A 57,671-nucleotide genomic window follows, 5' to 3' on the forward strand; every position below is an offset into this window, starting at 1 on the left:
CCCAAATACAGTGGCAAGAGCAGTACGTTCTGCAGCTGATCTCGGCGTGTGGATGGTTGATTTACATGCATCTGGTGGATTAAGAATGATGGAAACTGCTAAACAAATTTTAGAACCTTATGGTAAAGATGCTCCTTTATTGATTGGTGTTACTGTTCTTACCAGTATGGAAGATTTAGATTTATTACAAATTGGCATTAATGCATCGCCAATGGAACAAGTTATCCGTTTAGCTCATTTATGCCAACGTGCAGGATTAGATGGTGTTGTTTGTTCACCACAAGAAGTTGAAGTATTACGTACCCATTTTGGTAAAGACTTCAAATTAGTTACCCCAGGTATTCGTCCTGAAGGAAGTGGATTTGGCGATCAGCGTCGTGTAATGACACCAAAACAAGCGATTGAAACCGGTTCAGACTACCTTGTAATTGGTCGTCCAATTACTCAAGCACAAGACCCGTTATCAGTATTAAAATCAATCAATGCTTCTATTGTATAAGCGGTTAGATTAGACGGAAATTTTACCAATGACATTAGTTTATTCTACGGAAGTCGGCCGTATTCAACCTGAAAAAGAAAAAATTGAACGTCCAAAAGGTGATGGTATTGTCCGAATCCAACGCCAAACAAACGGACGCAAAGGAAAAGGCGTTTGTGTAATCACTGGTTTAGATTTAGATGATAAGGCGCTCATGTCTTTAGCGTCAGAATTAAAACGTAAAACAGGCTGTGGAGGTTCAATTAAAGACGGAACTATTGAAATCCAAGGTGATCATCGGGATACACTCAAGCAAATTTTAGAGCAGAAAGGCTTTATTGTAAAATTCTCAGGGGGCTAAAAGATTTAGAACTTATTCCATATCCTTATTATAAATTAGATTTTTTGAAAAAAGAGTGGAAAATTATACTTGCCAACTTGCCAATATAATTCCTTAGCCTAAATTGGGGCTAATTTTATTTTAATTTTAAGGATTTAATATGAAAAAGTTTTTAACTGTATTCGCATTAACTGCAGGTTTTAGTGCAAATGTAATGGCAGCTGACTTCCCAAAAGTTTGTGAAGAATACTTTGAATTAGCTGCTGAATGGCTAGAAAAATCTGGTCAACAAGGCGAAGTTCAAAAAGCAGCTCTTGATGTAATTAAACAACAATTCGCTGAAGTTCCAAAAGATGCTCAAGAAGAAGCTTGCAAACAGGCTCTTGTAGAGATTAAAAAAGCATTAGGTAAATAATTCTACTTTGATGTGAATTCATCTAAACCCCAGTAAGACGTTACTGGGGTTTTTGTTACTTCTTAGATCATTATTTACTAAAATAATGCAACAATGGATCTGGATTTTGAATATACTCAGCAAGATTTTTTTTATCTGGCTGTCCTAAATAAGGGATTTGTCCTAAGAGAGGGGCATCAATACGTCTACTTAGTAATTCAATGAGCTCAGAATAGTGGCGAAGTCCTGGGTTAATCCGATTTGCTACCCAACCAATTAAAGTCCCCCCTTGTTCTTGAATCGCATAAGCGGTTAATAAAGCGTGATTTACACACCCTTCTTTAATTCCCACAACGAGAACGACCGGCATTCGATTTTTTCTGACCCAATCAGCAAAGCTCAATTCTTTATTGATAGGTGTTAGCCAACCATAAGTCCCCTCAACTAATACATTCGTATATTTTTGTTGAAGTCGCTCAAGATCTTTATTTAATTTATCCACTGAAATATGACGAACTGCATCCAAGGCTGCAAACACGGGGGTACTAGAATGGATAAAAGAGTAGCTATTAATTTCTCGATAATGTACAGGATGAATACAACTATTTTGAATAATTAACACGTCTTTATTATCTTCACAGGCATAATCGTCTTGATTAGGTTCTGTTGGTAGGGAATCGTCACCACCACAAGCAATGGGTTTATAGCCGATAATAGGGACTTCATATTGAGAAATAGTTTGTAATAATGCACGAGTTACGATGGTTTTACCGACATTGGTATCGGTTCCTGCAATAAATAAAGCTGGCATTTTTTCTTCTCTCTACAGAATAGATTTAATCCCAGTCTAACAAATCATTTACAATTGAATTATGTTTTGAATCAAATTTCCGTTATAAATTTCATATTTTATTGCTACAGATGGAATTTCTGGACTATCCCATTCGTATTGGCTAGTGACCAAATCAATATTTAACTCATCCTGACGGAGATTAGCGGTAATTTTCTGTTCAATTTTTGCAAACAACATATTTTTAATTGATAGCAAAGGAGAGCAGAGCATAATTTTTTCTGTTGAGAAGATACTGATTAAATTGAGCAACACATAAGATAAATTATCGCAAATATGCTCTAAAATCAGTAATGCGGTAGGTTCTTCTTCTAAAATAGCCCGACATAAGCTATCAATTTTAGTTTGCAAAGTATTTTGATTATCAGGATAGTAGTGATCAATCAATTTGACTAATGCTGAGAAAGTAATTTGATTAACAAGCTGATATCGTTCAATATCACTTAAATCTTGCCCAATGATATCGCTTAATTCACTAAATTTAGGCATTACCATTCGATCAACATTCATTCGTTTATATTCGTTTTTATGAAGCAATTCCCCTCGCAGTAGAACACTAAGATTGATTTCTTCATCTAGTTGCAGAAAAATAACATCATCGTGACTAATTAAGCTACCTAGTGTCGATTCCGCAAGTAGCCAAAGCTGAAAATGTTCATTGATAAGAATAGGTTTATTGAGACGTTTCTCTAATATATTACGCAAGTTACAATGTAACGTTTTACTACCTAATTGAGTCACAACATTTTTAGTTTTATCCAGTTTGCCGACAACACTGACCGAAACAGCAAACAACTTTTCATTATCTATCGGGTAATTTCCTAGAAAATCATCTAATGCGTTTAATAGTATTTCATCAATCATCAAATCATCTGACAGCGAGTATTTAGCTTGATAAATCGGTTTACCTGACAACTCACATAAAAAGATGGAAAGTGTTGTTGAAGAAATCGTGATACATAAATAATTCCAGTGAAAAGGGGAGAGTGATAAGCCTACAGCAGGACGCCCACGACTAGGTAAATTTTGTGCTGTTCTCTCTAAAATAAAGCGGTTATCAATTAAAATTTTAGTTAGTCCCGTAATAGAAGCGGGGGCATACCCTGATAATTTTGCAATATCAGTGCGGGAAATTAGTTCAAATTGTTCAATGAGTTGGTAAACTTGTCCAAGATGTAGGTATTTATAATCATTAGAAGTGGTTTTCATATATTCCCTTCATTATCACTCCATAAGATAATTTCTTTATTTTGCAATCTTTGGTTAAAATGGCAAACTGTTTTACTCAATTATGCGATAAAGCTCACAAAATTATTTTATCCCACGAAAAAATTATATCTTTTAGCAAAGAAGTGAATAAAAATGAATCAACAGATTGAATTTAATTGGATCCAAACTAATAAAGAACTACAAACAGCTTGTTTATCAATACAGCAACAATCGCTTTTAGCATTAGATACTGAATTTGTTCGTACTCGAACTTATTATCCGCAGTTAGGACTCATTCAGCTTTATGATGGAAAGCAAGTATATCTTATTGACCCTTTGAATATTACTGATTTTTCCCCTTTTATTGAGCTATTAAGTAATCAAAATATATTAAAAATACTGCACGCCTGTGGCGAAGATTTAGATATTTTTCAGCATTATTTTAAACAAATGCCTGAGCCAATGATTGATACCCAAGTAATGAGTGCCTTTATTGGCTTAGGCTCATCAATCGGCTTTTCTAAATTAGTGGCTAATTATTGTCACGTTGAGCTAGATAAATCCACTTCACGCACAGATTGGCTCAAACGCCCACTAAGCGAAAAACAGCTACAATATGCCGTTTCAGATGTATGGTATCTATTGCCTGTCTATCAGAAAATTAAAACACTATTAGCTCAAACAGAGTGGGAAAGTGCAGTAAATGAGGAGTGCCAAACACTTAAACAAAAGCGTCAAATAGAACTGAATATCGAAAAAGGCTACAAAAAAATTGCAAATGCATGGCAACTTAACTCCACAGAATTAACCATTCTCAAATTGCTTGAAAAATGGCGAATTGAAGAGGCTCAAAAACGAGATATTGCGTTAAATTTTATCGTAAAAGAGCAAGCATTATGGCAAATTGCAAAAAATCAGCCCAAACATACCGCTCAATTATTGGAATTTATGCATCCAAACGAAGTAAGACGTTATGGCAAAAAGTTATTGTTGTTAGTTGAACAAGGGAAAAATATCCCAGAATCTGAACAAGTATCAGAAATTAAGCGTTTAATTGATGAACCGAATTACAAGCGAGATTTAACTTTTCTGAAAAAGTCGTTGGAAAATACTAAACCACAGAATTTAGCGGTTGAGCTTTTTGCAAGTAAACGTCAATTAGATCAATTATTAAAATGGCACATTAAGGGACAATGTGAATCGCATTTACCAGAATTACTACAAGGCTGGAGGGAACCTTTTGGTAAAAAATTATGGGAAAGTTACCGCTTGTTTTTAGAAGGAAAAATTTAAATCATATAAATCAAATTGTTACATTAATCTTTTTCGCATAATGTAGATTATGTTAAATAATGTGTGTGAAACAAAAAGTTGGTGATTATTATTTCCTGTAATCTTTACCAACTCTTTTTCTTTAAAAAATTCTGTATAAACAATATCTTATGTTTTCTCGTCAAACCACTATGATGTCTTGATTTATCTTTCAGTTATTTAAATAACCCCTCCAATCTATTTATCGTCTTTTCAATATTTAAGTCAGCGTGTTTTTCATAGGTAAATAATCAAATCTGAGTAGGTCGACCGAGTAAATCTTTTAACAATCCACGCCTGCCATCACAACTAATAGATTGAATAATATAGCCTTTTTCTCTCAGATGATTTATCGCTTTCTTGTAATAAATATCCTTTTCTGTTTTCACTATTTGATGATAAACCACTTTTGTTGAGAGACTATCTATCTTCGAATAGCTCGAGGGGAACAATGATATTTTTCTGCTAATTGTTGATGTGTTTGTTTTCCTGAGAATAATCTAACCAAATATCAGTAGGATGTATTTTACGTTGAAAGGTAAATGTTTTATTGCAATATAGGGTTAAAGCCTTGTAATATAAGACTTTAACCATTTTTACCAACTATTTGGTCCTATATGCCTTAAATAATGCTTTAAAAGTAGTGTTCGGAGGTATTGCGAGAAGTAATTGGTTTGTTTGGCGATGAACATTTTACTCTCTTTCTTCTTTTTATGAATTATCAACATCCCCTAAGTGATTTATTTTTTATTTAAATAATAATTACCAAATGAATTTTCATTTTAATGAAAAATGAATAATTATCTTTATTTCTAGTAAAATTTCAAATCATAATACATATTATGATTGATCAAATTCAAAATTTGATTTTTTTTTGAACACTTAAGTGTGGGTTTATGTGATCTCTATCACTCTTTGAACTTCTCATTATTTACTCCTTTTTTCTTCACTATTATCTTTCTCTTGAATCCGTTTCAATTTATAAGGGAAATTTATGAAAAAAACAGCTTTAGCTATTATCATTGCTTCCGTAACAGGTGCTTATTCTGTTCAAGCTAATACTTCCGACAATTATATTTTTAATTACGCTAGTACTCAGGGGTTATTTAAACCTCTTGATTTAACAGAAAAATTTAACGCTCACAATGCCTTAAACTTAGATAGAGGAACATTATCGTTCCGTATCCGTACAGGTCAAAGTTTCGGCTCATTTTTAGGCGCAGCAGATCCAAATCATAATACCAAATACTTAAGTTTCTATTCTTTAAGAAAAAATGACAAAGATACTATCGGTATTGAGATTCGAGATGTTAATAATCTCATTAGAAATGAGCTTATTAGAGTAGAGGTAGATGCAAAACCAACAGAATTCAGAAATGTCACCTATGTATTTGATAAAGAAAATAATAATATCAATATTTATGTTGATGGACAAAAATTGAAAACACATACGGTATCTAAATTCTTTGCCGATATTGCAAGTCTTGAAAATGCGACTTTAGGTGAAACACGCCGCTCTACGCAAGGGGGCTATAATACTATGAGATTTAGCGGTGATGTTTTCTATGCTGACTTTGAAAAAGCTATTTTAAATGATGATGATGTAAGGGAAAAACACCAGGCTCTTACTAACCTACAAAATTATTCTCTATCTAAACGTGAGACTCTAGGTGGATATAAAAGCGATGGTGAATCTTTATTTGTTTCAGGGCAAAAAGAAGCTAGAAATTATCGAATTCCTTCACTATTTACTACAAAAAATGGCGTTGTAATTGCGGCGATTGATAAACGAAATCAGCACTCTGCTGACTGGGGGAATATTGATACAGCTATTCGTCGTAGTTTTGATGGTGGGAAAACTTGGCAAGACGACCAAGTAATTCTTGATTTGGCTAGTCAGCCTTATGGTAGTCAAAATGCGGCTTTCCTTATTGACCCTCTAATGGTTCAAGATAAAAAATCAGGACGTATTTTTATGATTGTTGATATGTTTCCTGAAATGCAGGGCTTATTTAATTTCCCTAATCATGGCGAAGGTACAGGATATAAAAATATTGGTGGAAAACAATATCGTTTATTAACAGATAGTTCAAATAATCACTATACCGTACGTGAAAATGGTATTGTGTATAATGAGGAAAGCAATAAGCCTACAGATTATCGCGTTGTTGTTGAAGGAACGCAATCTATAGCATATCAAGATCTAGGCGATCTATATCAAGGCGATCAACGATTAGGTAATATTTTCTTAAATACTAATCAAAATAACAATGGCTCTGCTCCACTCACAGCTAAACGCACAAGCTATTTATGGATGACACATAGTGATGACGATGGTGCAACTTGGTCAAACCCTATTGATCTAACTCCACAAGTGAAAGCAGACTGGATGCAGTTTATGGGTACAGGTCCTGGTAACGGTATTCAGTTAAAAAATGGTAATTTATTAATGCCCGTTTATTATACGAATAATGTCGGTGGGTTAAATTCTCAATCTCCCGCTGTGATTATTAGTACAGATGGTGGACAAACTTGGACAAGAGGTGAATCCCCTATCGATCGTTGGGAATATAATAATGATGGAACTCGTGAATTAAATACGAGTAACAAACAAATGACTGAATCGCAAATTATTGAGTTGGATAACGGTGATATCAAAATGTTCTCTCGTAATCTGAAGAGTAATAAAGTCGTTATTTCTACCAGTAAAAATGGGGGATATACTTGGCAAAATACTGCTTATATAGATGATATTTTACTTGAGCCATACTCCCAGCTCTCAGTGATCAAATATTCTAAGAGAATTAATGGTAAAGAAATTGTTATTTTTGCAAACCCACATTCAGCTACTCGTGATAGAGTAAATGGTAAAGTTTGGTTAGGTGAAGTTCAAGAAGATGGTTCTATTGAATGGAGATACAATACAACAATTACAACGGGATCTTATGCTTATAATAGCTTAACCGAATTACCAAATGGTGATATTGGTTTGCTGTATGAAGAAAGTGCCTCAAATATTAAATATGTTTCTTTAAATCTCCAAGAATTGGTATGGCACGATAATTATATTTATAGAGATATCCGCACCAACGCTGCAGATAACAAGCCAATTGAGCTAAATTCTCCATTTGAAGAAACATTCTATAAAATTGGTGATGGAGAAATGGTTAAAATTGGCCAGGGCTCTAACCCTGCTAATCTCATTGTTAAAGAAGGCACCGCTACTTTAAATCAGCAAGCAGATGAAGCTGGTAATAAACAGGCTTACAACAATGTTGTTGTTGAAGAAAATGCAAAATTGCGTTTAGGTAGTGCTGATCAAGTTAATTTAAGTAACATTTATCTTGAACGTGCAACCCTAGATTTGAATGGGAATACGGTTGAAATTGATAACACTGGAGTAGAAATAGGACTTAGAAATACAACAATTAATGGTAATATTGTTAATGAAAATTTAAGTACCCTAGCTACCCTACGCTATACACTTGGTGGTTCGAGAAATATTACAGGCAACCTTGGAAGTGATACTGGCGCATTAGATTTCGTATACCAACCATCAGGTGCAGGATCGAGTTTCACAGTAGGTGGAAATGCTATTTTGAATGTTGTTGATGTGAAATCAGGTAGTGTAACCTACTCTGCTAACTCACGGAATCGAGCAAATGAGCTTAAATTAGCTGAAAATACCTCACTTAATCTATTAAATGGTTCTAACTCAACTATCTCGGCTAGTAATTTAGCAAATAATAGCCAAATCAATGTAACTACAACTACTGAAGCAGCTACTGTCCTTGCAATTAATACGGCGGGTGCTGGTAGTTTCAATAAAGTAGGAGAGGGGTTACTGAAATTATCTGGTAATCTCCAACATACTGGAGTGACTAGTTTTTCAGGAGGAGAAATTGAATTTAATGGAAATTTAACATCTAGTCATCTCTCGTTAGAGGGAAATACTACATTAGGTGGCAATACAACTATCTCAGGTCAATCAACGTGGAAAAATGGTAGTCATATTCAACCTGGTGTAAATCAAAGTAATCAAGATTTTGCTGAACGTGTAATGCGTTTTGCAAATGTTATTAATGAAGGAGCCGATGTTTTACTGAGAGTGAAGAATGAAAATAATCAAATACAATCTTGGAAACATGATCAACTCCTTATTAGTGGTAATGTCCAATCTGATACACCAATTCCGGTGGATATTCAATTCCTTGGAACAGGTCAAGACAATTCGGATAAAAACAAAAATGGTAAATATGATCCTGACGAAGGTATTTCACTAGTGCAAGTTCTTGGTGAAGGTAAAGTTGCTCAATTCTCACTGGGTAAAAAATTAGATTCCGATAAACGAGAAAGTGATTTATATCAATATACTCTTGTCAGCGTAGATAAACCAGTGTCTGTTTCATCTGAAAATCAAATTGCTCAAGCAAGTCACTTCTTCGATTATAGACTACAAACACTGCTTGTCGATGAACAAGGAAATAGCCCTGAGCCAGTAATCCGTTCAGTTACTAAAAAGGGGGCTAGTGTCACTATAGATGACGAAAAACCATTGAGTGCAGAAGAGTATATTAATTTAGCTCTTTCTGAAAAAACTAGAATCGAGCAAGAACGTGATGCTGCACTAGCAGACAAAGCAAAAGCAGAAAAAATTGCTCAAGATGCATTAGCTGACAAAGCAAATGCAGAGAAAGCTAAGCAAGATGTGCTAGCAGACAAAGCAAATGCAGAGAAAGCTAAGCAAGATGTGCTAGCAGACAAAGCAAAAGCAGAAAAAACAACTCAAGATCCTGTTGAAGAAACACAAAGAAACTATCGTGTTGCATTAAATCAAAAAATTCCTTCATTACTAATTGCTAATACTGCGATTTTCAATCAAGGGGATAATGTTCGACGACAATTTATGGATAGTTTGTGGTCACAAGATAAAAAAGGATTCTATGTTAATCAACAAAATGGTAATAGCCGATATGTCTCTGATCTAGGCTTTATGGAATATGGTTATAATTACAAAGCCAAACAAAGTAGTACATTATTCGGTGGATTTATTCCACTAAGTGAAAATACGGAGTTACATACAGCAATTGGCTTTAACACCCAAACTGTTACGCCAGATGCAGCTGATGGTGGTAGTAAAACCAAATATAAATCAACAGTTTTTCTTGCAGGACTACACCAAAAATGGGGACATTTTATTTTGAATACTTCATTGGGTTATCACTTGCATAAAGGTAAAATTTCAACACTGCAAGAACTCAATACTACTAAAATTGAAGCAAAACAGTTGCAAGTTACTGGAGAGGTAGGTTACGAAATCCCTACTGGTAATATAAACTTAGTACCAGTTTTAGGCCTTGGTTACCAACAGATAAAATCGAAAATCCAAGATGCTACAACAAATTGGAATGTTGATTTAGGCAATTACTCTGTATTTAGCCAATATGCAGGTTTAAATGTTGTATGGAAAAACGATATCATTCGTTTAAGTGCTGGAGGTTTCTTTGAAAATAATGAATCTAACTCAAAATCCGTAAATATCAGTACAGGGCGACAAAGCTCTGAGTTTAAAACAGGAGATGTAGGTAACGCATTACTCTTAAAACTAAATAGTGAATTTGCGTTAACAAAGCAGCTTGGATTAGGAATTCGTCTTGAACATCGCCATGCTTTATCTGATGCCAAGTTAAAACATACTCAAGTCGGTGCAAAATTAGAATATAAATTCTAATTAATTAAATAATAAGACCGCTTGAAAACACAAAGCGGTCTTATTTTTTGATTTTTACAAAAACGTCAATTAGAATCCAGTCTTTCCCACTATCAAACCTTTTTGTGATTTCTTTTAACCTACAAAACATGCAGAATGATATATATTTCTTGTATTTAAATGATGAGAAAGATATAGCAGATTTAGGTACGGACACATAAAAATCAGAGAAAATAATGAAATACGAAGATCAAAGTTTACAAGCACTAAAATTAGGACAACAAACAAACTACCTTTCGCAATATGATGCAACTTTAGCACATCATCATTGATGATTATAACTTTGATGCCAGTTTATTAGTCGGCAGCACACAAGATGTGTTTGTAGAGGAAACATTGACAAGCCATTTATTGAAATCAAATTGCTTAATTACTCAACAGCCAGACTGGGGAAGCATTCAAATTCACTATGTGGGTAAAAAAATTAATCGTGAAAATTTATTACGCTATCTTGTGTCGTTCCGACAACATAATGAATTCCATGAGCAATGTGTCGAGCGAATTTATTGTGATTTAATTCATTTTGCTCAGCCAGAAAAACTAACTGTTTATGCTCGTTATACACGTCGAGGAGGTTTGGATATTAACCCCTACCGCTCTAATTTCCAGCCCTACCCTGTGAACAATGCTCGATTGGCTAGGCAGTAATTCCTTGCCATATCAATAATTACGTTGTCACGATTAAAAAGGTGTTTTTTGATATTTGAATAAATATTGATGCTTTTCAAGCTTTTGTGGGGATAATAATTTATTTTAATCCGTAAAAAGTGTATTCTATATGGGTATTCACGTTTTAAGCGTATTCATTCACTTCAACATATTAGGTAATTTTAATTATGTCTAAAAACTTAGTTCTCATCTTAAACTGCGGTAGTTCATCGCTAAAATTTGCAATTTTAGATCCAGTAACAGGTGACGAGAAATTATCTGGCTTAGCGGAAAATTTCCACCTAGCAGATGCTCGTATCAAATGGAAATTAAATGGTGAAAAAGGTGCGGCAGATTTAGGTGCGGGTGCAGCACATAGCCAAGCATTAAATTATATTGTTTCAAATATTTTAAGTGCAGAATTAAAAGATAGCATTGGTGCTATCGGTCATCGTATTGTTCACGGTGGTGAAAAATATACGTCTTCTATCGTTATCACGCCAGAAGTTATTGAAGGAATCAAAGAAGCAGCAGCATTTGCACCACTTCATAACCCTGCTCACTTAATTGGTATTGAAGAAGCATTTAAAGCATTCCCTGAATTAAAAGAGAAAAACGTCGCCGTATTTGATACAGCATTCCACCAAACAATGCCTGAACAAGCATACTTATATGCTCTACCTTACTCTCTTTATAAAGAACACGGCGTTCGCCGCTATGGTTTCCACGGAACAAGCCACTACTATGTAAGTCGTGAAGCGGCAAAAGTATTAGGTATTCCAGCGGAGAAAGCAAACATCATTACTTGTCACTTAGGTAATGGTGCATCTGTTGCAGCAATTCGTAATGGTGAATGTATTGATACTTCAATGGGCTTTACACCGCTTGAAGGTTTAGTAATGGGTACACGTTCAGGTGATTTAGACCCTGCGATCATTTTCTTTATGCACAATACTTTAGGAATGTCAGTAAAAGACATTGAAGAAACTTTAGTGAAAAAATCTGGTTTATTAGGTTTAACAGAAGTTACAAGTGACTGTCGTTTTGCTGAAGACAACTACAACGACAAACCAGAAGCTAAACGTGCAATGGATAGCTTCTGCTATCGTTTAGCGAAATATATCGGTTCTTATATGGCAATTTTAGGTGATGACCGCTTAGATGCTATCGTATTCACTGGTGGAATTGGTGAAAATGCAGGTCCTGTACGTGAATTAACTTTAAATTACTTGAAATTATTCGGTATTAAAGTAGATAGCGAGAAAAATACTGCGGCACGTTTTGGTAAATCCGGTGAAATCACCACAACAGATTCTGCATTCCGTGCATTTGTTATTCCAACAAACGAAGAACTTGTTATTGCACAAGATACTGCGCGTTTAGCGTTATAATAACTAACCTGCCTTACGGCAGGTTTTTATTTTCAGCTCAAGCGGTTAGATTTGATTAAAATTTTGCAAATTATTGATGAAAACTCCCCGCTTGTATCTACAAACTCAAACTAAAGTTAGGAAAAATTATGTCCAGAACAATTATTTTAATCCCAACGACAACCGGGGTTGGCCTAACAAGCGTTAGCCTTGGTCTTGTTCACGCCCTTGAACAAAAAGGTGCTAAAGTCGGTTTTTTAAAACCAATTGCTCAACCAATTAGCGGTGAAGATACGTTAGATCGTTCTACAACGATTATCCGTGCAGCACAATCAACAGAAACTGGCGAGCCGTTTATGTTAAGTGCAGCAGAAACATTGATTGGTCAAAATCAATCTGATGTTTTACTCGAGAAAATTGTTGAACGTCATCAACAATTAAGCAAAAACTGTGAGATTGTTGTCGTTGAAGGATTAATCCCAACACGTAAAAATTCTTATGCAAATAGTATCAACTATGATATTGCTCAAGCACTTGATGCGGAAATCGTTTTAGTTGCAGCACCTGGTGCGGATAAACCATCTGAATTAAAAGAGCGTATTGAAGCTGCTGCATCTGAATTTGGTGGACGTAACAATCCTAACCTATTAGGTGTTATCATCAATAAATTCAATGCTCCTGTTGATGAATCTGGCCGTACTCGTCCTGATTTAACAGAAATCTTTGACTCATTCCAACATAGTATAAATACTGAAAATGAAGTGGAGAAATTATTCGGTCAAAGCCCAATTAAACTATTAGCGTGTATTGCTTGGAATTCCGATTTAATTGCAACTCGTGCAATTGATTTAGCAAAACATTTAAATGCTGCCATTATCAATGAAGGTGAAATTCACTCTCGCCGTATTCGTAGCGTAACATTCTGTGCAAGAAGTCTTCCACATATGGTTGATCATTTTAAAGCGGGAAGTTTATTAGTGACTTCTGCAGATCGTCCAGATGTATTAGTTGCGGCATCACTTGCTGCGATGAATGGTGTTGAATTAGGTGCAATTCTTTTAACCGGCGGTTACAAAATTGATTCTCAAATTGCTAAACTTTGTCAAAGAGCATTGGAAACTGGTTTACCTATTTTCCGTAGCGAAGGTAATACGTGGCAAACATCATTAAGCCTACAAAGTTTCAGCTTAGAAGTGCCTGTTGATGATAAAGAGCGTATCGCAGCAATTAAAGAATATGTTTCATCACAAATTGATGGTGAGTTTGTAGATCGTCTTTCAACCGCTTCTGTTCGTGCTCGTCGTCTCTCCCCTGCGGCTTTCCGTTATCAATTAACAGAATTTGCTCGTGCAGCGAAAAAACGTATCGTATTACCAGAAGGTGATGAGCCTCGTACAGTTAAAGCTGCTGCATTATGTGCTGAAAGAGGAATCGCAGAATGTATTTTATTAGCGAATCCTGAAGAAGTACAACGTGTTGCAGAAGCTCAAGGCGTACAATTAGGTAAAGGAATCTCTATTATCGACCCAGTCACAGTGCGTGAAAACTATGTTGCTCGTTTAGTTGAATTACGTAAAAACAAAGGAATGACAGAAGTTGTTGCTCGTGAGCAATTAGAAGATAATGTAGTTCTAGGTACAATGATGTTAGAAGCCAATGAAGTTGATGGTTTAGTATCAGGTGCGGTACATACCACTGCAAATACTATCCGTCCACCGATGCAAATTATCAAAACTGCACCAGGTAGTTCAATTGTATCTTCTGTATTCTTTATGTTATTACCAGACCAAGTACTTGTGTACGGTGACTGTGCAGTAAACCCAGATCCAACAGCTGAACAATTAGCTGAAATTGCAATTCAATCGGCAGATTCTGCAAAATCATTTGGTATTGACCCTCGTGTAGCAATGATTTCTTATTCAACAGGAACATCAGGTTCAGGGGCAGATGTTGAAAAAGTGGCTGAAGCAACTCGCCTTGCTAAAGAAAAACGCCCAGATCTTATTATTGATGGTCCACTACAATATGATGCTGCGATTATGGAAGATGTTGCTCGTTCTAAAGCACCAAACTCCCCTGTTGCAGGTAAAGCAACGGTATTCGTATTCCCTGATTTAAATACAGGTAATACAACCTATAAAGCGGTTCAACGTTCTGCTGATTTAGTGTCTATTGGTCCAATGCTACAAGGTATGCGTAAACCTGTAAATGATCTTTCTCGTGGTGCGTTAGTAGATGATATTGTGTACACCATTGCATTAACAGCAATTCAAGCAACACAATAATTATTTAATTGACTGTATAAAAGAGCCAACTTTGTTTGGCTCTTTTTATAGGAGAATATATGATATTCGCACTAATTCGTTTGATGAGCAGTTTATTCTATTATCTTAGATAATTATTCATCTCATACGCCAACTTTTCTAAATATTGTATAAAAGGATAAACAATGCTAACTAATTTACAACTAGAAAAAATTTTAGACACAAAACTCAATAGCAAAATGATTTCAGATTACGCCCCAAATGGCTTACAAGTTGAAGGTCGTAAAGAGATCAACAAAATCATTACGGGAGTAACAGCTAGTTTGCCTTTGATTGAACAGGCCATTGCCAAAAATGCTGATGCGATTTTAGTTCATCACGGTTATTTTTGGAAAAGTGAAAACCCTTGTATTCGTGGAATGAAAGGTAAGCGTATCAAACAGTTATTAGTCAATGACATCAATCTATTCGGTTATCATCTACCATTAGATATTCACTCAGAATTAGGTAATAATGCACAGTTAGCACAGAAAATCGGGGTAGAAAATTTACAAGGATTAGAAGATAAAACAAATTCCATTCCTGTATATGGCGAATTATCCGAAGCGATTTCTGCAGAAGAATTAAAAACAAGACTTGATGAATCGTTACAACGCAACTCAATATTGTGTAATGAATTTGTTGGTGAATTTCCGCAAAAGCTAATTAAAACAGTTGGAATATGTACTGGCGGTGGTCAAGGTTATATTGATTTAGCGGCAGCAAAAGGTATTGATGCTTTTATTAGCGGTGAGATTTCTGAACAAACAACCCACTCTGCTCGTGAACAAGGAATTTACTATTTTGCTTGTGGGCATCACGCCACAGAACGATATGGTGTTAAAGCATTAGGTGAATGGCTTGCAAAAGAGTATGACTTAGATGTCGAATTTATTGATATTGATAATCCAGCTTAACATCAAGCTTAAAATATAAAGGGCAGTCAATTTAACTGCCCTTTGATTTTATTTATTGTTTTTCTGCTTTTCAGCCAACTCTTTTTCAAGTTCTGGTAATACTTCTTCACGATACCAACGTGGGTGGTGTTTTTTCGCCCAGCGTACCGTTACCCAGCCTTCTACCATTCCACGAATTGACCCTTTTACCCAGAATGCCATATAAATATGCACCATAATGCCTGTAAAGAGTAAGAACGCACAGGCTGAATGGAATAAAATCGCAATTCGGATAACTGGAATTGGGAAATTATGTGCGAAATATTGACGCCACATAATGATACCTGTAATCAATAGGGTAAACATTGCCAAAATAAGTGTCCAGAATAACATTTTCTGTCCAAGGTTATATTTACCATTATCTGAAACAGCATGTTCATTACCTTTCAATACTTCTACAATATTAAGCAACCATACCCAGTCGTTTTTTTCTGGGAAGTTATGGTGCCAATAAATTCTAACCATATTCAAAAAGGCAAGGAACATCACAATCCCTGTAAATGGGTGGATCATTCTCGCTAATTGAGGTGTTCCAAGAATTTGTACCAACCAAGAGAGATCAGGGAAGAAAAATGCTAATCCTGATAACCCGGTTAAGAAAAAACAGAACACTAATAGCCAGTGGCTTAAACGAGCGGGTAATTTATGACGAACAATTTTTAGATCATCTTTAATATGAATCTTACTCATTGTGACCTCCTTGATGTTCTTCATCATGCTCATCTAATTCTTCCGTATTAGGACCAATCGCAATGTAGTGCGCAGCTGCACTGATTGCTAAGCCACCCATTGCAACAGCAGCAACTGGTTTTAATACATCTTTCCAAAGAGTAATGGTTGGGTCAATCTTCGGATCTTTCGGTAAGCCTGAATATAACTCTGGTTTATCCGCGTGGTGTAACACATACATAACGTGTGTACCACCGACACCTTCTGGGTCATACAAGCCAGCATTGTCGTAACCACGAGATTTTAAGTCTTGAATACGTTTTTCCGCATAGACTTTCATCTCTTCTTTACTACCAAAGCGAATTGCTCCTGTCGGGCAGGTTTTCACACAAGCGGGTTCTTGCCCTACATTTACACGATCAACACAAAGTGTACATTTATACACACGATGATCTTCAGGATTCATTCGTGGAATATTAAATGGACAGCCCGCAATACAATAACCGCAACCAATACACTTGTCAGATTGGAAATCAACAATACCATTAGCATACTGAATAATAGCGCCTGGTGAAGGACAAGATTTTAAACAACCTGGTTCGGTACAGTGCATACAACCATCTTTACGGATCAACCATTCTAAGCGGTCGTTTTCTTCCACTTCATTGAATTTCATCACCGTCCATGCTTTTGCATTTAGGTCGATTGGGTTATCGTAAACACCTACACATGCCTCTGGTTCTGCACGAATATCATTCCATTCTGAACAACCCACCTGGCAGGCTTTACAACCGATACAGGTGGTGACGTCAATCAGTTTTGCCACTTCGACTTGATGATCACGAGCGTGTGGCGGTGGTGTCAGCCCCGATGTTGCAGAGGCTTTAATAATGTTTTGAGATTGTACTACACCCATTTTATGCCCCCACTTTCTCAATATTCACTAACATACATTTCGATTCAGGTGTTTGCGTATTGGCATCGCCTGTACGAACCGTTAAGTTATTTGCAAAGAAGCCTTTCTTCGCCCCTGTTGTTGCTGCAAAGCCCCAGTGAATTGGAATACCGATTGTATGAATTGGTTTTCCATCGGATACTAATGCACGAATACGTTTAGTTACCACAGCAACAGCTTTGATATAACCACGTTTTGAGCTGACTTTCACTACATCACCGTGTTTAATGCCCTTCTCTGCTGCTAATGCCTCACCAATTTCAACAAACTGCTCTGGCTGTGCGATGACGTTTAATAATACGTTTTTCGTCCAATAGTGGAAGTGTTCTGTTAAGCGGTAAGTTGTTCCTACATAAGGGAAATCTTTAGATGTACCTAAATCTTCCTTATCGCTTGGTAAAATACGTGCAACTGGGCTTGAAACCACATTCGGATGTAATGGGTTTGTTCCAATTGGTGTTTCCATTGGTTCATAATGCTCAGGGAACGGACCATCAGTCATACGCTCACGCACAAATAAACCACTTACCCCTTCAGGTTGCATAATAAATGGCATTGTTGGACTATTTGGTGGTGCTGTACCGAAGTCTGCTACATCAACATAGTTCCAGTTTTTACCATTCCATTTTACTAATTGGCGTTTAGGGTTAAATGGATTTCCTGCTAAGTCTGCACTTGCACGGTTATATACAATACGGCGGTTTAATGGCCAAGCAAACGCCCAACCAAGTGTATTACCTAAGTTAGATGGATCGGAATTATCGCGATTTGCCATCTGGTTACCTTTTGGTGTCCACTGTCCCGTATAAATCCAACAAGCACCCGATGTCGTACCATCATCACGCATTTGAGCAAAACTTGAGAGTAAGTCGCCTTTCTTCACAATTACATTGCCATTTGCATCAAATACATCTTCAAGAGCATAACCATTGTTTTCTTTTGCAACTTCTTCTGCTTTTGGCTCAAGTGGGTTTGCATAATCCCAACTCATTGCTTCTAACGGCTCAATTGGTGCTTTTCCACCTTCTTTATGATAGAGATGAATAAGCTCTGCACGCAATTCAGATAAAATTTCCCCGTCCGTTTTAGCTTCACCTGGTGGTTCTGCACCTTTCCAGTGCCACTGTAACCAACGACCAGAGTTCGCAATTGAACCATCTTCTTCGACGAAACAAGTAGTCGGCAAGCGGAAAACTTCAGTTTGGATTTCTTCTGTTTTAACATCGTTATATTCGCCATAATTTTTCCAGAACTCTGAGGTATCTGTTACAAGCGGGTCGAAAATAACTAAATATTTCAAGTTACTTAAGGCTTTAATAATCTTCTGCGAGTTCGGGTAAGACGCAATAGGGTTCATACCTTGGCAGAAGAAACCATTCACTTTACCTTGATACATTGCCTCAATATAGCGGAACTGATCTGTTCCACCTTTAGGCTGTTTTGGTAAGTAATGGTAGCCAAATTCATTCTCTTTTGTTCCTTTACTACCGTAGAATGATTTCAACATACTCACCATAAATTTTGGTGTATTTTGCCAATAGTTAACCTGATCTTTCATCATCGTTTTTGGCGTAATACGATTTAAGAAAGATTCTAGGCTTACATCTGTTTCTGTTGGTAGCGGTAAATAAGCAGGCAAACGATTAGGGAATAATCCTAAGTCTGTAATACCTTGTACATTCGAGTGTCCACGCAAAGCATTTACACCACCACCAGCAACACCAATATTCCCTAATAACAGCTGAATAATTGCCATAGAACGAATATTTTGTGAGCCAATAGTATGTTGTGTCCAACCTAACGCATATAAGAATGTTGCTGCCTTATCTGGAGCGGCTGTCTTGGCAATTTCTTCACAGAAAATATTAAAATCTTTCTGTGATGTTCCTGTAATACGCTCTACCATTTCAGGTGTATAACGTTCAACGTGTTCACGCAACATATTTAATACACAACGTGGATGTTGAAGTGTTAAATCACGTTTTGGCTGCCCTTCTTCATCAAATTGATAAGCCCAAGTTGATTTATCATATTGACGAGTTTCAGCGTTATAACCCGAGAATAAGCCATCTTCAAATTTAAAATCTTCATTCACTAAGAATGATGCATTAGTATAGTGTTTTACATACTCGTGCTGAATTTTATCGTTTTTCAATAAATAACGAATAACGCCAGATAAGAATGCAATATCCGTACCTGAACGAATCGGCATATAGGTATCAGCAACAGCTGCTGTACGGTTAAAACGTGGATCAACCACAATTAACTTCGCCGCATTTTGTTTTTTAGCCTCAATCGCCCAACGGAACCCAACAGGGTGAGCTTCCGCAGCATTACCGCCCATTACAATAACTAAATCAGCATTTTTAATATCAACCCAGTGATTGGTCATCGCACCGCGACCAAATGTTGGAGCAAGACTTGCTACCGTTGGTCCGTGTCAGATACTCGCTTGGTTATCTGTAAAAACAATACCGAGAGAACGCACAAATTTTTGGGTTAGAATCCCCGTTTCATTACTACAAGCAGAACCTGCTAAGAAACCTGCTGTCATCCAACGGTTTACCTCAACACCTTGATCGTTATGAGTAATAAAGTTCTCATCACGGTCTGCTTTCATATGTTTGGCAATACGTTCAATCGCTTCGTGCCAAGAAATACGTTTCCATTCATTTGTTCCAGCTTCACGCACTTCTGGATACATTAAACGGCGATCACTATTTACATAATCTAACGCCCCTGCCCCTTTTGGACATAATGCTCCACGACTGACTGGGTGATCAGGATCGCCCTCAATATGAATTAATTTACCTTTACTGTTCATTGCGCCATCGCCTAAGCTATATAGCAACATTCCACAGCCTACTGCACAATAAGTACAGGTATTGCGCGTTTCCTTCATACGCAATAATTTGTATTCACGCGGTGCTGCTAATGCGGTTGCTGGGGCGAAACCCAACATCGCAGCAGACGTACCCGCCATACCACCTGCACAGATCTTAAAGAACTTTCTTCTACTGACCTGCATAACTCACTCCTAAAACACCGCATTTGCGGCAACTTAACTATTTAAAAAAATTAGCTTATATGCTTCGCTCATTACTGTTATTATTGAATAAATAACCTTAAGAGCAAATTGATTTATTGGTTAAATTAGCAACAAATTTGATATAAACTAAAATTTGCACAATGATACATTTTTTTAACAAAATAAACTATGCTAGAAACTGATTTTTTAGAAAATAACGTGAATTTGATCACAAAAATAAATATAAACCGTCTGGTTATTGAGAATAATTCTCTTTTATCAATTAAAAAGGAAGATTTTTTAATTAAAGAAGTGCCTGTTGCACTTGTTTATAATGGTATTTCACATACAGTAATGATGTGTACACCAAATAATTTAGCTGATTTTGCATTAGGATTTTCACTTGCTGAAAATATTCTGAATCATAAAGGGGAATTATATTCGCTAGATATTATCGAAAATAATAATGGCATAGAAATTCAAATGGAAATATCCAGTCGTCAATTTGCTGCGTTAAAAGAAAAAAGACGCACAATGGCAGGAAGAACAGGGTGCGGTATTTGTGGTGTTGAACAGCTAGAACAAGTACAACAAAATTGTAAATTTTTCCCAAAATCTCACCGCTTACATTCCATTGAACCGATAATTTTTGATCACTGTCTAGCCCAACTAGAACAACATCAAATCTTAGCAAAGCAAACTGGAGCAAGCCACGCAGCTGCTTTTTTTGCTCCAAATGGAGAAATGCTCGCTATCCGAGAAGATGTTGGCAGACACGTTGCACTAGATAAATTACTAGGTTGGTATGCTAAGGCTAATCAGCCACTAGGATTTGTATTTGTGACAAGTCGAGCGAGTTTTGAAATGGTACAAAAATGCTTAGCTTGTGGCATTGAAATGCTCTGTGCAATATCAGCTACAACAGAAATGGCATATAAAATGGCACAAGAAAATAATTTCACATTATTAGCCTTTACTCGAAAAGGAAAAGCTACAATTTATTCTGGGCAAGAACGTTTAATATTATAAATAAAAAAATACCGCTTATTTAAGAATATAAGCGGTATTTTTTATTATGTTATTTTAGAATCTATATGAAAGACCTGCAAAATATACAATTGGATCTAATTTAATTTTTACTTCGTGATTTAGTCCTAATGCACTAAAGTTAGCTTTAGTTTTAATACGGGTGTACCATAATGCTGTATTTAAATAAAGTTTATCCGCTAATTTAATATCAATACCAGCATTAACAACTGGGCCAAATGAATGTTTTTTAACTTGTAAATTTGTAACCGCAGGATTAAGCGATTTAGCACTAAAGAAACGAGTATAATTTAAACCCGCTCCGATATAAGGTCTTGCACCTGCATCTTTATCTAAGAAATAATACTGTGCATATAAACTTGGTGGTAAGTGTTTTACTTTAACCACATTTGGAATAGGCAGTCCATTTGGTAATACGCCAGCGACAGGTTGAACAGACGCATCTATTTTATGTGAAAATGGTGTAGCTCCGAGTAATTCAATACCAATATTATCTGTGAGCATATAGGTTGCTGTTAAACCTAATTGTGCATTATTGCGAACATCTAAAGTAATATCGACAGGTGTTGTTGTTTTTGAACTTGAATTTGCATCGACAAACACACCACCAATACGGAAAATTGCACTACCTGCCTCGTGTGCCATTGCTGAGCTTGCTAATAAAGCTGAACCGAATATAACCACTAATGCTGATTTTTTCATTTTGAACCCCTTTTACTATTGTTGAAAAACAAGTAACAAAAATGTTACTAAATGCATATTATTGTAAAAAAGGGTAAATAAAATGTTTTTGATAAATATCAAAAAATAGCAATGAATTATTCCAAGCTAAATGTTATTAAATTATTTTATTTTTTAAAATTTGATCTAACACAATTTATATATTTACACTCACTATTTTCTGCCATAAATCTCCTGTTTCAGGATCAGCACTAATTACAAAAAATTGCTGCTGATATTCAAAGGCTAATTGATAGGCGTGTAAATACACTCGATCTGATTTTTCCCCAGAATAAAGATCATCGCCTAAAATTGGACTCCCTAAGCTTTTCATAGCCACACGCAGTTGATGTGTTTTTCCTGTTTTAGGTTGTAACACAAAATGTCTTAAATTAGGTTCAAGCGAATAAGATTGAAATAGCGTAACGGCTGGATTTTCTTTGGTATGGCATAATTTCCACGCTCCGTTACGACTTTTTTGCATATCACCGACTACTCTACCTTGTTTCTTTTTAGGCTTCTGATTGGATAATGCCCAATATGTTTTTTGGATTTTATGATTGATGAATAAGTTATAAAAATAAGCCGCCGTTTCTTTGTTCAAGGCGAGAATCAACAACCCTGATGTAACTTTATCTAAACGATGAACCAACCAAACTTGCTCAACGCCTAGTTGTGTTGCAATTTGTTCGGTTAATCCAACCGCTTGTTCATCTTTATGAACGCTAATCCCAGCAGGTTTATTGATAATGACAAAATCAGAATGGTGATAACAGACAGTAAAATGCATTGATTTTTGCTATACTCTAAAAAATAGATGCAAATAGCATAACGGATAATCTAGATTAAAGGAAAGAAAAATGGCATTACATCTCTATTTAATTCGTCACGGTCGCACCGAATGGAATGAAAAAGGTTTATTACAAGGCACTGGAGACTCCCCTTTGCTCGAAGAAGGAATTTTAGGAGCGAAACAAACAGGTAAAGCTCTGGCAGATATTCCCTTCTCAGCCTGTTACTCAAGCCTAATGAAGCGAGCTCAAGATACGGCGGATTACATCATTGGTGAGCGTAATATCCCACATTTCCATCATAAAGGAATCAATGAAATTCACTTTGGCAAATGGGAAGGAAAACGTTCGGTAGATTTAGCAGAACACCCCGAATATATTTTATTAAGGACAGATCCTAAACAATATCAAGCTATTGAAAGCCAAGGGGAAACCATCGAACAACTTTACCAACGAGTTACACTCGCATTGCAACAAATTATCGAACGCCATCAAGATGGCGAAAATGTATTGATTGTTTCACACGGAATGACATTAACACTTTTGACTGCAGTCTTAAAGGGTATTCATTGGCACGATTTCCGTAATCCTGAATTACACACCTTTGTAGCCAATACTGCGATCAATGTCTTAAAAGTGGAAAATGGACAGTATGAATTGATTAAGTTTAATGATGTGGAACATTTAGATCCGTCAAGCTATGTCAAATAAGATAATCGTCATAGGGGCTGTTAGCCCCTATCTCGACCCTATGGGGTATAGTAGATAAGATAATAAATCATCGCTGGTAATATAAATATCCAAAAGAAAAAAGACAGAATAACTACCGCGTGAAATTGCCAATGTTGTGTCTTATGTCGCCCATATTTCATCATTAGATAAGTCCCTAAAAAACCGCCAACAACACAAAAGAAAAAAAGGTTTGACTCAGGTACTCGCCACGCCTTTTGTATTGCCCGTTGTTTATCAATATACATTAAATAAGCACTAATACAATTCACACAAATAAAATAGATGGCTATATATAACATTGTTATATCCACATTAAACATAAAAAATAAAACCCCGAACGCATTCGGGGTTTGTAAAAAATCAGCGTAATCTAACCGCTTACATTATGGGTAAACTGGTAAGCGTTTGCAAATATCTAATACTTTTGCTTTAGTTGCTTCAATAACCGCTTGGTGATTGTCTTGGTTAATGCTATCTAACACATCACACATCCAACCTGCTAATTCAACAACTTCCGCCTCTTTAAAACCACGACGAGTTACAGATGGAGTACCTACACGAATACCTGATGTAATAAATGGTTTTTGTGGGTCATTTGGTACAGCATTTTTGTTTACAGTAATGTTCGCCTGACCTAAAGCGGCATCTGCTGCTTTACCTGTTAAACCTTTAGAAACTAAATCAACAAGGAATAAGTGGTTTTCAGTTCCATTTGATACCACGTTGTAACCACGTTGTTTAAATACTTCAACCATTGCTTTCGCATTCTTGATAACTTGTTTCTGGTACTCTTTGTATTCAGGCTCTAGTGCTTCTTTGAAACATACCGCTTTTGCAGCAACAACGTGAACTAATGGGCCACCTTGGTTTGCAGGGAATACAGAGCTTTGTAGTTTTTTGTATAATTCTTCATCTTTTGCATTAGAAAGAATTAAACCACCACGAGGGCCGCCTAATGTTTTGTGTGTTGTGGTTGTAACGATATGTGCGTGAGGAAGTGGGCTTGGGTAAACACCAGCTGCAATTAAACCTGCAACGTGAGCCATATCCACAAATAAATACGCACCAACTTCATCTGCGATTTCACGCAATTTTGCCCAATCTACGATTTGAGAATATGCAGAGAAACCACCTACGATCATTTTTGGTTTGCACTCTAATGCTTTTTGACGGATATCTTCGTAATCTAAGAAACCTTCTGCAGTAATACCGTATTGAACAGCGTTATAAATTTTACCAGAGAAACTAACACTTGCACCGTGAGTTAAATGCCCACCGTGAGCTAAGCTCATACCTAAAATAGTATCGTGTGGTTGAAGTAACGCACCATAAACTGCTGCATTCGCTTGTGAGCCTGAGTGTGGTTGTACGTTTACATAATCTGCACCAAATAACTCTTTTGCACGGTCGATTGCTAATTGTTCAACGATATCCGCATATTCGCAACCACCATAGTAACGTTTACCTGGATAGCCTTCCGCATATTTATTGGTAAATTGTGAACCTTGAGCTTCCATTACACGAGGGCTTGCATAGTTCTCAGAAGCGATAAGCTCAATATGTTCTTCTTGACGACGGTTCTCATCTTGAATAGCTTGCCATAATACTGGATCGTAATCAGCGATATTCATATCACGTCTTAACATCGGTAAATCTCCTATAAAGTAATCGTTTGCGTAAATAAAAACTCGCACATTCTACGCATTTTTCAACAAATTCGGTAGTGTTTTTTAACAAAAATAATCACAACTTATCAGAAGTATGTCTGAAAATTGGTTAGCCAGCTAACTCATCTAACAACTGTTGTTTTAATTGAGCTTTTTCCATCTCATCAAGTGCTTTTCCTTGTGAATTAGTTACAACAAAAAAATCTTCTACTCGTTCACCTATCGTTGTGATTTTGGCATTAACTAAATTTAGCGAATGTTGGTTGAAAATATTACCAATTTGAGCCAAAAGACCTTCTCGATCTAAAGTAAAAAGCTCAAAAGCGGTATGATTTTTCTGAGAATTAGCTAAAAAACGGATTTTTGTTTTACGTTTAAACGATTGATGTTTAATCGGTTTTTTAGCTAATTTTAACGGCTTTTGCTCAGTTTGAGTTAATGCCTTTATCAATGCTTGATGAATGTCGTAACTACGCTCATCACTTAAAGGTTTACCGTTACTTTCAGTGATAATAAAACTATCCAACACTCGCCCATTTTCTCCCGTAATAATTTGAGCATCGTGAATGCTGATTTTTTTCTGGCTTAGTGTATGTGCAATTCTGGCAAATAATTGTGGTTGATCATCACAATGCACAAAAATTTCCGTTGCTCCTCGTGCATATTGGTTACTGACAAGAACCATAGGTAACTTTGAATGATGCAAATAACGCTCTGCGTGCCAAACAAGCTGTGTTGAGCTATTGCGGATAAAATAGCTATTCGGACAAGTTTGCCAAAATGCGATAAGTTGTTGATGTTCCGTCTCCGTTAAGCTCTGTTGTTGAGTCAATTGTGCAAGAGCTTGTTGGCGATGTTCCATTTCAATTTTTTGATAATCAATAGATTGTTCATTACCAATCGCCAGTTGTTCTTGAGTAAATTGAAAAAGTTTACGAAAAAGTGACCGCTTCCAATCATTCCATAATGATTCATTCGTTGCACAAATATCAGCAACAGTTAGGCAAGTTAATGCGGAAAGAGCGGTTTGATTACCAACAATTTTTGCAAATGCTTTGACGACTTCAGGATCGTGAATATCTCGACGTTGTGCGGTAATTGACATCGTCAAATGTTCTGCCACAAGCCACACCATATAATCAGTATCGGATAGGCTAAAGTTGTGCTGTTCGGCAAATTGACGCATATCTATTGCGCCTTCTACTGCGTGATCGCCTTCTCGGCCTTTCGCAATATCGTGAAATAACGCCGAAAAATAGAGCAATGGTAAATTTGGCAAGGCGGGTAATAATTCGCAACAAAGTGGGTGATTTTCTTGGTTTCGGTTATCTAAAAAACTCTCTAGTTTCAACATTACACGAATAGTATGTTCATCAACGGTATAAATATGGAACATATCAAATTGCATTAAACCTTCAATACTTTTCCATTGGGGTAAATAAGCTGAAAGTACGCCAAACTGATGCATTGGTACGATAGCTCGTTTTACCATATTAGGTTGCTGAAATAGCTTGATAAATCCTTGTCGTGCTAATGGATCTTCGCTTAATGGACGTTGTAATTTGCGTAAGGAAAGACGTAATTGACGTAACGTATGGGTATCAATAGTGGCTTGTGGATATTGAGTAAGATGTAAGAAAAGCTCCAGTATAGTATGTGGTGTTTGTATAAAACAGGCAGGATCTATGCAATAAATAGCACTATTTTGCAGAATAAATGCGTGATCAAGCGGTTGTTTCTCTACATTTTTTTGCAACATCTTTGAGGTATGAAGATGCTCTTGTTCAAAACTATCTAATAATAACTGGCTAAGCTGAGAAATAGACTGTGTTGCTTGGAAAAAGGTTTTCATCATTGCTTCAACAGGCTGATTGCCTTCACCTTGATAACCTAACTGCTCGCTTAGTTGTAGCTGTCGATCGAAACGTAAGCGGTTGTCGTAACGTTTAAGCTGTAAGTGCAAACCGAAACGCATTCGGAACAATACTTTTTCAGCCTGTTGTAATTCTTGATATTCTTCAGGATATAAAATTCCTTTTTCTAGTAGGTGTTCTAAACGATAAACACCATATTGGCGGAGCATTATCCACGAGAGTAAATGGAGATCACGCAATCCACCAGGGCTATGTTTTAAATCAGGCTCAAGATTGTAGCTTGTATTGTGATAACGTTCGTAACGAGTTTGTTTCTCAGCCATTTTTGCGTGGAAAAAATCAGAAATAGCCCAAAAATCAGGTTGGTGAAGTTGTTCGAACAGTTGTTGCCAAAGTTTAACATTCCCAATAATAAAACGGCTTTCTAGCATATTGGTTGCAACGGAAATTTCGCTTTTACCAATAGAGATACATTCAGCTAAAGTTCGGATACTTGTTCCTAACTGTAATTTACAATCCCACAATAAATTAAATAACTCATTTAATTTTTGTTGAATAGGCTCATCTAATGTGTGTTCGGCTAATACTAAAATATCCAAATCAGATAATGGAAACATTTCACGCCTGCCATATCCACCTACTGCGACTAAAGCTAAATCAGATCGCTCATTAAAACCGTAGTTTTGCCATAACTTTTGCAAGATGTCGTCATAGAAATCACTGCGTTCGTGGAGTAGTCCAACAACATCCACTTGATTTTCAACAAAACTATTTTTTTGTTTTAGAGAGAATTCAGTTAATGATGTTTTTAAGGATAAACAAGACATTGGATACCTGAGCTGTAAGAATTAGGATTATGGAAATAGTATCACATATAACAGGCCGATTTAGCCAACTATACAAAATAAAAAATAGGCTAAGTTTTCACTTAGCCTATCCACTATTTTAACAAGTTAGCACATTATAGTTTTGGACCAGCCGCCACTAATGCTTTACCTTCATCGTTTGTGGTGTATTTTTCAAAGTTTTTCACGAAACGACCCGCTAAGTCTTCAGCTTTAGCTTGCCATTGTGCTTTATCTGCATAAGTATCGCGTGGATCTAAAATTGCAGGATCAACACCTGGTAATGCGGTTGGTACTGCTAAATCAAAAATCGGTAATGTTTTCATTTCTGCATTTTCGATAGAACCATCTAAAATCGCATCAATGATACCGCGAGTATCTTTGATAGAAATACGTTTTCCTGTACCGTTCCAACCAGTATTAACTAAGTAAGCTTCTGCACCTGATGCTTCCATACGTTTTACTAATACTTCTGCATATTGTGTTGGGTGAAGAGATAAGAATGCAGCACCAAAACACGCTGAGAATGTTGGTGTTGGTTCAGTAATACCACGTTCTGTACCCGCTAGTTTCGCAGTGAAACCAGATAAGAAATAGTATTTAGTTTGTTCTGGCGTTAATTTAGATACTGGTGGTAATACTCCAAACGCATCTGCTGTTAAGAAAATCACTTTCTTCGCGTGACCTGCTTTAGATACTGGCTCAACAATGTTGTTGATATGATAAATTGGGTAAGAAACACGAGTATTTTCTGTTTTTGAACCATCATCATAATCTACTGAACCATCTTCACGCACCACTACGTTTTCTAATAGTGCATCACGTTTGATTGCACCATAAATATCAGGTTCATTTTCAGGTGAAAGTTTAATGGTTTTCGCATAGCAACCACCTTCGTAGTTAAATACGCCATCATCGTCCCAACCGTGTTCATCATCACCAATTAATTTACGTTTTGGATCTGTTGAAAGTGTGGTTTTACCCGTTCCTGATAAACCGAAGAATACCGCAACATCACCTTTTTCACCCACGTTAGCAGAACAGTGCATTGATGCGATACCTTTTAATGGTAACCAGTAATTCATCAGTGAGAATAAACCTTTTTTCATCTCACCACCGTACCAAGTACCACCAATTAATTGAATTTTTTCAGTTAAGTTGAATGCAACAAAGTTCTCTGAATTTAAACCTTGTTCTTTCCAGTTTGGATTAGTTACTTTTGAACCATTCATTACCACGAAATCAGGAGTGAATTCTGCTAGTTCTGCTTCACTTGGACGGATAAACATATTTTTCACGAAGTGAGCTTGCCACGCCACTTCCGTAATAATACGAACTGCAACACGACTATCTTTATTTGCCCCACAGAAAGCATCAATTACAAACAAGCGTTTGTTAGAAAGTTGATTAGTCACTAAATCTTTTAAGCTTTGCCAAGTTGCTTGGTTCATTGGTTTGTTATCATTTTTAACTGCATCAGATGTCCACCAAACAGTATCTTTTGTACTCTCATCAAGTACAATATATTTATCTTTCGGGGAACGACCAGTGAAAATACCAGTATCCACAGCAACTGCACCAGAAGTTGTTAAGCGGCCTTTCTCAAAACCTTGTAACTCTGGTTTCATTTCTTCTTCAAAGAGTTGTTCATAGCTTGGGTTATAAACAATCTCTTTTACGTTAGTAATACCTAAAAGTTCAAGTTCTTGTACAACACGATTTGACATAGTAACACCTCATTTATGGTTAAATTTAAAAACTGGGCGTATTGTAAGAGCATTCAATAAAAAAAAATGTTATCTACTTCAAATTTTTGAAATTTCCTTAAATTTTTTACAAATAAAAATACTGATTTGATAGAATATGAACAGATATTTTGCTAAAGATACAAAAAATACAGCAAAATTTTACTTTTTTGTAACAAAATACTTTTATTTTTATCTAGACAGGACACATATGCGTATCTTAATTGTTTGTTTATCTCTATTGCTATGTTATTTTCAATTTAGTTTTTGGTTTGGAAAAAATGGATGGACTGATTACCAAAAAGTACAACATACTGTTGCAGAATTAAAAGAAGAACATACCGCTTTAGTCTCTCGTAATAATTTGATCAGTGCAGAAATTCAAGATTTGAAAACTGGTTTAAATGCATTAGAAGAACGAGCTAGATTTGATCGAGAAATGATTAAAGAAAATGAAGTGTTTTATCGCATTATTCCACGTCAATAAGGTAGCTGAAAAAAAATGACACGAAACATTGTTGCAATTATCCCTGCCTCTGGTGTAGGAAGTCGAATGCAAAGCCAGTTACCAAAGCAATATTTGAAAATTCAAGCTAAAACGATTTTAGAACATACGTTATCGCTATTTATTGATGATGCTCGGATTTCTAAGATCATCATTGCTATATCAGAAAATGATCGCTACTACTCTATTCTTCCTTTATCAAAACACCCTAAAATTAAAACGGTTTTTGGAGGAGAAACTCGAGCTCATTCAGTATTAAATAGTTTAACGCATCTTACCGAACAAGACTGGGCGTTAGTTCACGATGCTGCTCGCCCTTGTTTGAAGCGGTCAGATCTTGATAAACTTTTGCAAATTACTGATCCGAATGGCGCGATTCTAGCAACTCCAGCTGTTGACACAATTAAGCGTACTGCTGATGGTTGCCATATTGTTCATACCGAAGATAGGGCAACACTATGGCACGCATTAACACCACAATTTTTCCCAGCCATTCCACTTAAAAATGCTATTCAACAAGGGCTAGCACAAGGTCTCGCTATTACCGATGAAGCATCTGCAATGGAATTTGCTGGCTTTCACCCGAAATTAGTTCCAGGTAGAAGCGATAATATCAAGGTAACTCGTCCAGAAGACTTGGCTCTAGCGGAATTTTATTTAACACAAGGAACACAAAATGATTAGAATTGGACACGGTTTTGACGTGCATGCATTCAGTGAACAAGGCCCTTTGATTATTGGTGGGGTAACCATTCCTTATGAAAAAGGTTTTATTGCACATTCAGATGGCGATGTTGCCCTTCACGCTTTAACTGACGCTTTGCTCGGTGCGGCGGCATTGGGTGATATAGGAAAACTTTTCCCCGACACAGATATGGCATATAAAGGCGCGAACAGTCGTGGTTTGCTTATTGAAGCTTATAGACAAGTACAAGCAACAGGATATAAAGTGGGTAATGTTGATGTTACTATTATTGCCCAAGCCCCGAAAATGCGACCTTATATTGAGCAAATGCGTCAAGTGATCGCAGAAGATCTCAAATGTGATGTTTCCCAAGTTAATGTGAAAGCTACTACAACAGAAAAACTAGGTTTTACAGGCAGACAAGAAGGGATTGCTTGCGAAGCTGTCGCGTTGTTGATTAAAAACAATTGATACATTCCTGAAATAATCAAGCGATCAAATCTTGATTGTTTCGCTCCATTCTTTTTTCAATATAACTGCAACTGGGTTTAATTTTTAATTGTTGCTGTTTAGCAAAATCAATCAAGGCATTGTAAAGTTCTCCCGCAATGCCCTTTCCTCTAAATTCTGGCTTAACTTGAGTAGAATAAGCGTCAATTTTATTGACTGAAATATAACGATAAGCCAGTTTACCTTGAGAATGACCATCAACTTGATAAATAAATTGACATAATGATTTTTCGTGGGTAATAGACATAACTTCCCCAAGTTCATAAAGATATTACAGAGAATTATAAAGGCTAGTGTAATTAGAGAAAATATAGATAAGATAAATGGTTGCGGGGGCTGGATTTGAACCAACGACCTTCGGGTTATGAGCCCGACGAGCTACCAAGCTGCTCCACCCCGCGTCAGAAGAAGTCTAATAGTACAGCAAATTACATATTCTTCAAGAAATAAATTTAAAATATCGTTTATTTGCTTTAATCTAAAACATTATATGTATAATAATTATAAGCTTTGCATTCTTTATAAACATTTTATGTGTATCCCTTTTCACTATTTTTTGCTATTCTTAACCTCTTTTTTAATTATTAGGAATTATTATGTCTTGGAAAGCCTATAAAAAATTTGCACTATTGAGTAGTATTGCGCTCCTTGTAGCAAGCTGTTCTAGTCCGCCTCCAAAAAAACAAACTAAAGTTTACTCTTCAGATACGGCAAAATTAGGTGCTGTGTTTAATAATCGTCAATTTATCCCTGAAAATACGCCACATTTTGCTACTGCAACAGTGGCAGCAAATGGCAGAATTGTAAATCCTAGAGAATTTTTACAACAGCTAAATAATGTATACCAATACTCTGGCAATATTTCAGCCACATTTGGAAATACTTACCGTAAAATCACCGCTTGGGTTAATGCAGGTGGAAATATCAATGATCTCTCACGTTTCGGGTTGCACTCTCGTCAAATGCGTGGTGAAGATGGTTATCAAAATGTATTGATGACCGGGTATTATATCCCTGTCATTCAAGCTCGCCTAACCCCGCAAGGAGAGTTTCGCCATCCAATTTATGCTATCCCGAAAGGAAATAAAAAATATTCTCGCTCGGAAATTTATAATGGTGCATTATATGGCAGAGGTTTAGAATTAGCTTATAGCAACTCATTATTAGAAAATTTCTTGATGGAAGTACAAGGTAGTGGTTTTGTAGATATTGGCGGTGGGAATTTACGCCATTTCGCTTATGGCGATAAAAATGGATATGGCTACACCAGTGTTGGACGTTTATTAGTGGAAGATGGAGAAATTCCTAAAGAAAAAATGTCTGTTCAAGCCATTCGAGAATGGGGAGCAAGAAACCCACATCGTTTGCAAGCCCTACTTGAACGTAATAGATCATTTGTTTACTTCCGCCACGATCCTACCTTAGATGTTAAAGGATCAGCCGGTGTTCCGCTAGTTGCATTAGCATCTGTTGCATCCGATAAACGTATTGTGCCAACAGGTAGTGTGCTATTAGTAGAAATGCCACTAGTTGATCATTCAGGTAATTGGACAGGCAAACACGAGCTACGCTTAATGGTGGCGCTTGATGTCGGTGGTGCAGTTAAAAATCAACATTTCGATTTATATCAGGGTATTGGCGATCAGGCAGGACATAAAGCTGGCTTAATGAAGCATTATGGACGTGTTTGGTTACTTAACTAATCCCTAATGAAAATGTTGGATTTATGGGTAATCGTAAATCCAACATTTTGATATTCATTATTCTTCTATTGATAATACTTCACTAACTATACTTCCCTGCTCTAGCCTTGTATGTAAAATATCTCCCACATTGATATGCTGAGTGGAAATCAAGGCAATACCTTGTTGATTTTGTGTAACAGAATAGCCCCTAGCCAACACTCTTAATGGGCTTAGACCTTCAAGTTTGACACACAATTGCTGAAAATGTTGTTCCGATAGCGTGGCTTTACGCCGAATTGCAAAAATTAAACGCTGTTCTAATTTTCCCCATTGATGTTGTTGCTGTCGAATCGAATGCGGCAATGGATTATGTTTTAAACGTTGTGCTACATTTTTAAATGTCTGCTGTTTAGCTAAAAAACGTTGTTCCATATTTTGTACAAGCTGTTTATGTAACAAATTAAGTTGCTGTTGCTGACGTTCTAGCTGTTTTTGCGGATGTTGAAGATAAACGCGTTGTACAAACTGTTTTAAGGTTTGCTGTTGTTGAAATAGTCGCATTCGTATTGTCTGTACTATACGATGTTGAAAACCTAGTAACTGCTGTTGGCGAAGTTGAATTTGTTTTTTGGGATGTTGTGCCATTAACCGAGAGCGTAAATAAGCAAATTTGCGTAAATTATCCGACCATAAGCGGTCAAATGCTAAATTCACTCGATCTTGGTAGTGTTGTAATTGTCGCTTGCGTTCTTGTTGATCTCTACTGACTAATTCAGCAGCTGCTGAAGGTGTTGGTGCTCGTATATCTGCAACGAAATCAGCGATCGTTACATCGGTTTCGTGCCCAACAGCACTGATAATCGGAATATCAGAATGATAAATTGCCCAAGCTACGCTTTCTTCATTAAAACACCATAAATCTTCTAAAGATCCACCACCACGTCCAACAATCAACACATCACATTCTTCCCGTAAATTCGCCAGTTTGATCATTTGTACAATATCTGCCGTCGCCTCTTTACCTTGCACCATTGTTGGATAAATCACAACTTGTAAAGTTGGATCTCGGCGTCCCAAAATATTGAGAATATCTTGCAAAGCTGCTCCACTTGATGAAGTGATAATCCCTACTGTTTTTACATAGTTTGGCAAAGGCTTTTTATGTTCTTGGGCAAAAAGTCCTTCTGCAGCTAATTTCATTTTAAGCTGTTCAAACTGTTGTTGTAATAAACCATCTCCTGCAAGTTGCATAGTTTCAATCAGCACTTGATAATCACCTCTAGGCTCATATAAGCTCACATTCGCTCTGACTAACACTTGCATTCCATTTCGGGGCTGAAAATTCACTCGCTGATTTTTCATTCTGAACATTGCACACCGAACTTGTGCCTGCTCATCTTTAAGGGTTAAATACCAATGCCCTGAAACAGGTTGGCTAAAATTAGATATCTCCCCTACTAACCAAATGTAACTAAATTCAGTTTCTAATGTATGGCGAACAGCATAATTCAGCTGAGTAACGGTAAGTACATTATTTTGCATGGTGTGGTCCTAAAGAAAAAAGTAAAGGAATTTTAGCATCAATTATGTTATTTATCATTTCCCAAAATCCATTGATTACAATTTGTTAAATTTTTATTCTTATGATAGCCTACCTAAAGAACGTAGAGTTATTTTCTACGTATCGTTCTATACAATAGTTATTAGGAGATTTTTATGGGCTGGATTGCTGCAATTATTGTTGGTGCTCTTATTGGTTGGATTGCTGAAAAAGTAATGAAAAGCGATATGGGGCTGTTTATGAATATCGTGATAGGTATTATTGGTTCATCTCTCGGACGTTGGGTATTTGGTGATTTACTCGGTATTGGTTCTGCTCACGCAGCGGGTAGCTTAAATGTTTCTGGATTATTATTCGGTGTGCTAGGAGCAAGTTTACTTATCTTTATTCTGCGTTTCTTTAAGATAATGAAATCTTAATATAAAATATATTGCCTACGAAATAGTAGGCAATAATCACAAACAGTTTATTTAACTATATGATTCAAAAAGCCCATTCAAAAATAATGTTACTTTTGAATGGGCTTTCTCCGTTACCGTAAGCGGTGAGTTTATGTCTGTGTTTCGCATTTCGTTGGTAACTGTCTTTTCCTTTACGATTTCGCTCAACTCGAGTTCTGAATAGTCTATCAGTTACAAGTGCTTTTACCGCACTCTCTTTAATCTCACCTCGTTGAAGATCATATTCTGCACTCTGTGCATTTTGTTTTAGATATTTTTGTGTGTTTTTCATTCTATTTCCTTCTTTTTGATGATTAAAAAACGACCGCCTACAATTGTGTCAAATTTCCGTAGTTTTGTATATAAGAACAGCTAAAAAAAGGCTATAATCGCCCTATTCCGCCCAGAAGAACTTTAGCGTTTGCAAGCGGTCAAAATTTTACTATTTTTTACGATTAAGGTGGCAAATATGAAGAAAGAAGAAGTAGGACACCATTTTTTAGCTCGCTTAGGTAAAACACGTTTACGCCCAGGTGGCAAAACGGCGACAGATTGGTTAATTGCCAACGGTGATTTTAGAAAAGATAAAAAAGTCTTAGAAGTTGCCTGTAATATGGGGACAACAGCGGTCGAAATTGCAAAACAATTTGGTTGCCAAGTTGTTGGTATTGATTTGGACGAAGATGCACTCGCTAAAGCAGAACAGAATATCAAAGAGAATGAAGTGAGTGATTTAGTGCGAGTACAACGAGCAAACGCCACTAAATTACCTTTTGAAGATAATAGTTTTGATATTGTTATCAACGAGGCAATGCTGACGATGTTACCTGCGGAAGCAAAAGAAAAAGCGATTCGAGAATATTTACGCGTACTGAAACCAAACGGATTTTTGCTCACTCACGATGTATTACTCAATGGCGACAATGCGGAAAGTGTGATCACGAAACTACGAGAAGCAATTCATTTGACAGTAAGTCCTCTCTCTAAAGATGGCTGGAAAGAGACCTTTTTAAACTGTGGTTTCCGCAATGTAGAAACTTTTACGGGGGAAATGAGCTTGCTTTCCCCTAAAGGCTTAATCCACGATGAAGGCGTAATTGGAGCAATGAAAATTGTCGGCAATGCATTAAAACCTGAAAATCGTGATACTTTCAAGAAAATGTTCCAAACTTTTAATGATCCTGAAAACCAATTAGGATTTATTGCTATTTGTAGCCAAAAATAAAATCAATAATACTTGCTATATAAGGAAATAGATATGTTGGATATGTTTCTCAACTGGTACAAACGAAAATTTAATGATCCACAAACAGTAGTACTACTGGGTATCTTACTGATTGGATTCGGTACTATCTATTTCTTTAGCGATTTATTGATGCCTCTTTTGGTCGCTATAGTCTTCGCTTATTTACTTGAATGGCCCATTCGTTTTTTAACTACATCATTGAAATTACCTCGCTCTCTCTCGTTAATTCTCGTACTTGGTGGGTTTATTTCTATTTCAGTATTCTTATTCGTCGTATTACTTCCGACACTGTGGAATCAAGCAGTAACTTTTTTGAAAGATCTACCCGCTATGTTTAATCTACTTAATGAATGGTTACAAACGTTGCCAGAGCATTATCCTGAATTGATTGATTATGCAATGTTAGATTCACTCATGGCTGGTCTAAAAACCAAAATTTTGGGTTTCGGTGATTCACTATTAGCCTTCTCAGTCAATTCGATCGTGAGTATCGTGGGACTTGGTATCTATGCTTTCCTTGTTCCCTTAATGGTGTTTTTTCTGCTAAAAGATAAAACTTTATTCTTAAACGATATTGGGCGTTTTCTTCCTAAAAATCGCCGTTTAGCAACACGCGTTTGGGGAGAAATGCAACAGCAAATTGCAAACTATATTCGAGGAAAATTTCTAGAAATTATGATTGTGGGCGTAGTCACTTATATTATTTTTCTCTTTTTTGATCTACGCTATCCTCTACTACTCTCTGTTGCTGTTGGTTTATCCGTATTAGTCCCTTATATCGGTGCAGTGTTAGTTGCGATTCCTGTTGCATTGGTTGCATTGTTTCAGTTTGGCTTATCGCCTGAATTTTATTATGTATTACTTGCTTTCGTCATCAGCCAACTACTTGACGGTAACGTTGTTGTACCTTTTCTATTTTCAGAAGCTGTTAATTTACATCCACTAACTATTATTGTTGCTGTGCTGATTTTTGGTGGGCTTTGGGGATTTTGGGGTGTCTTCTTTGCTATTCCTCTAGCAACACTTGTTAAAGCGGTAGTCAATGCACTCCCAAAAACAGACTAACCGATATTTGACCTAATTACGTTTTCAGAATAGAATGCAGAACGAAATCATATAAAAGCCTATCCTCTGTGATAGGCTTTTTTAACTTAAAACCTTATGAATGTGGGATCTTATGGCAAGAAAGCAACGAAAAAATGAAATAGATTGGACCGATGAAGATGAAGAGATCATCTGGGTAAGTAAGAGTGAAATAAAACGAGATGCAGAACATCTCAAAAAACTAGGCGAGAATCTAATGGCGTTAAACCCAACCAATTTAGCCAAAATTCCATTAGAGGATAATTTACGTGAGGCGATTGAATTAGCACAACGTTTACGTTTAGAAGCTCGTCGCCGTCAAATTCAATATGTCGGAAAATTGCTACGTAACGTTGATCCTGAACCTATTCAAGAAGCGTTAGATAAAGTGGAAAACCGCCATAATCAACAGCTAGCATTATTACAAAAATTAGAACTGACTAGAGATCAACTTTTAGAACAAGGCGATGTGGCACTAAATCCACTTTTAGACGAATATCCACAGCTCGATCGCCAACATTTGCGTAATTTAATTCGTGGCGCACAAAAAGAAAAACAAGCCAACAAACCACCGAAAAATTACCGTGAAATCTTTCAATATTTAAAATCTATTATTGTGGAGAACTAAAATGCAATCTATGTTTTTTGCTCATATTGGCCTTGCTTATGTGAGTTTAGCGTTGTTATTAACGCGTGGGGTGTTATCTTCTCGTATGGTCGATTGGCGTCAATACAAAATTCTTCGTATTGCACCGCACCTTATTGATACACTACTTTTGGTATCTGGTCTGATTCTTTTTTTCTATTTTGGTTTCTCATTCGATGAACCATGGATTTGGTCAAAATTACTGTTTTTAGTACTATACATTGTATTCAGTGCTAGAGCTTTTAAGAAAGGTCAGCAATTCTCTTTAAAACACTTCTTACTCTCTGTTGTAAGTTTTATGTTAATGATGTTGTTAGCAACAATACATTAATTGACAGTAAATTTATCTATAAAGAGCTCATTTCAGCTCTTTATAGACCTACATTTTTTGTTACATATCTCACAAATTTCATTCAATAATCTTTGGGGCTGAAGTAGATTATCCCTCAATTTAAAATACACTTTTTGCTTCTTTTAATAACGTTTCAGGTATTGTAATTCCTAATTCTTTTGCTGTATTTTGGTTGATTGATAGTTCCATTTTACTCACAGAGTGAGTTGCTATATCGCCCGCTTTTTCACCACGTAAGATGCGAGCTGCAACTTTACCTGTTTCCGCACCGATATCATATTGGTTTACTGCGTAAGCCGCTAATGCACCACGTTCCACGGTATCTTTATCTGCTGCAATCACCGGAATTTTCGCTTCTAGTGCTGCTTTATGTAATGCTTCATAAGCGGAAACTACCGCATTATCTTCTGAAATATAAATCGCTTGGACTTTGCTATTTAGGCTACGAGTAGCTGTGCCAATATCTGCACTACGTTGTACGGCAACAGGTATTACTTGAATATTCGCTTTTTTAGCCGCTTCTTTCAATTCATCAAGCACAATCGCAGAGTTTACTTCCCCCGCACTATACACATAGCCAATCGCTTTTAAGTTTGGTACTAATGTTTGAATAAGTGAGAGTTGTGGTTCAATATCTTTATGATCAGATATCCCTGTCACATTTGTTCCACTTGGCTTCCAAGATTTGACTAATTTTGCTGCTACTGGATCAGTTACTCCTGAAAAGACAATCGGAATGCTACGAGTTGCCGCCACCACTGGTTGAGCACTTGGAGTGGTAATTGGAATAATGATGTCAGCTTTGTCCCCTACAAATTTACGTGCAATCTGTGCTGCTGTTGCGGTGCTACCCTGTGCCGATTGGAAATCAATTTTAATATTCTTCCCATCAACAAATCCTTCTTTTGCAAGCTCTTCAACAACACCTTTACGAATAGTATCTAATGCTGGGTGTTCCACAATTGCGGTAATCGCAACGTTGTGGAATTTTTCTTGAGCAATACTTGCCACAGAGAATAAACTTAATACACTGATCAATAATGTTTTACGTAATTTCATATAATTTCCTTACTAGATAAAAATAATATCGCATCTTTGTACTACTACATAAGTACATTTGATATAAATGTAATTTATCTTTGATCATTAAGCAAGTATTTTTTGAAAAAAGTAAGCGGTGAGATAACGCAAATGTTTTACAAAATCTCACCGCTTATTGAGAATGGTGTTATTTTACTAATTTTAGATGTGTTGATTTGGTTTTTGGTGCTTTTTTAACCTTTATACTTTCTGTTTGTTCTGTTGAGCGTGCTAAATACTGTGCTTCATCATAATAAGTTTCTTCCTGAAACATTACACCATCTCCCGTTTCTTGAGCATATATAGCTTGGGCCGCACCAAATGGAATATAAATATCACGCAACATCCCTTGAAAACGTGCATTAAAGCTAATTGCATCATCGTTCACAACATATTGTCCGATAGAACGTGGCGACATATTTAGGATAATTTTGTCATCACGCACAAATTCAGTAGGCACATCAACATCAGGATATGACGCATCCACCAAGAGATAAGGAGTATAATCGTTATCTAAGAGCCAGTTATAGTATGCGTGATAAAGATAAGGACGTAAGGGTTTCATTAGTCTTTATCATCCATTAAATTTTTAGGTGCACTTCCCCCCACAGACTGCACAAAACTATCACGTTTAAATACTCTAGTCATATAAGCTTTCACTGCCTTACTTCCTGCACCTGTAAATTCAACACCTAAATTATGCATACGCCATAATAATGGAGCAATGTAACAATCCACCAAGCTAAAATCGTCACTTAGGAAATAGGTTGTTTCAGCAAATACAGGACCTAAAGATAAAACCTCTTCTTTTAACTGTTTTAAGGCTTTTTTAGCTTCTTCTGTGGTTGGATCTCTATCAATAAGATCAATCAATGAGTACCAATCATTTTGGATACGATGCATATTTAAGCGACATTGTGCTCGTAATACTGGATAAACAGGCATTAATGGAGGGTGGGGAAAACGCTCATCAAGATATTCCATAATGATTCGAGCATTTGACAAAACCAAATCACGATCAACCAACGTTGGAATCGTTCCACGCGGATTAACTTCCATTAAATCTTCAGAAATAGTGTTAGGTGCAATATTCTCAATCTCGTAGGCGACCCCTTTTTCTGCTAATACAATGCGAACTTGATGGCTATAAATATCCGTTTTTTCTGAAAAAAGCGTTGGTACAGAACGTTTGCTTGCGCTAGTCATTTTTTCTCCCATAATTAATACTGTCAAATAATCTCCAAATTCTAACATATCTTATATAGTCAATAACAGCCTTATTTTTCTGCTGTTTCCATTGATAAACCTTTTGACGAACAACAAGAAAAAGTCTAGCATTTCACTACTTATCTTACTACTTAGAGGATCTACTAATGGAAAATGCAAAAAAACAATGTTTCCAAGATATGTTGGAATACGTCCATCTTTACCGTTTAAAAAACAAACTCTTAAGAGAAACAGCTGATAATGACCGCAAAATTCGTGATAACCAAAAACGTATTTTATTATTAGACAACCTTAACCAATATATTACCGACTCAATGTCAGTAGAAGAAATTCGAGCAATTATTGCTAATATGCGTGAAGATTATGAAAATCGTGTAGATGATTATATGATCCGTAATGCTGAGCTCTCTAAAGAACGTCGTGGCATTCGTCAAAAAATGGCAGAACATAGCCATAAGAAATAACTCTTCTATCTAACTATCCTAGATACTTATTTAGGATAGTTATTCCCCAATCTTACATTCAGGAAGCCAAATAATGAAAAAAATAGAACGACTATTCGCCAATAATCACGCTTGGGCAACCCAAATGAAAGATGAACAATCTGATTATTTTAAACAGCTTGCAGAACATCAAAAACCTAATTACCTTTGGATTGGTTGCTCTGATAGCCGAGTGCCTGCTGAGAAATTGACTGGATTAGAACCAGGTGAACTTTTTGTTCATCGTAATGTTGCCAATATGGTCATTCATACTGATTTAAATTGTTTATCGGTGGTGCAATATGCAGTTGATGTCCTTGATATTGAGCATATTATCATCTGTGGACATACAAATTGTGGAGGTATTAAAGCTGCGATTGGTACAGAAGATTTTGGCTTAATCAATAACTGGTTGCTTCATATTAAAGATTTATGGTTTAAACATAGTCATTTGTTAGGTCAGTTATCCTACGAACAACGAGCAGATATGCTTACCCGCCTAAATGTGGCAGAACAAGTGTATAACTTAGGCCGTTCATCTATTGTTGATTCTGCGTGGAAATCTGGGAAAACACTTTCTATTCACGGTTGGGTTTATGATGTCAATGATGGCTTCTTAAATGATCAAGGTGTTATCGCCACCAGCCGTAATTCACTTGAAATTACCTACCGACAGGCCATTGCCAAATTGCTCACTGAAGCAGATCAGATATCAGAACAAAATAAACTTAACAATTTAACTACACCATAATTTGAGGGTATTTAGCTAAACAAAAAACGGTCAGTTCACAATGAATTTGACCGTTTTTCTTTACAGATTAACTTCTACTATGCTTGCCCAAAACCTTTTAGTCCTACAACGTGAACGTATTCTTGGTTATTGGCAATCTTACGCACCAATTTATAGGTTGTGCCACGTTCTGGACTGATATTTTCAGGTGCTGCAATTACTAATTGCATATCTAAACGTTCGCATAACTCAAATAACGTATTGATAGACATTGCATCAAGTCGAGCCGCTTCATCTAAGAAGAGTAAACGGCAAGGGAGAATGTCTTTTGCTCTTAAACGGCGAGATTCTTCCTCCCAACTTTGTACCACCATTAGCAAGATAGACATACCCGTACCAATCGCTTCCCCTGTTGATAATGCACTACTTTCTGCACGCATCCAACCATCTGCACCACGGAAGGTTTCCACCTCTAAATCAAGGTAATTACGATAGTCTAATAACTCTTCACCAATTGTTTGTGGAGTACGCTGTCCCATTTCTAAATGTGGATTTACTCGTTTATAAAGCATTGCTAAGGCTTCTGAGAAACTTAATTTCTGATTTTCAAATAGATCAGTATGCTGTTCTCGTTCACTTGAAAGTGCATTCAGTAAAATAGCGTGAGTATCACGAATATTCACCACTAAACGTACACCTTTTACTTGACCAAAGGCAATATTTTGTAGCCCTTGGTTAAGCTGTAAAATACGATTTTGTTCACGTTGAATGGTTTTGCGTAGAATGTTAGCCACACTTTCTGCACTGATTGCTAATTTTTTCTCACGACTGGTCAGCTCATTAGTTAAGCGAGAAAGCTCAATTTCCATTTGTTCAATGGCATCAATCGGATCATCGGTTTTAATAATATCCTGACGAATACGCTCACGCAGATGTTGATAGACTGAAATAAAGAACGCCACTTTATTTTCTGGTTTACGGTTATCTTCCGATGCACGCAGACTATCACGCAGGTATTCATTATCAGCAACAGCTTGGCGTAATGCCCCCAATGCTTTATCTGAAATAGAACGCAATTCTTCAGCAGATTGATAAGCTAGCTCACGACGATTTAGGCGTTTCTCTACATCACTATTGCGTGACATTTGTAATACTAGACACCAACTTGCTTTCGCTTGTACCACAATTTCACGTTGGCTATGGTAATCTCGCTCTGCTTTACGCATCGCTTTAGTCAGATTATCCATCTCTGCACCAATTACTGCGACTTGCTTGTCAAGATAACTCTTACGCATACGTTGTTGGCTTAAACGTTGTTGTAATTCATCACGACGTAACGTTGCACGTTCAACTGCTTCTAAATCATTACGAATACCGTATTCGTCCATTTCACGCAAAAGTTCTTGCAACATTTGATTTTTCGCATCATAAGAACTGCGTAATGATGTCAGAACTTGGTTGTACTGCGTGAGTTGAGTTTGTGCTTGGCGTAGTTGATCACGCACTAATTCACGCTCTCTCTGAGCCACTTCTAAACGTTGGCGAAGTTGCTCATTTAATGCTGAACCTTCCGCTCCCACACTTTCTTGGTAGCTGAAATGTAAACGACGTTGAATGACATCAGATAAACTAAATACTTTTTGTTTAAGCAATTTTTGTTGCTCAACCGACCGCTTGTAATCTTCTTGAAGTTGTTCAAATTGTGCTGGATCGCTCTTTAATGCTGATGCAATCGGCTCTAATTGAGCTAGATACTGCCCAAATTGGCGAATATATTGTTCATCCTCTTGTGCCGACAATAACTGTTCTTTGCACTCTTCTACTCTATCTTCTAAAGTTTCGTCCGCCAACACATTGAGCTGTGGCAACACTTTGTTTAATAGTTGTAGTTGAGCTTTGCTATTATCAAGTTGGTGTCGAATTTGTTGTTCTAGCCCATTGGCTTGATTAAGTTCACGTTCAATTTCAACCCGTTTTTGAGCAATTTGTTGCATTGCCACTTCAGGATCAGGCTGAAATGCTAATGCTAAATGCGTACCGACAAATTGCGTTAAGTGTTGATGTAAACGTTGGCATTTTTGTACATCAAAAGCGCGCTCTGCGTGTTTTTCTGCGGTTTCATCTCGTTCTACTTTGAGCTTTTCTAGTTGCTTTTCACGAGATGCTCGTCCAAATAATGGTACTTCAGGGAATTTAGAGTAACGCCATTGACGATTAGAGACTTGAACAACCACACCATCAGCTAATTCTTCCGCATTAAATACGTTGTCATCAAAAGCGCTTGGATCGCCTTCAATCAGGTAAAGATCATCTGGGCAATCGTCTAACTGGGCTAATTGGGCTTTAGTTGCGTCTAAATCACGCACAACGATAGCGTGGCGAGCTTCGCCGTATAACGCAGAGAAATAGGGTGCATCTTCTAATGACACATCATCATAAAGCTCTGAAAGTAATACGCCCCCGAATTTTTCAGCAAGATGATTTAAACGAATATCTTCTGCTCCATCAGGCTGGCTTAAACGTGAAATTTGTGTTTCTAACTGCTGTTCATAACGAGCTAAGTCATCACGTTCAAGGGTTGCTTCACGCTCACGACTTAGGGTGTTTTGCATAAACTGCATTACAGATTGGCTTGCTTCAAAAGTTTCACCACATTGTTCTTGTAAACGTAATAAGGCAGATTGCGCGGTATGCCACGCAGGAGCATTTTGAGCCAGTTGTTGATATTGTTGGTTAAGCTGTTCACGCTGTTGGCGTTGAGTAGAACGGATTTCAACAAATTCCGCCAACTCTGCTTCTAAATCTTCAACTTTGGCTTGTTGCTCTTCATAGTAAATTTCTAGCTCTTCCGCATTTTCTAGCTGTAATTGTGCTTTCTGATTAAATTCTGCAAGCAGACGTTGTGCATTTTGTTGCTGATGTAAACGCTGTTCAAGATCAGTTAATTTTTGACGTAATGCCACCGCTTGTTGTGCGTGAGATTTTTGGGTTGGGTAGTGAGTTAAGAGCGTTCTCGCCTCTTCCCACGCTTGTAAGCGGTCTGTTTCACCCGAAATTTTGCAAACAAGTTCATAGGCTTTATCGAATTGTGTTTTTGCCATATCAGAAACAGATAGGCGTTGTTCTAAATCGAATACTTGATCGGTAATTTCTGTTTCTTGAGCCGAAAACTCCGCAAGGTAATCTTCCGCATTATGTAAATCTAAATGCGGTAAACCACAAAGTTGTTTTGCTTTTTCAAGGGCGTTAATCGCTTGTTGGTATTGCAATGCTCGGGTTTGTTGAGCATCTAACGCTTGTTGATAATCTGCCATTTGCGAACGTAGTCCTTCTACCACCTCTTCGCTCTCTTCTGCTCGAGCTTGGATCTGTTCGGTACGTTCTGCCATTTCTTCAACAGCAATTTGTTGTTCTTCTAACTTTTCGTTAAGTTCATCAACTTCACTTTGGTAGCGTTCTACTTTTTCTTGATGGCGAACAGCATTCATCACTAAATTAAGATGATCGGACGCACTATTATATTCCGCTTCAAGTACGCCTTCATTTTCTGCCAATTCATTCGCCTCTCGACTAAATTCAACAAAACGTTGCTGTTCAAGCAAAATTTGTGATTTAGCTTGATACCATTCTTGGCGTTTTTCAACAGCTAATTGGACGTTACCTCGACGTTCGTTGGCGTGTCGCATAAAATCTGCTGAAACATAGTTAGTTGATTCGGTAATCAACTTTTTAAACATATCACGATCAGACTGGGTAACTTTAATCGCCTCAAGGGTCATTCGGTTTTCACGCAATGCCGATTCCATATCTTGGAAGGCTTGGCGAACCCCTAAATTTTCAGGGAGTAAGTAATCACGCAGAGATTTCGTAATTACACTGGAAATCCCCCCGTAAAGTGATGCCTCAATCAATTTATAGAATTTACTGCGATCACCCGATGAACGTAAACGTTTAGGAATAACCCCAAGATCAAATAAGAAACTATGGTAATCTGTAATTGAGCTGTATTGTTTAAACTGAATTTCTGAACCATCAAAACGATCTTTTAACTCATTGAGTGCCAAAACACGCGCATTTTTATCGCCAACTTGCTCAGTAAAAATAGAGATCACTGATTGTTCGGCAGGGATATTTTGGATAGAGAAAGAGCGAATATCGACTTTTTTATCTCGTCCTGCAATTTGTTGTAAACGCACACCTGTAATCACACGTTGTTGGCGTGAATTTTCACTTTCTAAAACCGCATAACAGACACCAGCTTTGAGCTTACCATATAAGCCTTTATCACGAGAACTTGAGGTTGAACCCGCCTCAGTGGTATTACGGAAGTTAATTAACGTTAAATCGGGGATCAATGCTGTGACAAAACCTGCCATCGTGGTAGATTTACCTGCACCATTTCCGCCCGATAAGGTCGTCACGAGATCATCTAAATCAAAGGTACGAGCAAAAAAACCGTTCCAGTTAATCAATGTTAGGGAGCGGAATTTGCCACGAACAATCCCTTCAGGGCGTGCAAGCGGTGCGATTGGTTGATTATTTTGCAATTCGATATTTTCCATTACTCTTCCCCACCTTGTTCTACATCATTTTCTGTTTCCGCATCCTCTGCAATTTCTTCATCTAATCCCACCGCTTGTTGGGCGAGCAATTCAGGCGTTGTTGCTTCCCCATCACGAATTAAACGAAGTTGGGCTTCCCTTGGATCGTCCCCTGTTCTGACATCCGCACCAAAACGGAATACCGATTCAGAAATCACAAATTTTTTACTATTTTGATCACCAACACGCACAATCATTCCTAAACGTTGTAAACGGCGTAATGCTCCACCCACTTTTTCGGCTAGTTTAGCTTTATCTAAATCTGACCCTGTTGAACGAGGGTTAATTGCTTTCAGTAATTTACTTTCATCGGCTAAATTCAGTAACTCATCATAAACTTCATCGTAACTAAAAATGCCTTGCTGTGCCAAACGCTCTGGGCTGAGATAGAGATAACAAAGCACTTTACCGACTAACATTTCCATTTCACTCATCGCACTACGGGCAATTAAAGTTGATGCTTTCGGGCGAAGATAGAAAAAACCTTCAGGTGCACGAATTAACTCAACGTGATAACGGCGATAAAAGAGTTCTAATTCTGCTTGGTAATCCATTAGGAAAGCGTGTTCATCAAGGGATTCTAAACTGATATGTCGCCCTGAGCGTAACTGGCTATCCAACGCAGGAAAAATAGGATTAGCAATCGCTTGTGCTAATTTAGTAGGGATAAGTTCTTGAGTGTCTGTCATTTCTTATATCTCAATTTAGGGTGAATAATCATCACCTTTTGCAAAATTTGTGCGGAATCTTACCGCTTATCACTTTGGAAATTTATTACGGATTATATTGATCAATCACGTTCGCTTGTACTTCTGCACCATTATGGTTAATGGATTGCCACTGAGGGTAAACCGCTTGGCTATCTTGACTTGCCATACCCAGTTTAACCGCTTGATCAACAATAATGCGAGCTACATCAAAATGGCGTGAAAGTGGATATTTTGCGAGTTGCTCACGCAAAATTTCACTTAAATCAATTGGTTTGCCTTGCTCTCGATATGGAGCAAGATGTGCTTGCATAATAGCAACGATTTGTTCTTGGACTTCTGAAAGCGACTCATACTCTAATTCGGTCGGTAATTCACCTACTGCTTCCGCTTCATTAAATTCGGTTTCATCATCACGCAGATCCAGTAAAGAATCAGCTTTGGTAAAGTAGAGTTGCCAAGGTTGTTCAAAGTAATCTTGGATTGATTGACGTAATCGCTGACCAAAGACACGATTTTTATCCATATCAATGGCAGTACGAATAAATTTATGCACGTGGCGATCATAACCGATCCATAAATCAATCGACTGTTGCCCCCAACTAATGATTCGGTCAAGTTTATTTTGTAGATTCACCACTAAAATATCGACAAATTCAAGATCATTACGTCCAATTAAGCAGCTTTGAATACGCAATAATTGAGCTTGTAATTTATCCCCTGCTGCATTGAGTGTATCTTGTAATTCTCGTAAATTTAGTGATGTTTCATCAAGTAATTGCTGACAAGTAGCGATGGCTTGGTGCCAATTTTGGCTTAATAATGCCGCAATTTTCTCTCGAATCTGCTGTTGATTTTCGTCCATCATTCGTTGTGAAAGGTCGATACTGTCAAAAATTTCTGCAACAGAATATTTTAATGGTGCGAAAACTTGCTGACGCCAAAAACGTTCATCCCCACCTTCTTCGGCAGATGCTGATGCTCTTTGAATTTCATCGGCAACGATAGAAAGTTGGATTGAAAGACGTAATGTAGAAAATTCACGTTGGCGAACATAGTAGTCAGCAATACCAACACCAAGTGGTGTTAAACGATAAATTGCTAAGCCTTCAGTAAATTCACTGCTAAAACGGTTAAGAAAACGTTGCTTAACAAGATCGTTGATTGCATTGTTTGCACGCTGTGTTAAGGTACTGTCTGACTGTTCAAAAGCGGTAGAAACGTGGCGGAAAAGATCTTGTAAATCTGATTCGAGCAATTCGCCATCGGTTCTTTCATTATTATAAAGGGAGATTGCCAATAAAAAGGCTAAGCGTTCGGTTGAAAGCGAGAGTGAAAATTCACGATCTTTTGTCCACGAAATCAATTCTGGAAGTGTTTGTGCCAATTCATTATACATAGGCGACTACATTTACCCTTTAATTATCAAAAATAGCTGTTATTCTAACCTAATCCTATAAAAATAGGAAAGATAAGCGGTTAGTTTCTGTGATTTTTTTGTAATCAAGCCATCTTTCGTAATAAATGCTCGATCATCTGTGTTGCAATATTTTGCTGGCTTACCTTCTCTATCATTTCTAACCCTGGGCTTGCATTTACTTCTAACACCAATGTTTGAGTTTGTGATCGAATAAGATCGACTCCCGCCACATCTAGCCCGAGTGCTTTTGTGGCATCAATCGCAATTTGTTGCTCTTGTGCCGAAAGAGAAATTGGTTCTGCTCGTCCACCTTGGTGAATATTGGCACGAAAGTCACCGCTTGCACTATAACGCACCATTGATGCCACAACCTTATCGCCTATTACAAAAGCCCGAATATCTTCTCCTGTCGATTCAGCTACAAAGTGTTGTTGCAAGCAATGTACTTTTGCCATTTTTAAGGTTTCTAATAGACTGACAGCGCTAGTTGACTTTTCCGCAAGCATTACGCCAACACCTTGAGAGCCAGATAAGGTTTTTATTACAAGGGGGAATTGAAACTGTTTTACACTTTGATTGAGCGAATATAACTCACCAACCATTGCGCTATCGGGAACAGCAATACCTGCACCGACTAAAGCCTGTAAACTTTGCCATTTATCTCTTGCTAAGCGAAATGATTCTGCAGAATTTAATACTTTGATACCTTGTTGCTGAAAATGATGTAATACGTTGATCCCCATTTCTGTACTTGTTGTACCAAAACGAGGGATAACGCCATCATACTGTTCTAATTTAATCGGCTCTGGGCGATGCTTATCATAGAGATCACCCTGTTGGTAATAATATTCAAATTGACCCTGTGATAATTTCAGTAGAAAGCAATTAGGGTCAAGGATATCCATTGAATGCCCAAGTTGATTAGCCGCAGATAATAGACGTTCGCAACTATATAAACGAGGCTCACGACAAAGCATTAAAAATCGCATTTGACCACCTATAAATTAGTTAAATAAGCACTACCACCTAGATTATGGATCTGTTGAATAATCCATTGCTGACGCTTTCGCATTGTCTGTGTTGGGCTTTTTACTCGATAAATGAACGGATTTGGTAAAGAGGCCGCTAATAGAGCCGATTCTTGCATTGTTAATTGCTTTGCCGATTTGTTGAAATAATGTTTTGCGGCCGCTTCAACGCCAAAAATACCTTTGCCAAATTCGGCAATATTTAAATAAACTTCTAACACTCGCTTTTTTGACCATAGCGTTTCAACTAGCAAAGTTAATGGAATTTCTACCCCTTTACGAACCCAACTTGTTCCGTGCCATAGATAGAGATTTTTTACTGTTTGTTGAGAAATAGTCGATGCACCAATTGGTTTTTTGTGAGTTTGATTATTTCGTTTTAAGGCAAGTAAAATCGCATCAAGGTCAATCCCAAAATGGTTATCAAAACGCTGATCTTCTCCAGCAATCACTGCCATCTGCATTTGCCAAGAAATATCATCAATACTGACCCAATCATAGTGAATACGATAATCTGATTGTAAAAGATTTTCTGCTTTTTTTTGTAGCATATAAGCAGAAAAAGGGACAGGTACAGCAGAAAAAATTAAGGTTAAACAGAGATAAAAATTTGCAATTGCGAATCCCATTCGACTAAATAAAAACCAAGCCCACTCTTTAATAGAGGCATTTTTCTTTACTGAAAAGAAAGGTTTAAGCCATTTAGCCCATAATGATTTATTTTTTTTACGCTTTGCCATTGAGCTTTTCACTCACCCAATCACGAATAGTTGGATCAACGGTTTTTAACATATTAGACCCTCTAGTGATCGTGGCTGCACTGGTATTAAGTTGTTGCTGAATTTCACGTTGAGGGGCTTGATTATCAAGTAGTGCACTGACTATTTGCACGCGTAATCCCAACGTATTTCGCTCATCAGCAGTTAATAGCATTGCAAGCAAATCTTCGGTTTTATTTTCATTTACTGCTTGTTTAAGTAAATCAATAAACTGTTGCCATTCATAAGGATTGCGTTGTTGATAAATTGATTTCATGGCTGTCACCCAATAAGAAAGAGAGATTTTATAATCTTTATAGGGCGTTTATGAAACGCCCTGAAATTCAATTATTTTTTCGATTTTTTATTACGTTGGTCATCTAATTCTGCATCTTTCGGCACATTAAACTTGAACAAATCTGCAGATAATGGCGCAGTCGTAATATTTCGTAACACATATAAGTTACTTTGTCCGTCACGTTCAATGGTACTAAAGCCTTTTAATAACCCGTTTGCATCGATACGCACATCAAATTGTTTAATACTACTTTTTTTAGATTTTGGCTTTAACACAAATGCGTCCATATTCTGTTGAACGTCATATTGATCCCAATGGCTCTTATCATTACTGGTTAATAACACAAATGGAGTATTATTAACCGCTTCTTTTACCCAATTTGCTGTAACTTGAGAAACAAATGGATCATAAAACCACAATGTCTGGCCATCGGACACAATTAAATTTTCTTGTGGACTTTTAGTATCCATTCTAAATAGATTTGGACGTTTTACCTGAAATTTCCCACTGCCTTTTTGAACTTCTTTACCTTTACTTGAACGAACAGTCTGTTCAAAATCCGAGCTATATTGACTAACAAGCTCTAAACGCTTTTGTAACTCCATTACAGCTTGTGCATCTGCAAAACTAAAAGAACTAGCTGAAAATAATGCTAAACTGATAAATGATTTCTTAATAAGTTGTTTCATTGTTTATCCTTTTCTGATAAAAGTGCTTTTTTGACAGGTTTCTGGCAAAAAGTTCATTCCGAGTCACATCTTAAAATTAAAAACGAATACCAGTACCAATGCCTAATCCAACACCCATTCCATTCGAACCACCACCTGCACTCACACTCCCACCTAGACTACAAGCAGAAATGAATAACGCTAACGCAATAATAAAAATTTTTTTCATTTTTTATTCCCTTTCTTATAAAACTATTATACCGTTTATACTATAAGCTAAACATTCTACTTGGTTTATTTCCTATAAACCAATTTTTTAAAGGAGTTTTTATGAAAAAAGTATATAAATCTGTCCTATTATTGCTTTCTTTGACAGCAAGTGTTGCAAATGCTGGTTTATTAAGCATTACTCAACAAGAAATCAATCAATATTTAGATACTCGCTTAGCAGAGAAAATTCCTTTAAAAGACAGCATCGGAATCCCTAATTTATTTGAGCTAGATTACCACTTACATAATCTTGCGACCCAAATTGGGCAAACACCTGAAAAACGGGTGGAAATTGGAGGGATTGTTGATGGTTTACTACGTTTAAAAGGCAAATCTTATAATATTAAAGCGCACTTAAATTTAGATACAGTGCCTTTCTACGACCAAGCTAAAGGTGCTATATTCCTTAAAGATGTAAGATTAAAAAATTGGTATATTACCCCTGAAAAATATCAAAATGAACTACAAACATTTTTACCCGCACTGGAAAGCGGTTTAGCTGATGTTTTAGAGCATTATCCTGTTTACACATTAGATGAAAATAAAACAAAAGAAGCTATCTTTAAAAAAGTAGGTAAATCCATCATTATTGAAAAAGGGGCTTTACAATTGGAAACATCAATTTTTTAAATAAATGATTAAATTTTTGTGATCTATGTCGATATTTTAAAAATTGTTGATTTAATAACAACTTATTTTCAATTAAGATCGAACAACTTAGATAACAAAGGAGATTTTCTAATGGAAATTGGCATCGTTAAATGGTTCAACAATGCAAAAGGGTTTGGTTTTATTACATCTGACGTATTCGAAGGTGATATCTTTGCCCATTTTTCTGTCATTGAAGGCGAGGGTTATCGCTCATTAAAAATGGGGCAAAAAGTCCAATTTGAATTTACTAATAGTGATAAGGGCGCTTCGGCTTCACGCATTATTCCTATTGTTGAATAATGTGATGAATAGAATATATCTTTTCAATAAGCGGTGGGATACGTAAAACTTTTTGTAAATCCTACCGCTTTTTGTTTGTGTAACAATTACCTGATCAATATAACTATTTGTAGCTCTAATCTAGCGACTAGAGCTTTTAGAAGAATATATAAACTACTCTTCTCTCCATATAACAGTTGCCATTCGCCCTGTTTGCTGATCTCGGCGGTAGGAAAAAAATTGTGATTCATCACAATAAGTACAAAAATCACCGCCAGAGATTTGTGTAATACCCAACTTATTGAGGCGTTGTATCGCAATTTGGTAAAGATTGCCGAGAAACTTACCGCTTGTGTGTTCATCGACTATAAAAGCATCTTTAGCTTGTGGATCAACGGCACAAAATTGATCAATCACGTCTTGACCAACTTGGAATGCTGTTGGACCAATTGCAGGCCCTAACCATGCTGTGATTTGTGATGACTTACAAGCAAATTCTGCAACCGTAGCTTCTAAAATACCATCACATAATCCACGCCAACCTGCGTGTGCTGCTGCAATTTCTTTTCCATCTTCGCTACAAAAAATGACAGGTAAACAGTCTGCTGTCATTACTAAACAAACTTGATTAGGTTGGTTGGTATAAACTGCATCTGCATTTAAATCAGTACTTTCAGTCGGAATACGAAGTACTTTAGTACTGTGGGTTTGATTAAGAAAAATAGGAAAATGGGGTAAACCGCCTTGTTCTGTCAGAATTTGGCGGTTTTGCTTAACAAGTAAAGGATTATCCCCTACGTGATCGCCCAAATTAAAACTCGTAAAAGGCGGTAAACTTACACCACCTTCTCTTACTGTAGTAAACGCGTGAATATGATTTGGTACAGACCACGTTGGTTTAATCACTTTCATTATTGTTCCTTATTTTTAGTGGTTCCTTATTTTCTTACCGCAATCGCTTCGATTTCAATACCAACATCTTTTGGTAAACGAGCTACTTCTACACAAGAACGAGCAGGGAATGCTGGGTGGTTATTCTCCTTAAAGAAAGTTTCGTACTCAGCATTTACTGCTGCAAAGTCATTCAGATCTTTCACGAAAACGGTTGTTTTCACAATATCAGCAACCGTTAGACCCGCTTGTTCAATAATCGCTTTTACATTTTCTAATGATTGGCGAGCTTGTTTCACAATATCAGCAGGCACATCGCCAGTTTGTGGATTAACAGGAATTTGGCCTGAAGTGAGAACTAAATTACCCAAATCCACTGCTTGAACATAAGGGCCAATTGCTTTTGGTGCATTTTCAGTATGAATTACTTTTGTCATTGCTATTTCCTCTCTAAAATGTATAAAAATTCAAAATAGAGTTTGAAAGGTTTTTCATCATTTGTAAATAGCTTATAATCATAGATATTCAGTTTGCTAAAAATTTACAATATCTCACCGCTTACAAGGATTATTATGAGTATCACAGTTACAGAAATCGTATTACACCAACTTCATCAAACTCAAGATGAGCCACCACAACTGAATACCGTATTGCGTGAAAATTTATTAGCTATTACACCAGAAGCCGAGCAAATGATGTTACAGCTGCACCAAACCTATCAAGGAAAAGCAAAAGCCTATGGTGTATTTAAATCGGAATCTACCTTTGCCCAACAGCTTAATCGTTTATTAGAACAAGAGACTGACTTTTTACCTTTTAGCCATAGTGCTGCCAAAATGCTAGCGAATGAGTTAGCCAAATACCCGTTTGCATCAGGTGGCACTTTTATTTTATGCCGTTATACATTCTTAGCCACTGAATATTTATTTATCGGCTTAATTGATAGCCGTAGTTCAATTTTAGTTGATGATCAACTAGAGGTAAAACGGACGGAATATTTAGAAATTACTCAGTATGATATTGCTTGTCGAATTAATCTTACTGAATTGAAATTAGATGCCCAATCTAACCGCTATCTTACTTTTATCAAAGGCAGAGTTGGTAGAAAAGTTGCGGATTTCTTTATGGATTTTCTGAGTGCAGATGAAGGGTTAAATCCACAATTACAAAACCAGACATTATTGCAAGCAGTAAGTGATTATTGTGAACAAGGGGAACTTAATAGTAACCAAACACAAGCGGTGAAAAAACAAGCTTTTGATTATTGCAAAGGACAAATCAATAGTGGTGAAGAGATTGCAATTGGCGAACTTTCTGCAGCCTTACCTACTCTTAATGAACAAGATTTTGCAACATTTACACAAAATCAAGAATATGGATTAGAAGAAAATATTCCTCCTGTACGCAATGCATTGAAAACACTCACTAAATATTCAGGTTCGGGAAAAGGGGTAACAATTAGTTTTGATGCCGAGTTATTATCACAACGTATTATTTGGGATGAACTAAATGATACTTTAACAATCAAAGGACTGCCTGCCAATTTACGCGATCAGCTTACTCGCAATAAATAATGGCATTTTTAACACAGTTTCGGTATGATTTACCCAATTTTAAGACTATAAGGTTAGGATTATGAAAATAAAATCTCTTGTTGCTGTTTTACTTTTAGGTTTAGGTGTTACTGCTTGCTCAACAGTAAAAAAAGTAGTTTATCGAATTGATGTGCCACAAGGCAATTATTTAGAGCAAGATAAAGTTTCTCAACTTCAAGTTGGAATGAATAAAGAGCAAGTACAATACTTATTGGGTACGCCATTATTAAAAGATATGTTTGCCGATAATCGTTGGGATTACGTTTTCATCAAACGTGAAGGACATAACGACCCAATCCAACATACGTTATTAGTTTATTTTGATGCAAAAGGTATTGTAACAGATATTAAATTAGATAAGCCTTTAGAGCCTGTTGCAAAGTAACTACTTTACTCCAATAAAAACCCCAGCATTTGCTGGGGTTTAACCATTTTGTGCATTACACCCAATTATTGGACACCGAGTAAAATTCGATCTGCAAATTTACCAATACTAACCGCAAAATTATTCGATTTATTCCAATCTAAAATCGTACGGAAATTATTGGACACTAAAAATGCTCTACCAACTTCCTTATCAGGACGAACTAACCATAATTTCGTATTATTCAATTTTGCTAATTTTTCAACTTCTTGGCCATTAGGATAAGCTAAATAAATACCTAAAGTTTGCCATTCTGCTAGACTTTTGGCTTTATTGTCTTCAATCCCTGCAAATACCATATCAATAGGTTGTGCAAGTTTTACCTCAACACCCCAAGGTAGGTTTTTATCCCAACCCACTGTTGAAAGATAGGTAGCAATAGAGGCAAATGCATCATATTCGTTTTTCCAAATATCTTTTTTACCATCATTATTACCATCTGCAGCATATTTTAAATAGGAAGTTGGCATAAATTGAGTTTGCCCCATTGCACCAGCCCAAGAGCCTTTCATTTCATTGCGAGAGATAGTATCACTATCTAACATTTTCATTGCATTCACAAATTCTTGAGTAAACAATTTCTCACGGCGACCATCAAAAGCTAATGTTGCTAGCACAGAAAGGACATCAAAATTTCCTTGATAACGCCCAAAACTACTCTCCATACCCCAGAGTGCCATTAAATACTCTTTTTGTACGCCATATTTTTGGCTGGCTTTTTCAAGTTGTTGTTGATATTTCCACCAACGGTCTACCGCAATATTTACTTTAGCTTGAGTTAAAACTTTATTTAAATAATTAGTTACACCATTTGGGTTTGGAGGTGGAGGCGGTAAATTGGGATCACGTCTTCTTGCAGCTTGTTGCTGATCTAACTCAACTGCTCTTGCAATATAGTTAATTCCCATTTGGCTATTTAATGTTTTTTCCGTAACACCTGCCGCGGCTGCCTTTTTCTTTAGAAAAACAACATAATCATTAAAATTGGTAAAGGTACGGGATTTAGTATAATTGGCATCTAAAGCTAACTTATCATACTGTTTCTCACTTGAGCAACTTGTCAATATTAGGCAGGTTAATCCTACCACTGATAATAAACGCAATGTGCTAGACATTCTTAATAATTCCTTTCCTTGTAAAATCAAATATTCACCATTCTACTCGGGCGAATAACATTGTTAAGATCAACTTCCGCTACACCTAAAAACTGTTTTTGCGCAGAATATAATCTAACTTGCCCATAAACTTGTTCGGTATTTTCAAACTTCACTCTTTGACCATATCCAACAGCTTTAGTTTGCTCTGCTGTTAAATTTAAAATCGGTAAACAATCAACTGCACTATCCATCGGAAGTAAATGCTTATCCATAGCTAAAGAGAGATTGTCAGTAAGCTCAGCAAGCGGTTGCATTTCTGCAATTTTTTGCAACGCATCAATCGTTAGCATTTCATTGCTCGGATAATTTGCCACAGCTAATCGTCTTAACACAGTAACATGTGCCCCACAGCCTAATACTTCGCCTAAATCATCAACTAAAGTACGAATATAGGTACCCTTTGAACAATGCACTTCCAGAGTTAAAAATGGAGCTTGATAATCAATAAATTTCAATTCAAAAATAGTAATTGGACGAGCTTCACGCTCTACTGTAATTCCGGCTCGAGCATATTCATACAAAGGCTTACCTTGATGTTTCAAAGCAGAAAACATTGTCGGAACTTGTAAAATATCGCCTCGGAATTGTTCAAGAGCGGTTAAGATCTCTGCTTCATTAACATTGATTGAGCGAGATTGAACGATTTGCCCTTCCGCATCTGATGTATCGGTTCTTTCACCTAATTTTGCGGTAACACGATAGCGTTTATCTGAATCCAACAAGAATTGAGAGAACTTGGTTGCTTCACCTAAACAAATGGGCAACATTCCTGTTGCCAGTGGATCTAACGCCCCAGTATGCCCTGCTTTATTCGCTCGAAATAAACGTTTGACTTTTTGCATAATGTCATTAGAGCTAACACCTTCTGGCTTATCCAATAAAAAGACGCCGTGAATATCACGCCCTTTCTTTTTGGGTCTAGACACAATTATTCCTCGTCATTGTGGCGTGCTTGATCTTGACGGATCACATTAGTCACTAAATTTGACA

The 57,671-nt window shown here is 36.8% G+C and carries 55 protein-coding genes, 1 tRNA gene and 1 pseudogene (2 of these 57 running past the window's edge); 26 read left to right on the plus strand and 31 right to left on the minus strand.

Features of this window, described 5'->3' with window-relative positions; translation table 11 throughout:
* From pyrF to A1D26_RS06425, 3 genes are all read left to right on the plus strand, one after another.
* Positions 1–499 carry the 3' portion of an orotidine-5'-phosphate decarboxylase gene (gene pyrF / locus A1D26_RS06415; RefSeq protein WP_157403229.1) on the plus strand. 194 nt of this gene lie to the left of the window's left edge, so the window shows 499 of its 693 coding nt (coding positions 195–693); the start codon falls outside the window, past its left edge; its stop codon occupies positions 497–499.
* A 28-nt stretch (positions 500–527) separates the two neighbouring features.
* A complete protein-coding gene (gene yciH / locus A1D26_RS06420; RefSeq protein WP_157403230.1) occupies positions 528–839 on the plus strand; it encodes a stress response translation initiation inhibitor YciH in 312 nt (103 codons plus the stop codon).
* A gap of 139 nt (positions 840–978) precedes the next feature.
* A complete protein-coding gene (locus A1D26_RS06425) occupies positions 979–1,233 on the plus strand; it encodes a DUF5339 family protein (RefSeq protein WP_157403231.1) in 255 nt (84 codons plus the stop codon).
* 70 nt (positions 1,234–1,303) lie between these two features.
* Here A1D26_RS06425 and bioD read toward each other — a convergent pair whose 3' ends face one another.
* Positions 1,304–2,023 carry a dethiobiotin synthase gene (bioD, locus tag A1D26_RS06430; RefSeq protein ID WP_157403232.1) on the minus strand — a complete coding sequence of 240 codons (720 nt, stop codon included), beginning with the start codon at positions 2,021–2,023 and terminating at the stop codon, positions 1,304–1,306.
* 48 nt (positions 2,024–2,071) lie between these two features.
* Positions 2,072–3,271 (minus strand): ROK family protein, encoded by a 1,200-nt coding sequence (locus tag A1D26_RS06435; protein WP_157403233.1) that lies wholly within the window; start codon positions 3,269–3,271, stop codon positions 2,072–2,074.
* Between the two features lie 153 nt (positions 3,272–3,424).
* On the opposite strand from A1D26_RS06435, the gene rnd reads away from it, so the two are divergent.
* The 6 genes and pseudogenes from rnd (at position 3,425) to A1D26_RS06470 (ending at position 15,590) form a co-directional block, all read left to right on the plus strand.
* On the plus strand, positions 3,425–4,564 hold the full coding sequence (gene rnd / locus A1D26_RS06440) for a ribonuclease D (RefSeq protein ID WP_157403234.1): 1,140 nt from the start codon (positions 3,425–3,427) through the stop codon (positions 4,562–4,564).
* Positions 4,565–5,576: 1,012 nt separating this feature from the next.
* Positions 5,577–10,313 (plus strand): exo-alpha-sialidase, encoded by a 4,737-nt coding sequence (locus tag A1D26_RS06450; RefSeq protein ID WP_157403235.1) that lies wholly within the window; start codon positions 5,577–5,579, stop codon positions 10,311–10,313.
* A gap of 315 nt (positions 10,314–10,628) precedes the next feature.
* Positions 10,629–11,000 (plus strand): annotated as a pseudogene (queF, locus tag A1D26_RS06455) (NADPH-dependent 7-cyano-7-deazaguanine reductase QueF); the annotation flags it as partial.
* Between the two features lie 188 nt (positions 11,001–11,188).
* Positions 11,189–12,391, plus strand: coding sequence for an acetate kinase (locus A1D26_RS06460; protein WP_157403236.1), 1,203 nt, complete (start codon positions 11,189–11,191; stop codon positions 12,389–12,391).
* 128 nt (positions 12,392–12,519) lie between these two features.
* Positions 12,520–14,655: a phosphate acetyltransferase gene (pta, locus tag A1D26_RS06465; RefSeq protein WP_157403237.1), complete on the plus strand. Its 2,136-nt coding sequence runs from the start codon at positions 12,520–12,522 to the stop codon at positions 14,653–14,655.
* A gap of 164 nt (positions 14,656–14,819) precedes the next feature.
* The gene (locus A1D26_RS06470; protein ID WP_157403238.1) at positions 14,820–15,590 is read left to right on the plus strand and encodes a Nif3-like dinuclear metal center hexameric protein; all 771 of its coding nucleotides are present in this window, start codon (positions 14,820–14,822) and stop codon (positions 15,588–15,590) included.
* 48 nt (positions 15,591–15,638) lie between these two features.
* On the opposite strand, the gene A1D26_RS06475 is transcribed toward A1D26_RS06470, so the two are convergent.
* The 3 genes from A1D26_RS06475 to fdnG are packed head-to-tail and all read right to left on the minus strand — an operon-like array spanning position 15,639 to position 20,281.
* Positions 15,639–16,319, minus strand: coding sequence for a formate dehydrogenase subunit gamma (locus tag A1D26_RS06475; protein ID WP_157403239.1), 681 nt, complete (start codon positions 16,317–16,319; stop codon positions 15,639–15,641).
* Positions 16,312–17,214 carry a formate dehydrogenase subunit beta gene (gene fdxH, locus A1D26_RS06480; protein ID WP_157403240.1) on the minus strand — a complete coding sequence of 301 codons (903 nt, stop codon included), beginning with the start codon at positions 17,212–17,214 and terminating at the stop codon, positions 16,312–16,314. Before fdxH ends, A1D26_RS06475 begins: the two co-directional genes overlap by 8 nt.
* Before the next feature lies 1 nt (position 17,215).
* Positions 17,216–20,281: a formate dehydrogenase-N subunit alpha gene (fdnG, locus tag A1D26_RS06485; RefSeq protein ID WP_157403241.1), complete on the minus strand. Its 3,066-nt coding sequence runs from the start codon at positions 20,279–20,281 to the stop codon at positions 17,216–17,218.
* Positions 20,282–20,500: 219 nt separating this feature from the next.
* Between fdnG and fdhD the strand changes: the two genes are divergently transcribed.
* On the plus strand, positions 20,501–21,310 hold the full coding sequence (gene fdhD / locus A1D26_RS06490) for a formate dehydrogenase accessory sulfurtransferase FdhD (RefSeq protein WP_232516816.1): 810 nt from the start codon (positions 20,501–20,503) through the stop codon (positions 21,308–21,310).
* Between the two features lie 54 nt (positions 21,311–21,364).
* Here the strand turns inward: fdhD and A1D26_RS06495 are convergent, their stop codons facing one another.
* Both A1D26_RS06495 and A1D26_RS06500 read right to left on the minus strand, forming a co-directional pair.
* Positions 21,365–22,030, minus strand: coding sequence for an OmpW/AlkL family protein (locus A1D26_RS06495; RefSeq protein ID WP_157403243.1), 666 nt, complete (start codon positions 22,028–22,030; stop codon positions 21,365–21,367).
* Between the two features lie 175 nt (positions 22,031–22,205).
* Positions 22,206–22,838 carry a TIGR01621 family pseudouridine synthase gene (locus tag A1D26_RS06500; protein WP_157403244.1) on the minus strand — a complete coding sequence of 211 codons (633 nt, stop codon included), beginning with the start codon at positions 22,836–22,838 and terminating at the stop codon, positions 22,206–22,208.
* A gap of 70 nt (positions 22,839–22,908) precedes the next feature.
* Here A1D26_RS06500 and A1D26_RS06505 point away from each other — a divergent pair, with 70 nt between their 5' ends.
* Entirely contained in the window at positions 22,909–23,550 is a 642-nt protein-coding gene (locus A1D26_RS06505) for a histidine phosphatase family protein (RefSeq protein WP_157403245.1), read from the plus strand.
* A gap of 38 nt (positions 23,551–23,588) precedes the next feature.
* On the opposite strand, the gene A1D26_RS06510 is transcribed toward A1D26_RS06505, so the two are convergent.
* From A1D26_RS06510 to pckA, 4 genes are all read right to left on the minus strand, one after another.
* Positions 23,589–23,870, minus strand: coding sequence for a DUF1294 domain-containing protein (locus A1D26_RS06510; protein ID WP_157403246.1), 282 nt, complete (start codon positions 23,868–23,870; stop codon positions 23,589–23,591).
* Positions 23,871–23,954: 84 nt separating this feature from the next.
* Positions 23,955–25,217: a serine hydroxymethyltransferase gene (glyA, locus tag A1D26_RS06515; RefSeq protein ID WP_157394206.1), complete on the minus strand. Its 1,263-nt coding sequence runs from the start codon at positions 25,215–25,217 to the stop codon at positions 23,955–23,957.
* 130 nt (positions 25,218–25,347) lie between these two features.
* The gene (gene glnD, locus A1D26_RS06520) at positions 25,348–27,939 is read right to left on the minus strand and encodes a bifunctional uridylyltransferase/uridylyl-removing protein GlnD (RefSeq protein WP_157403247.1); all 2,592 of its coding nucleotides are present in this window, start codon (positions 27,937–27,939) and stop codon (positions 25,348–25,350) included.
* Positions 27,940–28,073: 134 nt separating this feature from the next.
* Positions 28,074–29,684: a phosphoenolpyruvate carboxykinase (ATP) gene (gene pckA / locus A1D26_RS06525; RefSeq protein WP_157403248.1), complete on the minus strand. Its 1,611-nt coding sequence runs from the start codon at positions 29,682–29,684 to the stop codon at positions 28,074–28,076.
* A gap of 229 nt (positions 29,685–29,913) precedes the next feature.
* Between pckA and ftsB the strand changes: the two genes are divergently transcribed.
* The 3 genes from ftsB to ispF are packed head-to-tail and all read left to right on the plus strand — an operon-like array spanning position 29,914 to position 31,363.
* Entirely contained in the window at positions 29,914–30,189 is a 276-nt protein-coding gene (gene ftsB, locus A1D26_RS06530) for a cell division protein FtsB (RefSeq protein ID WP_157403249.1), read from the plus strand.
* Between the two features lie 15 nt (positions 30,190–30,204).
* Positions 30,205–30,891, plus strand: coding sequence for a 2-C-methyl-D-erythritol 4-phosphate cytidylyltransferase (gene ispD / locus A1D26_RS06535; RefSeq protein ID WP_157403250.1), 687 nt, complete (start codon positions 30,205–30,207; stop codon positions 30,889–30,891).
* Positions 30,884–31,363, plus strand: a complete 480-nt coding sequence (gene ispF, locus A1D26_RS06540) for a 2-C-methyl-D-erythritol 2,4-cyclodiphosphate synthase (RefSeq protein WP_157403251.1) — start codon at positions 30,884–30,886, stop codon at positions 31,361–31,363. The genes ispD and ispF overlap by 8 nt, the downstream gene beginning before the upstream one ends.
* Before the next feature lie 16 nt (positions 31,364–31,379).
* On the opposite strand, the gene A1D26_RS06545 is transcribed toward ispF, so the two are convergent.
* Both A1D26_RS06545 and A1D26_RS06550 read right to left on the minus strand, forming a co-directional pair.
* A complete protein-coding gene (locus tag A1D26_RS06545) occupies positions 31,380–31,649 on the minus strand; it encodes a GNAT family N-acetyltransferase (RefSeq protein WP_157403252.1) in 270 nt (89 codons plus the stop codon).
* Positions 31,650–31,726: 77 nt separating this feature from the next.
* Positions 31,727–31,803: transfer RNA gene (locus A1D26_RS06550), tRNA-Met, on the minus strand.
* Positions 31,804–31,998: 195 nt separating this feature from the next.
* Between A1D26_RS06550 and mltA the strand changes: the two genes are divergently transcribed.
* Positions 31,999–33,105 carry a murein transglycosylase A gene (mltA, locus tag A1D26_RS06555; protein ID WP_157403253.1) on the plus strand — a complete coding sequence of 369 codons (1,107 nt, stop codon included), beginning with the start codon at positions 31,999–32,001 and terminating at the stop codon, positions 33,103–33,105.
* A gap of 57 nt (positions 33,106–33,162) precedes the next feature.
* Here the strand turns inward: mltA and xseA are convergent, their stop codons facing one another.
* Positions 33,163–34,629 carry an exodeoxyribonuclease VII large subunit gene (xseA, locus tag A1D26_RS06560; RefSeq protein WP_157403254.1) on the minus strand — a complete coding sequence of 489 codons (1,467 nt, stop codon included), beginning with the start codon at positions 34,627–34,629 and terminating at the stop codon, positions 33,163–33,165.
* Between the two features lie 174 nt (positions 34,630–34,803).
* On the opposite strand from xseA, the gene A1D26_RS06565 reads away from it, so the two are divergent.
* Positions 34,804–35,067 (plus strand): GlsB/YeaQ/YmgE family stress response membrane protein, encoded by a 264-nt coding sequence (locus tag A1D26_RS06565; protein WP_157403255.1) that lies wholly within the window; start codon positions 34,804–34,806, stop codon positions 35,065–35,067.
* A gap of 64 nt (positions 35,068–35,131) precedes the next feature.
* Here A1D26_RS06565 and A1D26_RS06570 read toward each other — a convergent pair whose 3' ends face one another.
* Positions 35,132–35,380 (minus strand): alternative ribosome-rescue factor A, encoded by a 249-nt coding sequence (locus A1D26_RS06570; RefSeq protein ID WP_157403256.1) that lies wholly within the window; start codon positions 35,378–35,380, stop codon positions 35,132–35,134.
* A 177-nt stretch (positions 35,381–35,557) separates the two neighbouring features.
* On the opposite strand from A1D26_RS06570, the gene A1D26_RS06575 reads away from it, so the two are divergent.
* The 4 genes from A1D26_RS06575 (at position 35,558) to A1D26_RS06590 (ending at position 38,394) form a co-directional block, all read left to right on the plus strand.
* Entirely contained in the window at positions 35,558–36,313 is a 756-nt protein-coding gene (locus A1D26_RS06575; protein WP_157403257.1) for a class I SAM-dependent methyltransferase, read from the plus strand.
* A 33-nt stretch (positions 36,314–36,346) separates the two neighbouring features.
* Positions 36,347–37,399: an AI-2E family transporter gene (locus A1D26_RS06580; RefSeq protein WP_157403258.1), complete on the plus strand. Its 1,053-nt coding sequence runs from the start codon at positions 36,347–36,349 to the stop codon at positions 37,397–37,399.
* A 112-nt stretch (positions 37,400–37,511) separates the two neighbouring features.
* Entirely contained in the window at positions 37,512–38,045 is a 534-nt protein-coding gene (yjgA, locus tag A1D26_RS06585; RefSeq protein WP_157403259.1) for a ribosome biogenesis factor YjgA, read from the plus strand.
* 1 nt (position 38,046) lies between these two features.
* On the plus strand, positions 38,047–38,394 hold the full coding sequence (locus A1D26_RS06590) for a SirB2 family protein (protein ID WP_157403260.1): 348 nt from the start codon (positions 38,047–38,049) through the stop codon (positions 38,392–38,394).
* 120 nt (positions 38,395–38,514) lie between these two features.
* Here A1D26_RS06590 and A1D26_RS06595 read toward each other — a convergent pair whose 3' ends face one another.
* The 3 genes from A1D26_RS06595 to A1D26_RS06605 form a co-directional block, all read right to left on the minus strand.
* Entirely contained in the window at positions 38,515–39,474 is a 960-nt protein-coding gene (locus A1D26_RS06595; protein ID WP_157403261.1) for an ABC transporter substrate-binding protein, read from the minus strand.
* 169 nt (positions 39,475–39,643) lie between these two features.
* The gene (locus tag A1D26_RS06600; RefSeq protein WP_157403262.1) at positions 39,644–40,060 is read right to left on the minus strand and encodes a ClpXP protease specificity-enhancing factor; all 417 of its coding nucleotides are present in this window, start codon (positions 40,058–40,060) and stop codon (positions 39,644–39,646) included.
* Complete coding sequence (locus A1D26_RS06605; protein ID WP_157403263.1) at positions 40,060–40,701, minus strand: glutathione S-transferase N-terminal domain-containing protein; 642 nt, start codon at positions 40,699–40,701, stop codon at positions 40,060–40,062. The genes A1D26_RS06600 and A1D26_RS06605 overlap by 1 nt, the downstream gene beginning before the upstream one ends.
* A gap of 167 nt (positions 40,702–40,868) precedes the next feature.
* Between A1D26_RS06605 and A1D26_RS06610 the strand changes: the two genes are divergently transcribed.
* Both A1D26_RS06610 and can read left to right on the plus strand, forming a co-directional pair.
* On the plus strand, positions 40,869–41,186 hold the full coding sequence (locus A1D26_RS06610; RefSeq protein ID WP_157403264.1) for a DUF496 family protein: 318 nt from the start codon (positions 40,869–40,871) through the stop codon (positions 41,184–41,186).
* A gap of 73 nt (positions 41,187–41,259) precedes the next feature.
* A complete protein-coding gene (can, locus tag A1D26_RS06615; protein WP_157403265.1) occupies positions 41,260–41,955 on the plus strand; it encodes a carbonate dehydratase in 696 nt (231 codons plus the stop codon).
* A 77-nt stretch (positions 41,956–42,032) separates the two neighbouring features.
* On the opposite strand, the gene mukB is transcribed toward can, so the two are convergent.
* The 8 genes from mukB to A1D26_RS09695 all read right to left on the minus strand — a co-directional run bounded on the left by mukB (position 42,033) and on the right by A1D26_RS09695 (position 51,643).
* Positions 42,033–46,496 (minus strand): chromosome partition protein MukB, encoded by a 4,464-nt coding sequence (mukB, locus tag A1D26_RS06620; protein ID WP_157403266.1) that lies wholly within the window; start codon positions 46,494–46,496, stop codon positions 42,033–42,035.
* Positions 46,496–47,224: a chromosome partition protein MukE gene (gene mukE / locus A1D26_RS06625; protein WP_157394799.1), complete on the minus strand. Its 729-nt coding sequence runs from the start codon at positions 47,222–47,224 to the stop codon at positions 46,496–46,498. The genes mukB and mukE overlap by 1 nt, the downstream gene beginning before the upstream one ends.
* An 85-nt stretch (positions 47,225–47,309) precedes the next feature.
* On the minus strand, positions 47,310–48,641 hold the full coding sequence (gene mukF / locus A1D26_RS06630; protein WP_157403267.1) for a chromosome partition protein MukF: 1,332 nt from the start codon (positions 48,639–48,641) through the stop codon (positions 47,310–47,312).
* A 104-nt stretch (positions 48,642–48,745) separates the two neighbouring features.
* On the minus strand, positions 48,746–49,651 hold the full coding sequence (locus A1D26_RS06635) for an ATP-grasp domain-containing protein (RefSeq protein WP_157403268.1): 906 nt from the start codon (positions 49,649–49,651) through the stop codon (positions 48,746–48,748).
* Between the two features lie 8 nt (positions 49,652–49,659).
* Positions 49,660–50,430, minus strand: a complete 771-nt coding sequence (mtgA, locus tag A1D26_RS06640) for a monofunctional biosynthetic peptidoglycan transglycosylase (RefSeq protein ID WP_157403269.1) — start codon at positions 50,428–50,430, stop codon at positions 49,660–49,662.
* The gene (trpR, locus tag A1D26_RS06645) at positions 50,417–50,725 is read right to left on the minus strand and encodes a trp operon repressor (RefSeq protein WP_157403270.1); all 309 of its coding nucleotides are present in this window, start codon (positions 50,723–50,725) and stop codon (positions 50,417–50,419) included. Before trpR ends, mtgA begins: the two co-directional genes overlap by 14 nt.
* Before the next feature lie 71 nt (positions 50,726–50,796).
* Complete coding sequence (gene lolA / locus A1D26_RS06650) at positions 50,797–51,435, minus strand: outer membrane lipoprotein chaperone LolA (RefSeq protein ID WP_157403271.1); 639 nt, start codon at positions 51,433–51,435, stop codon at positions 50,797–50,799.
* A gap of 76 nt (positions 51,436–51,511) precedes the next feature.
* Positions 51,512–51,643, minus strand: a complete 132-nt coding sequence (locus A1D26_RS09695) for a hypothetical protein (RefSeq protein ID WP_262508702.1) — start codon at positions 51,641–51,643, stop codon at positions 51,512–51,514.
* 101 nt (positions 51,644–51,744) lie between these two features.
* Here A1D26_RS09695 and A1D26_RS06655 point away from each other — a divergent pair, with 101 nt between their 5' ends.
* Entirely contained in the window at positions 51,745–52,314 is a 570-nt protein-coding gene (locus tag A1D26_RS06655) for a DUF1439 domain-containing protein (protein WP_157403272.1), read from the plus strand.
* Between the two features lie 111 nt (positions 52,315–52,425).
* Positions 52,426–52,635 carry a cold shock domain-containing protein CspD gene (gene cspD, locus A1D26_RS06660; protein WP_157394792.1) on the plus strand — a complete coding sequence of 70 codons (210 nt, stop codon included), beginning with the start codon at positions 52,426–52,428 and terminating at the stop codon, positions 52,633–52,635.
* 153 nt (positions 52,636–52,788) lie between these two features.
* Here the strand turns inward: cspD and pgeF are convergent, their stop codons facing one another.
* Together pgeF and A1D26_RS06670 are read right to left on the minus strand one after the other, a co-directional pair.
* Positions 52,789–53,526 carry a peptidoglycan editing factor PgeF gene (gene pgeF, locus A1D26_RS06665; RefSeq protein ID WP_157403273.1) on the minus strand — a complete coding sequence of 246 codons (738 nt, stop codon included), beginning with the start codon at positions 53,524–53,526 and terminating at the stop codon, positions 52,789–52,791.
* Positions 53,527–53,552: 26 nt separating this feature from the next.
* The gene (locus tag A1D26_RS06670; protein WP_157403274.1) at positions 53,553–53,942 is read right to left on the minus strand and encodes a RidA family protein; all 390 of its coding nucleotides are present in this window, start codon (positions 53,940–53,942) and stop codon (positions 53,553–53,555) included.
* A 135-nt stretch (positions 53,943–54,077) separates the two neighbouring features.
* Here A1D26_RS06670 and yejK point away from each other — a divergent pair, with 135 nt between their 5' ends.
* Positions 54,078–55,079: a nucleoid-associated protein YejK gene (gene yejK, locus A1D26_RS06675; protein ID WP_157403275.1), complete on the plus strand. Its 1,002-nt coding sequence runs from the start codon at positions 54,078–54,080 to the stop codon at positions 55,077–55,079.
* A gap of 61 nt (positions 55,080–55,140) precedes the next feature.
* A complete protein-coding gene (bamE, locus tag A1D26_RS06680) occupies positions 55,141–55,485 on the plus strand; it encodes an outer membrane protein assembly factor BamE (protein WP_157403276.1) in 345 nt (114 codons plus the stop codon).
* Positions 55,486–55,550: 65 nt separating this feature from the next.
* Here bamE and A1D26_RS06685 read toward each other — a convergent pair whose 3' ends face one another.
* The 3 genes in view from A1D26_RS06685 to rbfA are tightly spaced (at most 26 nt apart) and all read right to left on the minus strand, a layout consistent with a single transcriptional unit that may run on beyond the window.
* Positions 55,551–56,639: a lytic murein transglycosylase gene (locus tag A1D26_RS06685; protein WP_157403277.1), complete on the minus strand. Its 1,089-nt coding sequence runs from the start codon at positions 56,637–56,639 to the stop codon at positions 55,551–55,553.
* Positions 56,640–56,665: 26 nt separating this feature from the next.
* Complete coding sequence (gene truB / locus A1D26_RS06690; RefSeq protein WP_157403278.1) at positions 56,666–57,607, minus strand: tRNA pseudouridine(55) synthase TruB; 942 nt, start codon at positions 57,605–57,607, stop codon at positions 56,666–56,668.
* Between the two features lie 2 nt (positions 57,608–57,609).
* On the minus strand, positions 57,610–57,671 hold the end of the coding sequence (gene rbfA, locus A1D26_RS06695; RefSeq protein WP_157403279.1) for a 30S ribosome-binding factor RbfA. It continues 322 nt past the right edge of the window; only the last 62 of its 384 coding nucleotides appear in the window; its start codon lies beyond the right edge, outside the window; it ends in the stop codon at positions 57,610–57,612.

It is taken from the genome of Ursidibacter maritimus, assembly GCF_009761395.1.
Lineage (GTDB): Bacteria > Pseudomonadota > Gammaproteobacteria > Enterobacterales > Pasteurellaceae > Ursidibacter > Ursidibacter maritimus.

Bases quoted from the DNA above. Each gene is read 5' to 3' on its own strand.
- yciH (WP_157403230.1), top strand. From the start codon at position 528: ATGACATTAGTTTATTCTACGGAAGTCGGCCGTATTCAACCTGAAAAA.
- A1D26_RS06425 (WP_157403231.1), top strand. From the start codon at position 979: ATGAAAAAGTTTTTAACTGTATTCGCATTAACTGCAGGTTTTAGTGCA.
- bioD (WP_157403232.1), bottom strand. From the start codon at position 2,023: ATGCCAGCTTTATTTATTGCAGGAACCGATACCAATGTCGGTAAAACC.
- A1D26_RS06435 (WP_157403233.1), bottom strand. From the start codon at position 3,271: ATGAAAACCACTTCTAATGATTATAAATACCTACATCTTGGACAAGTT.
- rnd (WP_157403234.1), top strand. From the start codon at position 3,425: ATGAATCAACAGATTGAATTTAATTGGATCCAAACTAATAAAGAACTA.
- A1D26_RS06450 (WP_157403235.1), top strand. From the start codon at position 5,577: ATGAAAAAAACAGCTTTAGCTATTATCATTGCTTCCGTAACAGGTGCT.
- A1D26_RS06460 (WP_157403236.1), top strand. From the start codon at position 11,189: ATGTCTAAAAACTTAGTTCTCATCTTAAACTGCGGTAGTTCATCGCTA.
- pta (WP_157403237.1), top strand. From the start codon at position 12,520: ATGTCCAGAACAATTATTTTAATCCCAACGACAACCGGGGTTGGCCTA.
- A1D26_RS06470 (WP_157403238.1), top strand. From the start codon at position 14,820: ATGCTAACTAATTTACAACTAGAAAAAATTTTAGACACAAAACTCAAT.
- A1D26_RS06475 (WP_157403239.1), bottom strand. From the start codon at position 16,319: ATGAGTAAGATTCATATTAAAGATGATCTAAAAATTGTTCGTCATAAA.
- fdxH (WP_157403240.1), bottom strand. From the start codon at position 17,214: ATGGGTGTAGTACAATCTCAAAACATTATTAAAGCCTCTGCAACATCG.
- A1D26_RS06495 (WP_157403243.1), bottom strand. From the start codon at position 22,030: ATGAAAAAATCAGCATTAGTGGTTATATTCGGTTCAGCTTTATTAGCA.
- A1D26_RS06500 (WP_157403244.1), bottom strand. From the start codon at position 22,838: ATGCATTTTACTGTCTGTTATCACCATTCTGATTTTGTCATTATCAAT.
- A1D26_RS06505 (WP_157403245.1), top strand. From the start codon at position 22,909: ATGGCATTACATCTCTATTTAATTCGTCACGGTCGCACCGAATGGAAT.
- A1D26_RS06510 (WP_157403246.1), bottom strand. From the start codon at position 23,870: ATGTTATATATAGCCATCTATTTTATTTGTGTGAATTGTATTAGTGCT.
- glyA (WP_157394206.1), bottom strand. From the start codon at position 25,217: ATGTTAAGACGTGATATGAATATCGCTGATTACGATCCAGTATTATGG.
- glnD (WP_157403247.1), bottom strand. From the start codon at position 27,939: ATGTCTTGTTTATCCTTAAAAACATCATTAACTGAATTCTCTCTAAAA.
- pckA (WP_157403248.1), bottom strand. From the start codon at position 29,684: ATGTCAAATCGTGTTGTACAAGAACTTGAACTTTTAGGTATTACTAAC.
- ftsB (WP_157403249.1), top strand. From the start codon at position 29,914: ATGCGTATCTTAATTGTTTGTTTATCTCTATTGCTATGTTATTTTCAA.
- ispD (WP_157403250.1), top strand. From the start codon at position 30,205: ATGACACGAAACATTGTTGCAATTATCCCTGCCTCTGGTGTAGGAAGT.
- ispF (WP_157403251.1), top strand. From the start codon at position 30,884: ATGATTAGAATTGGACACGGTTTTGACGTGCATGCATTCAGTGAACAA.
- A1D26_RS06545 (WP_157403252.1), bottom strand. From the start codon at position 31,649: ATGTCTATTACCCACGAAAAATCATTATGTCAATTTATTTATCAAGTT.
- mltA (WP_157403253.1), top strand. From the start codon at position 31,999: ATGTCTTGGAAAGCCTATAAAAAATTTGCACTATTGAGTAGTATTGCG.
- xseA (WP_157403254.1), bottom strand. From the start codon at position 34,629: ATGCAAAATAATGTACTTACCGTTACTCAGCTGAATTATGCTGTTCGC.
- A1D26_RS06565 (WP_157403255.1), top strand. From the start codon at position 34,804: ATGGGCTGGATTGCTGCAATTATTGTTGGTGCTCTTATTGGTTGGATT.
- A1D26_RS06570 (WP_157403256.1), bottom strand. From the start codon at position 35,380: ATGAAAAACACACAAAAATATCTAAAACAAAATGCACAGAGTGCAGAA.
- A1D26_RS06575 (WP_157403257.1), top strand. From the start codon at position 35,558: ATGAAGAAAGAAGAAGTAGGACACCATTTTTTAGCTCGCTTAGGTAAA.
- A1D26_RS06580 (WP_157403258.1), top strand. From the start codon at position 36,347: ATGTTGGATATGTTTCTCAACTGGTACAAACGAAAATTTAATGATCCA.
- yjgA (WP_157403259.1), top strand. From the start codon at position 37,512: ATGGCAAGAAAGCAACGAAAAAATGAAATAGATTGGACCGATGAAGAT.
- A1D26_RS06590 (WP_157403260.1), top strand. From the start codon at position 38,047: ATGCAATCTATGTTTTTTGCTCATATTGGCCTTGCTTATGTGAGTTTA.
- A1D26_RS06595 (WP_157403261.1), bottom strand. From the start codon at position 39,474: ATGAAATTACGTAAAACATTATTGATCAGTGTATTAAGTTTATTCTCT.
- A1D26_RS06600 (WP_157403262.1), bottom strand. From the start codon at position 40,060: ATGAAACCCTTACGTCCTTATCTTTATCACGCATACTATAACTGGCTC.
- A1D26_RS06605 (WP_157403263.1), bottom strand. From the start codon at position 40,701: ATGACTAGCGCAAGCAAACGTTCTGTACCAACGCTTTTTTCAGAAAAA.
- A1D26_RS06610 (WP_157403264.1), top strand. From the start codon at position 40,869: ATGGAAAATGCAAAAAAACAATGTTTCCAAGATATGTTGGAATACGTC.
- can (WP_157403265.1), top strand. From the start codon at position 41,260: ATGAAAAAAATAGAACGACTATTCGCCAATAATCACGCTTGGGCAACC.
- mukB (WP_157403266.1), bottom strand. From the start codon at position 46,496: ATGGAAAATATCGAATTGCAAAATAATCAACCAATCGCACCGCTTGCA.
- mukE (WP_157394799.1), bottom strand. From the start codon at position 47,224: ATGACAGACACTCAAGAACTTATCCCTACTAAATTAGCACAAGCGATT.
- mukF (WP_157403267.1), bottom strand. From the start codon at position 48,641: ATGTATAATGAATTGGCACAAACACTTCCAGAATTGATTTCGTGGACA.
- A1D26_RS06635 (WP_157403268.1), bottom strand. From the start codon at position 49,651: ATGCGATTTTTAATGCTTTGTCGTGAGCCTCGTTTATATAGTTGCGAA.
- mtgA (WP_157403269.1), bottom strand. From the start codon at position 50,430: ATGGCAAAGCGTAAAAAAAATAAATCATTATGGGCTAAATGGCTTAAA.
- trpR (WP_157403270.1), bottom strand. From the start codon at position 50,725: ATGAAATCAATTTATCAACAACGCAATCCTTATGAATGGCAACAGTTT.
- lolA (WP_157403271.1), bottom strand. From the start codon at position 51,435: ATGAAACAACTTATTAAGAAATCATTTATCAGTTTAGCATTATTTTCA.
- A1D26_RS09695 (WP_262508702.1), bottom strand. From the start codon at position 51,643: ATGAAAAAAATTTTTATTATTGCGTTAGCGTTATTCATTTCTGCTTGT.
- A1D26_RS06655 (WP_157403272.1), top strand. From the start codon at position 51,745: ATGAAAAAAGTATATAAATCTGTCCTATTATTGCTTTCTTTGACAGCA.
- cspD (WP_157394792.1), top strand. From the start codon at position 52,426: ATGGAAATTGGCATCGTTAAATGGTTCAACAATGCAAAAGGGTTTGGT.
- pgeF (WP_157403273.1), bottom strand. From the start codon at position 53,526: ATGAAAGTGATTAAACCAACGTGGTCTGTACCAAATCATATTCACGCG.
- A1D26_RS06670 (WP_157403274.1), bottom strand. From the start codon at position 53,942: ATGACAAAAGTAATTCATACTGAAAATGCACCAAAAGCAATTGGCCCT.
- yejK (WP_157403275.1), top strand. From the start codon at position 54,078: ATGAGTATCACAGTTACAGAAATCGTATTACACCAACTTCATCAAACT.
- bamE (WP_157403276.1), top strand. From the start codon at position 55,141: ATGAAAATAAAATCTCTTGTTGCTGTTTTACTTTTAGGTTTAGGTGTT.
- A1D26_RS06685 (WP_157403277.1), bottom strand. From the start codon at position 56,639: ATGTCTAGCACATTGCGTTTATTATCAGTGGTAGGATTAACCTGCCTA.